General features: G+C 67.1%; 38 protein-coding genes. 22 read left to right on the plus strand and 16 right to left on the minus strand.

The window, feature by feature from the left end; genetic code table 11:
- Positions 1 to 2195: glycosyltransferase (locus TSO5_RS03035; protein ID WP_146203665.1), on the plus strand; the 2195-nt coding region annotated here is incomplete at its 5' end.
- Between the two features lie 25 nt (positions 2196 to 2220).
- On the opposite strand, the gene TSO5_RS03040 is transcribed toward TSO5_RS03035, so the two are convergent.
- The 7 genes from TSO5_RS03040 to TSO5_RS32540 form a co-directional block, all read right to left on the minus strand.
- A complete protein-coding gene (locus tag TSO5_RS03040; RefSeq protein ID WP_109150181.1) occupies positions 2221 to 3297 on the minus strand; it encodes a tail fiber domain-containing protein in 1077 nt (358 codons plus the stop codon).
- 138 nt (positions 3298 to 3435) lie between these two features.
- On the minus strand, positions 3436 to 3774 hold the full coding sequence (locus TSO5_RS03045) for a hypothetical protein (RefSeq protein WP_109150182.1): 339 nt from the start codon (positions 3772 to 3774) through the stop codon (positions 3436 to 3438).
- A gap of 277 nt (positions 3775 to 4051) precedes the next feature.
- Positions 4052 to 5860, minus strand: coding sequence for a thiamine pyrophosphate-binding protein (locus TSO5_RS03050; protein ID WP_109150183.1), 1809 nt, complete (start codon positions 5858 to 5860; stop codon positions 4052 to 4054).
- The gene (locus tag TSO5_RS03055) at positions 5857 to 6969 is read right to left on the minus strand and encodes a 3-dehydroquinate synthase family protein (protein WP_109150184.1); all 1113 of its coding nucleotides are present in this window, start codon (positions 6967 to 6969) and stop codon (positions 5857 to 5859) included. The genes TSO5_RS03050 and TSO5_RS03055 overlap by 4 nt, the downstream gene beginning before the upstream one ends.
- A complete protein-coding gene (locus TSO5_RS03060; RefSeq protein ID WP_109150185.1) occupies positions 6953 to 7711 on the minus strand; it encodes an SDR family oxidoreductase in 759 nt (252 codons plus the stop codon). The genes TSO5_RS03055 and TSO5_RS03060 overlap by 17 nt, the downstream gene beginning before the upstream one ends.
- A 39-nt stretch (positions 7712 to 7750) precedes the next feature.
- Positions 7751 to 8557 carry an aldolase/citrate lyase family protein gene (locus TSO5_RS03065; protein ID WP_247870564.1) on the minus strand — a complete coding sequence of 269 codons (807 nt, stop codon included), beginning with the start codon at positions 8555 to 8557 and terminating at the stop codon, positions 7751 to 7753.
- A gap of 273 nt (positions 8558 to 8830) precedes the next feature.
- Entirely contained in the window at positions 8831 to 9007 is a 177-nt protein-coding gene (locus TSO5_RS32540; protein WP_158282333.1) for a hypothetical protein, read from the minus strand.
- Between the two features lie 395 nt (positions 9008 to 9402).
- Between TSO5_RS32540 and rfbH the strand changes: the two genes are divergently transcribed.
- The 14 genes from rfbH (at position 9403) to TSO5_RS03135 (ending at position 30556) form a co-directional block, all read left to right on the plus strand.
- The gene (gene rfbH, locus TSO5_RS03070) at positions 9403 to 10734 is read left to right on the plus strand and encodes a lipopolysaccharide biosynthesis protein RfbH (RefSeq protein ID WP_109150187.1); all 1332 of its coding nucleotides are present in this window, start codon (positions 9403 to 9405) and stop codon (positions 10732 to 10734) included.
- A 16-nt stretch (positions 10735 to 10750) separates the two neighbouring features.
- Positions 10751 to 13342, plus strand: coding sequence for a glycosyltransferase (locus TSO5_RS03075; protein WP_109150188.1), 2592 nt, complete (start codon positions 10751 to 10753; stop codon positions 13340 to 13342).
- Positions 13339 to 14340 carry an NAD(P)-dependent oxidoreductase gene (locus TSO5_RS03080; RefSeq protein WP_109150189.1) on the plus strand — a complete coding sequence of 334 codons (1002 nt, stop codon included), beginning with the start codon at positions 13339 to 13341 and terminating at the stop codon, positions 14338 to 14340. The genes TSO5_RS03075 and TSO5_RS03080 overlap by 4 nt, the downstream gene beginning before the upstream one ends.
- The gene (locus TSO5_RS03085; RefSeq protein ID WP_109150190.1) at positions 14337 to 14885 is read left to right on the plus strand and encodes an NUDIX hydrolase; all 549 of its coding nucleotides are present in this window, start codon (positions 14337 to 14339) and stop codon (positions 14883 to 14885) included. Before TSO5_RS03080 ends, TSO5_RS03085 begins: the two co-directional genes overlap by 4 nt.
- Positions 14886 to 14904: 19 nt before the next feature.
- Positions 14905 to 17199: a glycosyltransferase family 2 protein gene (locus tag TSO5_RS03090; RefSeq protein WP_158282334.1), complete on the plus strand. Its 2295-nt coding sequence runs from the start codon at positions 14905 to 14907 to the stop codon at positions 17197 to 17199.
- Between the two features lie 50 nt (positions 17200 to 17249).
- Positions 17250 to 18449, plus strand: coding sequence for a hypothetical protein (locus TSO5_RS03095; RefSeq protein ID WP_146203666.1), 1200 nt, complete (start codon positions 17250 to 17252; stop codon positions 18447 to 18449).
- 149 nt (positions 18450 to 18598) lie between these two features.
- Positions 18599 to 19372, plus strand: coding sequence for a glucose-1-phosphate cytidylyltransferase (gene rfbF / locus TSO5_RS03100; protein ID WP_109150193.1), 774 nt, complete (start codon positions 18599 to 18601; stop codon positions 19370 to 19372).
- Complete coding sequence (rfbG, locus tag TSO5_RS03105) at positions 19372 to 20466, plus strand: CDP-glucose 4,6-dehydratase (RefSeq protein ID WP_247870565.1); 1095 nt, start codon at positions 19372 to 19374, stop codon at positions 20464 to 20466. Before rfbF ends, rfbG begins: the two co-directional genes overlap by 1 nt.
- 367 nt (positions 20467 to 20833) lie before the next feature.
- Positions 20834 to 22324, plus strand: a complete 1491-nt coding sequence (locus TSO5_RS03110; RefSeq protein ID WP_109150194.1) for a glycosyltransferase family 61 protein — start codon at positions 20834 to 20836, stop codon at positions 22322 to 22324.
- A gap of 14 nt (positions 22325 to 22338) precedes the next feature.
- Positions 22339 to 23313 carry an NAD(P)-dependent oxidoreductase gene (locus tag TSO5_RS03115; protein ID WP_109150195.1) on the plus strand — a complete coding sequence of 325 codons (975 nt, stop codon included), beginning with the start codon at positions 22339 to 22341 and terminating at the stop codon, positions 23311 to 23313.
- Positions 23314 to 23466: 153 nt separating this feature from the next.
- A complete protein-coding gene (locus tag TSO5_RS03120; RefSeq protein ID WP_247870566.1) occupies positions 23467 to 24327 on the plus strand; it encodes a class I SAM-dependent methyltransferase in 861 nt (286 codons plus the stop codon).
- A 119-nt stretch (positions 24328 to 24446) separates the two neighbouring features.
- Complete coding sequence (locus tag TSO5_RS03125) at positions 24447 to 25958, plus strand: tetratricopeptide repeat protein (protein ID WP_158282335.1); 1512 nt, start codon at positions 24447 to 24449, stop codon at positions 25956 to 25958.
- Positions 25955 to 27940 (plus strand): tetratricopeptide repeat protein, encoded by a 1986-nt coding sequence (locus TSO5_RS03130; protein WP_109150197.1) that lies wholly within the window; start codon positions 25955 to 25957, stop codon positions 27938 to 27940. The genes TSO5_RS03125 and TSO5_RS03130 overlap by 4 nt, the downstream gene beginning before the upstream one ends.
- Positions 27941 to 28261: 321 nt before the next feature.
- Positions 28262 to 30556: a glycosyltransferase family 4 protein gene (locus tag TSO5_RS03135; RefSeq protein ID WP_109150198.1), complete on the plus strand. Its 2295-nt coding sequence runs from the start codon at positions 28262 to 28264 to the stop codon at positions 30554 to 30556.
- A gap of 38 nt (positions 30557 to 30594) precedes the next feature.
- Here TSO5_RS03135 and TSO5_RS03140 read toward each other — a convergent pair whose 3' ends face one another.
- The 4 genes from TSO5_RS03140 to TSO5_RS03155 all read right to left on the minus strand — a co-directional run bounded on the left by TSO5_RS03140 (position 30595) and on the right by TSO5_RS03155 (position 38494).
- Positions 30595 to 33228, minus strand: coding sequence for a glycosyltransferase (locus TSO5_RS03140; RefSeq protein WP_158282336.1), 2634 nt, complete (start codon positions 33226 to 33228; stop codon positions 30595 to 30597).
- A gap of 326 nt (positions 33229 to 33554) precedes the next feature.
- Positions 33555 to 34904 (minus strand): tetratricopeptide repeat protein, encoded by a 1350-nt coding sequence (locus TSO5_RS03145; protein WP_247870567.1) that lies wholly within the window; start codon positions 34902 to 34904, stop codon positions 33555 to 33557.
- A gap of 2 nt (positions 34905 to 34906) precedes the next feature.
- On the minus strand, positions 34907 to 36325 hold the full coding sequence (locus TSO5_RS03150) for an HlyD family type I secretion periplasmic adaptor subunit (RefSeq protein WP_109150200.1): 1419 nt from the start codon (positions 36323 to 36325) through the stop codon (positions 34907 to 34909).
- 12 nt (positions 36326 to 36337) lie between these two features.
- On the minus strand, positions 36338 to 38494 hold the full coding sequence (locus tag TSO5_RS03155; protein ID WP_109150201.1) for a peptidase domain-containing ABC transporter: 2157 nt from the start codon (positions 38492 to 38494) through the stop codon (positions 36338 to 36340).
- Positions 38495 to 38949: 455 nt separating this feature from the next.
- Between TSO5_RS03155 and TSO5_RS03160 the strand changes: the two genes are divergently transcribed.
- Positions 38950 to 40833: a tetratricopeptide repeat protein gene (locus TSO5_RS03160; protein WP_247870568.1), complete on the plus strand. Its 1884-nt coding sequence runs from the start codon at positions 38950 to 38952 to the stop codon at positions 40831 to 40833.
- Positions 40834 to 40857: 24 nt separating this feature from the next.
- On the opposite strand, the gene TSO5_RS03165 is transcribed toward TSO5_RS03160, so the two are convergent.
- The gene (locus tag TSO5_RS03165; protein WP_109150203.1) at positions 40858 to 41826 is read right to left on the minus strand and encodes a GDP-L-fucose synthase; all 969 of its coding nucleotides are present in this window, start codon (positions 41824 to 41826) and stop codon (positions 40858 to 40860) included.
- Between the two features lie 159 nt (positions 41827 to 41985).
- Between TSO5_RS03165 and TSO5_RS03170 the strand changes: the two genes are divergently transcribed.
- Complete coding sequence (locus TSO5_RS03170; protein WP_109150204.1) at positions 41986 to 43167, plus strand: glycosyltransferase family 4 protein; 1182 nt, start codon at positions 41986 to 41988, stop codon at positions 43165 to 43167.
- 21 nt (positions 43168 to 43188) lie between these two features.
- Positions 43189 to 43860, plus strand: coding sequence for a formyltransferase family protein (locus TSO5_RS03175; RefSeq protein WP_109150205.1), 672 nt, complete (start codon positions 43189 to 43191; stop codon positions 43858 to 43860).
- Here the strand turns inward: TSO5_RS03175 and TSO5_RS03180 are convergent.
- Positions 43857 to 45668 (minus strand): tetratricopeptide repeat protein, encoded by a 1812-nt coding sequence (locus TSO5_RS03180; protein ID WP_247870569.1) that lies wholly within the window; start codon positions 45666 to 45668, stop codon positions 43857 to 43859. The two genes, TSO5_RS03175 and TSO5_RS03180, sit on opposite strands and share 4 nt — an antisense overlap.
- A gap of 207 nt (positions 45669 to 45875) precedes the next feature.
- Between TSO5_RS03180 and TSO5_RS03185 the strand changes: the two genes are divergently transcribed.
- Positions 45876 to 47495 carry a hypothetical protein gene (locus tag TSO5_RS03185; protein WP_109150207.1) on the plus strand — a complete coding sequence of 540 codons (1620 nt, stop codon included), beginning with the start codon at positions 45876 to 45878 and terminating at the stop codon, positions 47493 to 47495.
- A gap of 27 nt (positions 47496 to 47522) precedes the next feature.
- Here TSO5_RS03185 and TSO5_RS03190 read toward each other — a convergent pair whose 3' ends face one another.
- From TSO5_RS03190 to TSO5_RS03200, 3 genes are read right to left on the minus strand one after another with little or no spacing between them, the layout of a single operon-like run.
- Complete coding sequence (locus tag TSO5_RS03190; RefSeq protein WP_109150208.1) at positions 47523 to 48458, minus strand: class I SAM-dependent methyltransferase; 936 nt, start codon at positions 48456 to 48458, stop codon at positions 47523 to 47525.
- A complete protein-coding gene (locus tag TSO5_RS03195) occupies positions 48451 to 49209 on the minus strand; it encodes a class I SAM-dependent methyltransferase (protein ID WP_109150209.1) in 759 nt (252 codons plus the stop codon). The genes TSO5_RS03190 and TSO5_RS03195 overlap by 8 nt, the downstream gene beginning before the upstream one ends.
- Before the next feature lie 54 nt (positions 49210 to 49263).
- Positions 49264 to 51228 (minus strand): tetratricopeptide repeat protein, encoded by a 1965-nt coding sequence (locus tag TSO5_RS03200; RefSeq protein WP_109150210.1) that lies wholly within the window; start codon positions 51226 to 51228, stop codon positions 49264 to 49266.
- A gap of 222 nt (positions 51229 to 51450) precedes the next feature.
- Here TSO5_RS03200 and gmd point away from each other — a divergent pair, with 222 nt between their 5' ends.
- From gmd to TSO5_RS03215, 3 genes are read left to right on the plus strand one after another with little or no spacing between them, the layout of a single operon-like run.
- Positions 51451 to 52506 (plus strand): GDP-mannose 4,6-dehydratase, encoded by a 1056-nt coding sequence (gmd, locus tag TSO5_RS03205; RefSeq protein ID WP_247870570.1) that lies wholly within the window; start codon positions 51451 to 51453, stop codon positions 52504 to 52506.
- Positions 52507 to 52537: 31 nt separating this feature from the next.
- On the plus strand, positions 52538 to 53533 hold the full coding sequence (locus TSO5_RS03210) for a GDP-mannose 4,6-dehydratase (RefSeq protein ID WP_109150212.1): 996 nt from the start codon (positions 52538 to 52540) through the stop codon (positions 53531 to 53533).
- A gap of 40 nt (positions 53534 to 53573) precedes the next feature.
- Positions 53574 to 54002 (plus strand): hypothetical protein, encoded by a 429-nt coding sequence (locus TSO5_RS03215; RefSeq protein ID WP_109150213.1) that lies wholly within the window; start codon positions 53574 to 53576, stop codon positions 54000 to 54002.
- The last annotated feature ends 265 nt before the right edge of the window (positions 54003 to 54267 follow it).

Raw genomic sequence — 54267 nt, forward strand, 5'->3', positions numbered from 1 at the left:
CCGCCCCCGCCCCTCTCCCCTCCGTCCCCTCCCGCCGCAGCTGGGAGACCGGACTCTGGGAGACGCTGGCCCGCCGGCAGGCTCGAATTAAGGGCGGCGGGCAGGCCGGACAGCCCGTCGACATCGTCATTCCGGTGTATGGGCACCATGACGACACGCTCCTATGCCTGCACAGCGTCCTGACCTCCACGGTTCGGACACCCTACCGCCTCGTCGTCGTCGATGACGCCAGTCCGGAGCCGGACTTGGCGCGCACCCTGGACTTCATCGCCGGGCTGGGCCTGATCGAACTGGTCCGCAACGAGCGCAACCTCGGCTTCGTACAGTCGGTCAACCGGGGGATGGCCCTGCACCCCGAACGGGACGTCGTGCTGCTCAATTCCGACACCGAGGTGTTCGACGGCTGGCTGGACCGGCTGCACCGCGCCGCCCATCTCGCCCCGGACATCGCCACGGTGACGCCGCTCACCAACAACGGCGAGATTTGCAGCTATCCACGCTTCCGGGCCGACAACAGCGCCGCGCTGGAGATCGGCGACCGCGAACTGGCCCGCCTCGCCGCCGAGGTCAATGACGGCATGGTCGTTCCCCTGCCGACCGGCGTCGGGTTCTGCTTCTACATCAAGCGGGCCTGTCTGGACGACGTCGGGCTGTTCGACGCCGACCGTTTCGGGCGCGGCTATGGCGAGGAGAATGATTTCTGCCTGCGGGCTTCGCAACGCGGCTGGCGGCACCTGCTGGCGGGAGATGCCTGGGTGCGCCACAGCGGCGGTGTGTCGTTCGGAGCGGAGCGGGGCCGGCGGATCGCCGCCGCGCTGGAAACCATCCGGCAGCTTTACCCGCACTATCCGCAGCTGGTCCAGGACTTCGCCGATACCGATCCGCCGCGCCCGCTGCGGGAACGCATCGACGCCGCCCGCTTCCGCCGCCGCTGGCCGGATCGGGCGGTTCTGCTGATCACGCACACTCTGGGCGGCGGCACGGAACGCCACGTCGCCGAGCTGTCGGTGCTGCTGGACCGGCAGGGGATCGGCGTCCTGATCGGCCGTCCCGGCGGACGGGACGGCGAGCTGCTCACCCTGGAGGCCCCCTTCCTGGACTCCGCCCCGAACCTGCCGCGCTTCGACGTCCGCGGATCGTCGGGCGATCTGGCGGACTTCGCCGCCGGCCTCGGCATCCGCCACATCCATGTGCATCATCTCGCCGGCTTCGCCGACCCTTTGATGACGGCGATCCGCAAGGCGTCGCTCGACCACGGACTCGCCTATGATGTGACGGTCCACGACTACATGGCGATCTGCCCGCGCATCAATCTGGTCGATGCGTCCGGCGCCTATTGCGGCGAACCGGGGCCGGAGGTCTGCGCGCGGTGCCTGTCGCAGGGCCGACAGACGGAAAGCGGGAGCGCAAGCGCCGATCCCTCCGGGATTCCAACTTCCGATCCCTCCGGGATCCCGACTTCCGATCCCTCCGAGATCATGAGCTGGCGCAGCCGCCATGCCCGCTTCCTCGGCGGCGCCCGTCGTGTCTTTGCGCCGAGCCGTGACGCCGCCACCCGGATCGCCCGCCATATCCCCGGTCTGCATGTCGTAGTCGTTCCGCATCCCGAACATCTCCGGCTGCCGGCCAGGCCACGGCGGCCGCAGGACCGGGCGGAGTTCCGCCGACGGGTCGCGGTGATCGGCGCCGTCGGGCGCCACAAGGGGGCGGATGTCCTGCTGGCCTGCGCCAGGGACGCGGCCGACCGCGCCCTGCCGCTGGAGTTCGTCGTCTTCGGCCATACCGCCTGCGACGGCGCCCTGAACGCCTGCGGCAACACCCGGATCAACGGCACCTACCGGGAGGAGGAGATCGACGCCCTCCTCCAGGCCCATGATTGCGACGTGGCATGGTTCCCGGCGGTCTGGCCGGAGACCTACTCCTACACGCTGTCCATTGCGCTGAGGAACGGGCTGTTCCCCATCGCCTTCGACCTGGGTGCCGTCGCCGAACGGATCCGGGCGTCGGGATGGGGACGTCTGGTCGCGCTTGGCCGGCGGACGGACCCGGCCTTCCTGAACACCGTCCTGCTCAGCGAAGTCCCCTTGCCGGGCGAACGCGCCATGGCACCGGCGGAAGCGGACGCCATGGCACTGTATTACCGCGGCGTGCCCGCCCTGGAAGAGAAGGCGGACGGGCACGCCGGCATGCGGTGATCGGCAGAATCCCCGGCGTAGCCTCTCAAGCCGCTTCCAGCGCCCGCACCCGCCCGGCCAGCTCCTGCACGGCACGGATCAGCGGAGCCAGCAGTTCGTCATGGCGCAGGCCGAGGCGGCCGGTCTCGGTGTCCTCGATGAACAGCCCCAAATCCACCCCGGCCGCGTCGAGGGCGGCCTTCACGTCCTGGGCGAGCAGACCGGCATGCAGGCGCCTGTGCACCCGCTCGACGGCGGGGGTCAGGACGATGGTTTCCTCCGCCTCGTCGAACAGCGGAACCTCTGCGGTGAGGGGCCGCCCCGCCGTATCGAGAAGCGGCCGTCCTTCGGCGTCGTGCAGGACGGCGGTTTCCGTTTCCGGCCGGTCCTCCTCGACCGTCTCGCGGACGACACGCCAAAGCCCGTCGATGTTGGCCACCGTCTCCCGTTCGACCGTCACCCGCACCGTCCGCGGCCGCTTCACCGGCCGGGTTTCCGTCACGGCCGGACGCCGTTCGTCGAGAAAGCGGAAAACGACCGGCTTCAGCGCTTCGATGAAGCCCAGCCCCAAGGCTTCGGGCAACATGTCCACGTCCCGCTTGTCCCGGGCATCGGAGGTCTGGATGGTCCCGTTCGCCGCCCATACGTCTCCCCATCGGCGGGATGCGGTGCCGAGACCGCCGGCACCGTCGGCGGCCGGCTGGATGCCCGTCGCCGACAGGCTGAGGCCATTGACCATCAGACGGCCGGGTCCGATGACCTCGAGGTTGGTGTTGGCGGACGACGTCGTCCCGCTTTGGATCGCGGCATCGTGGCGCAGATAGATCGCCCAGGACTCCGCCCCCGTGGCGGCGGAGCTGTCGCCGCCCAGCAGGAAGGCGACCTGTTTGGCGGACGAGGCGTTCGACAGCGCCCGCTTCAGGACGATGGGGGCGAAGTTCCAGTTGTAGGTCACGCTCCACTGCGCCATGGCCGTGAAGCTGTTGGTGGTGTCCAGGCATGCCAGCCCGGCCCGCAGGCCATCCACGGTCGTCCGCCGCGTCTGGCCGGACTGCACGATAGGAACGATATCCGCGCCATTGACCGTTGGGGCGGCGGGCAGTTGGGAAATCGGCACCGTCATGGTTCTTACTCCGCTTGCAAGGCCCAACCGTCCTCGCTCATCAGAACGCTACGGTCTTCGGTGGACAGGTAGGCAGGAATGCCGACCGCACGCAGGGCGCCGACCCTGAGGGCGAGCCGCCGGAAGAGGGACATGCGCCTACTCCCGCTCGGACAGATGGAGGGTGCAGTTCTCGACCGCACGAACCGCCGCCAGATGGGTGCGGAGTTCCCGCTTGCCGCCACCCAGGCTCAAATCGAGGTAGAGGCCCGCCGGCAGATAGTGATCGGCGGTGGTCGCCGTCACATCGGGACCCCCGACGGCGAAATGGAGCGGACCATCGGAGACCAGGCTGACGATGCAGGTTCCAGAGGAAAAGGGACCGATCCGCGTGGAGGTGGCGGTGACCGGCAGGTGAAAGGCACCACCCGGCCGGAAACCGAGCACGGGGACCGGAGCGCCATCGTCGTCACGGGGCATCTGGGTGGAGAGCGGCATGATGCACCTCGGAAAGGAAAGGATTGAAGGATTGCACCCAAATCAAGAAGGACCAAAAGCTCACAAATGGGTTTATATTCCGAAGGCGAGGCATGGTCAAGCTTCCGCTTCCCATAACGAACGGGGCGGTGGCGGGATGCGGAAAGAGGACACGACGATGCACGCTCCAGGGGGCATCCCCGGAACGTGCATCGTCACCGATCTATCCGGATGGCCTGCGGTCCCAACCTGTCGGGACCGGAAAGTCCGGCGGCGTCGACCGCCGTTTCAGCCGCCTTCAGCTCACCGTTTCGGCCGTCGGCATGTGGCGCAGCACACGGGCGGCGACATCCTCGGGCAGGTCGGGCGACATCAGGTGCAGCGGGTTCGATTCCATCAGACCGCTGGCGGTCACCCGGCTGGTGATCTTCGGGAAATAGGTCTGCTCCAGATCGACCGGAACGACGAAGACCGCAGGACCGGCGGATTCGAACAGCTCGGTGAAGGCCGCTTCCTTCCCGGTGAAGCCGGCAGGCAGTTCCAGGCACGGAATGCCATAGGCCTGGCTCAGCACGGACCAGTTCGGCAGGCCGAGTCCGGTCTTGCTGTCGCAGCCCACATAACGCCCGCCGAAATAGTTGCGCTGGGTCATGCGGATCGAGGCGTAGCCCTCGTTGGCGAAGATGAAGACCTTCAGGTTCAGCGCATTGACCGCGACCGTCCCCAGCTCCTGCAGGTTCTGGGCGAAGCCGCCGTCACCTTCGATCAAAACGACCCGCCGGTCCGGGTGGGCCAGGGCGGTGCCGATGGCGCCGCTCAGCCCGTAGCCCATCGACGCGAGGCCCTTGTTGGTGATGATGATCTGGCCCTTCTTCTGCGCGAAGGTCTGCATCATGACGGTGAAGGCGCCGCCGCTGCTGCAGGGAATGACCACGTCGGTGCCATGGCACAGATCCGACAGGCTTTCGCAGAAATCATAGGGTGACAGGAAGCCGGGCGCCGTGATGTTGCAGGCCTCGTTCAGCGGCAGGATCTCCGTCACCTCGCGGCAGAACTCCTGCCATGGGCCATAGGACGGCAGCCCGTCCAGAGCCGACAGGCCATCCAGGACGGCATCGGCATCCCCGGCGACCGGCAGGTCGACACGCGGATGACCCTTGGCCAGTTCGGCCGGATCGATGTCCACCTGGACCACGCGGGCGAGCGGCGCGAAGGACTGCCAATTGAAGCCGGTCTGCTGCATGCCCAGCCGCGTCCCCAGCGCGATCACCAGGTCGGACTGCTGCTGCAGGATGTTGGCCGGGCGCTGTCCCCAGGTGTTGGGACGGCCGAAATAGAGCGGGTGGTCGGCCGGGACGCGATCCATCCCGTTCCAGGTGGTCAGCAGCGGCACGCCCAGCCGGCCGAGCGCCGTCAGGCAGCGGTCCATCGCCGTACGCGACACGCCGCCGCCGATCAGCAGGACCGGCCGTTCGGCTTGCCGCAGCAGCGCCGCGATTTCGGCGATGGCGGGGGCGAGATCGGCCGCCGGTACCGTCTGCGGCTCGCCGGCGGGGGTGCTGCGCGACAGCGCCTCGGCCTCGGCCTCGGTCAGGGAGCGGCCCTGGACGTCCAAACAGAATTCCAGGAAGACCGGACCCTTGCGGCCGTTCGCGCCCGTGCCGATGGCGGCTTCGAAGCGCGCACGGTCCCAAATATCCTCGACCCGTTCCGAAAGCACCGACACCGGCTTGGCGAGCGCCACGCCGTCGATCTCCTGAATGCCCCGCTGGCGCAGGCCGCCGGTGGCGAGGTCGGTGGTCTTCACCTGACCGCCCAGCACCAGCAGTTCGCGGCTTTCCAGATAGGCGCCGCCGAAGGCCGTCAGGATGTTGGTCAGGCCGGGGCCGGCCGTCACCAGGGCAAGGGCCTTCTCCCCCGTCCCCGTCCGGCTTTCATTGAAATACTCGGCGGCGACGCCGGCAGCCACCTCGTGCACGGTGGCGACGCACCGCATTCGGCGGCTCAGGCTCTCCACCAGATGCATGATGTTGCCACCGGCAACGAAGAAGCAGTGCGTATAGCCGAGATCGACCAGCCAGTCGGCAATCAGGTCGCTGTACTTCAACGGAAAATCTCCCGGATGACGCTGTCGTTAGCGGCGATGATCGCGGCGTCGATAGCCGCATTTCGCGGAAACTGAGGCCGGCTCAGGCGCCCCTCGGCGTCGGGCAGGACCATGACGTAGGCGTCGCGCAGATGCTTCTTGTCCGAGGCGAAGGCCGCCAGGAAGCGTTCGGCCGAAGCGTCGCGCAGCGTCTCCTCCAGACCGTCGACGGTCAGGAGCAGGCCGGTCGTATAGTCACGCAGACGGGCGATCCGGGTTTCGCCCGCCGGACCGATCAGCCCCTTCGACCGGGCGAAGGCGAAGGCCGCCATCATGCCGACACCGACGGCAACCCCGTGATTGATCCGGAAATCGACAGCCGATTCCAGCGCATGACCGAAGGTGTGGCCGAAATTCAGGAGCAGCCGTTCGTTCCGGTCGAACTCGTCCACCTCGATGAACCATTTCTTCGACAGAAGGCTGGTGCGGATCGCCGCGGTCAGGGCGGCGGGGTCCGTCCCGGCCCGGGCGGCGGCGTCGAGGAAGGCGTCGAGCGCTTCGTCACCGCGGGCGAAGCAGATCTTGGCCGCTTCCAGCAGACCACCGGCGCGCTGATCGGGCGCCAGCGAGGCGACGAAGGTCGGGTCGATGTGAATGCGCTTGGGCGGATGGAAGTTGCCGGCGAGGTTCTTGTACCCGGCCACATTGATGGCCGATTTGCCACCGATGCAGGAATCCACCATGCCCAGCAGGGTCGTGGGGAAATAGACCCAGTCGATCCCCCGCATGTAGACCGACGTGGTGAAGGTCGTCAGATCCTGCACGATGCCGCCGCCGACGGCGGTCGCCACGTCCTTGCGGCTGACACCCATGCGGCGCAGTTCCGCGATCAGCCCGGCGCAGGTTTCGATGGTCTTGTTGTGCTCCGTCGCCTCGACCGGCAGCAGGCGGTCGCCGGCCAGCGGGGCGAAACGTTCGGCGAAGCGCGCGTCGCAGATCAGCGGGGCGCCGCCCTCCGCCCCGCCTCTGTCGGCCATGTGCCGGTCGAAGCTTCCCGCTTCGATCACCACCTCGTAGTCGCCACGGGACGAGGTGATCGTGAAGCGATCGGACTCAGAGGATACGGCCATGGCGGAACCCAAGATCGACGGCAACCGACTGGCCGGTCACCCCGTGATTGTCGGACGAGCAGAGCCAGTGGATGGTGCTGCACACATCCTCCAGCCCGACCAGGCGGTTGAACAGGGTGGCTGACGACACCGCATCGATCTGTTCGGGCGACAGGTTGGCACGGGTCATCGGCGTGTCCACCACGCCCGGCAGCACCGCATTGACCAGATGGCCGTCCTGTCCCAGATCGACCGACGCGGCGTGGACGATGCCCTGCACGGCGGCCTTGGAGACGGTGTAGCTGTACTTGTTCTGGCGCGCGATGGACTGCCAGATGGAACTGACCACGCAGAAGCGCGCGCCGCGTTCGACCACCATCTTGCGGGTCAGCAGCGCATTCATGGTCTTGGTGATGAACACGCAGTTGGCCATCAGCAGCTCGATATGGCGGTCGATGTCGAGCGTGTAGAGGCTGTCGTTGACGTTGGCGCCCTGCGCCCACACCACGGCGTCGTAGGGTCCGCCGGCCGCCAGGGAGGCATAGTCCGGATCGGGCGCGAACGGGTCGAAGACCGTGATCGGCACGGCGTCGGCCGACACGGCGCTCGGCCCCACCGGCCCACTGGATCCGGAAGCGGGGGATGGTGGCATTGCCCGGCGTCCCGTTGCCGTCACTGCCCAACCGCGCCGATGGAAATAGGACGCGGCGGCGGCGCCGATGACGCCGCTGCCGCCGAACACCAGAACGGAAGAACCGCTCATCGCCACAGGCCTCCCGCTCTCCGGGAGGCCGGGTTTCGTTCACTCCCCACTCAGCACCTTCCAGCGGCTTTCCAGCATGTTGATGCGGCGGGCGTCCTCTTCATAGATGGAGCCGTAATATTCGCGCTTGTTGAGCAGCCACAGCAGTTCGAACTTCACCGCCTGCAGCAGGCCGTCCTTGACGCCGCGCTCGTTGACGGCGTCGCCGCGGAAGATGACCTTGCGGGTTTCAAAGCGGGTCAGGTGCTCGCCCTGGATCCGGTTCAGGATGTCCAGGCTGTCCATCGACACGCCGCCGCCCACCACGATGTCGAGGTCGGCGCCCTTGCAAGCCCGGCTGGTTTCCAGCGCGTACCGGGTGACCTGGTCGCTGTTGATGGCGTCGCGGCTCAGCCCCATGGACTGCGCGAAATCGACGCGGCCGAAGACGAGTCCATCGATGCCGCCGGGGCCCTTGGCCACCTCGATCATGCGGGGCAGAACTTCGAAGGCGTTGATCGTCTCGATGTTGATGAGAAAATCGGTGTCTTCCTGCTCATCGCTGCGGAAGACAAGGTTCTTCGCATCGATGAACTTGCTCAAGGCGTAGGCGGACTCCACCATCGGCGCAATGATGTACTCGACGCCGAACTGACGGGCTTCGAGGAGATCGCGGATTGCTTCGCAACCTCCGATTTTCAGGGCGAGTTTCAACCCAGCCTTGCGGGTGATTTCCACAAGGCGAAGCAGTTCATCCGTGCGTGTGCCTTCCGCCTCGAACTCAGCCTTGACGCCGCAATACCCGAAATCGTCACGGCCACGCTTGAGGATGTCAAGCATCTCACGTTCACGCTTATTCATCGCCATCTCCAGAAGATAACGCCAACCAGTAAACAAATCCGGACACCTATATGCATAAACGCAAATAAATATCCGTTCTCTTTTTCGCAAACTTCATCAAAGGCACGTCGATCTATTTATCACCAACTATGGCGACTATAAACCTTTATGCGTGACCTGACGCGCGCCTTTCCGCAGAGTGGAATACCGCGAACGCTTATCGCCGGAGGTTAGAGACCACCTTTTCCTCAGTCAAGCGATAATAAAATTTAAAATTTGTAACGCAACTCCTTATCATCTTTAAACTGTTTGAATCATAAGCTTTGGTGTATTCGATAAAAAATCTTCCCGTGCGACAAAATAACCAAGTGCATCCACATGATTTCTTTGGCTACTTACCACAACCACAACCGCAAGATGGCCAGTCGGGCCGAGCGTTTGTTGAAAATTATAATTTGCGAATTTCTTCAGAGCCATACAGCGCTCCGCGCTGCTTTCCCCCCGTAATCACTCTGCATAGATTGCAGTAAATTTTGTTACTTTCTATAACTTTGGCAATATTTTTCGTGCTCGCAACCTAGAATTATGCACTAGACTGTTTGGTCAGGTACATGCTAGCAAGCGGCCCCATATAGCGTACAGATGGACGCATGGTGAGCGAGTCGATCAAGCAATCCCCGGCTTCCTTGATGTTTTCCATGCATTTTCCATCACAGGGGGTTTCAGGGCCGAATGCCAAGGGCATCACGCCTGTACGCTCTTAGTATATTTCTCTCTGCCTGGAATAGTATTTTGCGGTTATTTATTGCTTTTCTCCGCCTTGCTTCCTTATTACACGGTAAGTCCTGAAGAGCTGGAAGAGGATGCCAGAAATGGGTGCCGCTGATCTTGAGCGTTCCGAAGCGGAAGCGCTGCGCCAACAGATCCTCGATCTGGTCGCGCGGTATGCGGAGCTTGCGCATGCCCCGAAGAGTTTCGTGCCGGGCAGCTCGCCGGTGCCTGTGTCCGGCAAGGTCTATGGCGCACACGAGATGCAGCTTCTCGTCGACAGTTCGCTGGATTTCTGGCTGACCACCGGCCGCTTCAACGACCAGTTCGAGGAGCGGCTGTCCCGCTTCCTCGGCGTCCGCCATACCCTGACCTGCAATTCCGGTTCGTCGGCCAACCTGCTGGCGGTCACGGCCCTGACCTCGCCGCTGCTGCGCGACCGTGCGCTGAAGCCGGGGGATGAGGTCATCACCTGCGCCACCGGTTTCCCCACCACCGTCAACCCGCTGATCCAGAACGGGCTGGTGCCGGTGTTCCTGGACGTCGACATCCCGACCTACAACATCCGCGCAGACCAGATCGAGGCGGCGCTGAGCGAGCGCACCCGCGCCATCGTCGTCGCCCATACGCTGGGCAACCCGTTCGATCTCGGCACCATCATGGACGTCGCCCGCCGCCACAACCTGCTGGTGGTCGAGGATTGCTGCGACGCGCTGGGTGCCCGCTACGACGGCAAGCTGGTCGGCACCTTCGGCGACGTCGGCACCCTCAGCTTCTATCCGGCCCACCATATCACCATGGGCGAGGGCGGCGCCGTCTTCACCCAGGGCAGCTCCATCAAGCGCGCGCTGGAATCCTTCCGCGACTGGGGCCGTGACTGCTGGTGCCCGCCCGGCAAGGACAACACCTGCGGCAAGCGGTTCGACCGTCAGCTGGGGACGCTGCCCTGCGGCTACGACCACAAGTACACGTACAGCCATCTCGGCTACAATCTGAAGATCACGGACATGCAGGCCGCCGTCGGGCTGGCCCAGATGGACCGGCTGGAAGACTTCATCGCCGCCCGCAAGCGCAACTTCGCGCTTCTGAAGGAAGGGCTGGCCCCCCTGGCCGACCGCCTGATCCTGCCGGAGGCGACGCCCAACTCCGATCCGTCCTGGTTCGGCTTCCCCATCACGGTGGCCGAGGGCGCCCCCTTCACCCGTGACGAGCTGGTCCGTCATCTGGAGAGCAACCGCATCGCCACCCGCCTGCTGTTCGGCGGCAACCTGCTGTGCCAGCCCTACATGAAGGGCCGCAACTATCGGGTCTTCGGATCCACCGAGAACAGCGACCGGGTGATGAACGGAACCTTCTGGATCGGTCTGTTCCCGGGCCTGGGCGAAGCGCACATCGCCTACATGCTGGACGTCATCACCGCCTTCGCCAGCCGCTGAGGCGCCGACTGCCATCATGCCGCCCCGCCTGACCATCCTCGTTCCGACCTATGGGCGCGCGGAGTTCCTGCGCGGTCTGCTGGCCCGGTTGGGAACGCAGATCGCCCGGCTTCCCGCCGGGACGGTCGAACTGCTGGTCAGCGACAACCACTCCGCCGACCACACGCCGATGGTTCTGGCGGCGGCGGGGCGGTCCTTCCCGTTCCTGCGCGTCGTGTCCCCTCCCCGCCACGTCCCGTCGGCGGAGGAGAACCTCGCCTTCGCTCTGCCCTACTGCCGGGGGGAGCATGTCTGGCCGTTCGGCGACGACGACGAGCCGGAGGACGGGGCCGTCGCGCGCGTCCTCGATCTTCTCGCCGCATACCGGCCGGATGTTCTCGTCCTCAATCCACGCCTGATCGCGGCGGACGGCGCGCCGATCCGCGACCGTGCGGTGAAGATGCGCCAGCCGGTCCTGGACTGGTCCTTCGACAGGCTGGTCGCCGCCATCGGCTTCAAGGGGCTCGCCGCCTGCTTCACCGCCATGGTTATGGCGCGTGCGCCGCTGGACGCCGCCGATTGGACCGGGCACCTGAAACGTTCGCCGATCTACGCCCATGTCGCGCTGTTCCTGGACGCCTTCCATGGCCGGCGATGCGTGATGGTGGACGAACCGCTGGTGTCGGCGCGCCAGGGCGGCACCGGGATGGAGGAATTCCGGCGCTTCGCCGCGGCGGCCGAGGTGCCGCTGCTGCACCCGTGGGTCGGCGGCCTGCTGCGCCATCTTCACGCGCTGACCGTACGGGGCGTCGTGCCGCCCGACTTCCCCGGCCGGGTGGTGGAGCCGGAAGCCGACAGGCGCGTGCGCCTGCTGCCCTACATCCTGATCAAGGCATGCGAACAGCTGTGCCTGTGGCTGGACGGCCGGCAGCCCTCCCAGTCCTTGAGCGCGGAGGACGTCGACCTGCTCGGCACCGTGTTGGCCTCGGGAACCTGGGTGGAGCGGGAAACCGGGCGGCGGCTGCGCGAAACCGCCACGGTCGTCGCGTCGCTTCTGCCGTCGCCGGCCCATCCCGGCCTTTCGGCCGCCCATGCGCTGGAGTTGCTGACGGCGGACGAACGGGCGGCGTTCGAAGCGCCGCTGGCCGGCTGGGCACGGGACCGCATCGCCGCGGCGGTGGCCACGCAGGACCCGCGGTGGCTGACCCGGACTGCAGACTACCGGACGGCGACCGGTCTCCTCGACATCCTGGGCGGCAGCGGGCGGAACGCCGCGCCGGCCAAGGCCGAAGCGGCCCCGACCCTCGCCGGGCTTCTGGCGACGGTGCCGCCGCCGGTGGCCGCGGCAGCCGCCGATGCTCTGGCGGCGGCGCTGCGCCATCGCACCGAAGGGTTGGCGGCGGGCATCGAGGCCCGCATCGACCCGGCATCGCAGGCCGGCTGCTGGTCGACACGCGACGGCTACGAGATCCTGCCGCTGGGCGGCGTGATGGTGGGGGTTCGGGGCGACCATGCCCTGACGGCGTCCGACATCGACAACCTGGATTGCATCGATCCGGCCGGCCGCGGTTCCGCCATCCTGGTGGCCGACGGCGAGGCCGCCCTGTACCGGCTGATCGCGGAACAGCCCGCGCCGGGCGATGCGCCGGACGCGGAACTCTTCCTCGGCTACCGGCTGTCGCTGTGGCGCGGCCGGCATGTGGCCGTTCCGGTGGAGGGCGGCGCGGCCGGCGACGGAGACGACGGCTCGCTGAGCGGTTCGCTGAGCATCATCGGCGACCGCACGCGGCTGCGCGCCGCCGTCCTGGCGGCGCGGCGGGCCGCCGATCCCGCCTCCACCAGCCTGGAGGACGCGCGCGCGCGCATCGCCGCCGCCTACCGGCCGGAAGAACTGCTGAACGTCTTCGACGCCGACTGGTATCGCACCGCCAACCCCGGCGTCGATCTGCGGATGCGGCAGTTGGGATGCGATGCCCTGACCCATTTCTGCGTCGAGGGCAGCGCCGCCGGCCTCAGCCCCGGCATCTGGTTCGATGAAGGCTGGTACCGCATCACGCATCCGTTGGTGGCGCGCGGCATCGCCGAAGGAGCCTGGGACAGCGGCCTGCACCACTGGCTTGGGCTGGGACGTGCATTGGGACTGAGCCCGATCCTGTGGTTCGACGCCGATGGCTATTGCGCCGCCCATCCGGAGGTGATGGCCGCCATATCATCGGGACAGTTCGCCTCCCCCCTCGACCATTACCGGATGATCGGGGCGGCGCAGGGCTGGCGGCCGTTCGACCTGTTCGACCCGGCTTGGTATGTCGAGACCTATGCGGATGCGGCGGAGGCGGTCGCGCGCGGACAAAGTCCGCTGGAGCATTTCCTGCGCCATGGCCGGGCCGCCGGCCATGGCGTCGGCCCCGACTTCGACGATCATTTCTATCTCGCGACGAACCCGGACGTGGCCGAGGCCATCGCCCGGGGCGGCGTCACCGGCGCCCTTCAGCACTGGCTGCAGTTCGGCCGGCAGGAAGGCCGCCGCGGCGGTCGGGTGCCGCGTCTGGCCCGGCTTCGCGGGCGTGCCGCGACGAACCCCTCGGGCGACCACCCCGGCGCCGGCAGGGCAGGAGCAGGCACGCCATGAGCATCACCACCTCCCCTTTTCCGATCCCCGCCCTGCACCCGTCGATCGCCGCCGCGCTCGCCGCGCAGGAGCGGCCGGTCGTCGTCATCGGCGGCGGCGGATGGATGGGGCAGGCCATCCTGCACATGATCGGCTGCAGCGCAGAGACCAGCGACCTGCCGTCACGGCTGCATGTGTTCGGGTCGGCGGCGCGAACGATGCCGCTGCCGGGCGGGCGGTCTGTCGAGGTGCGCCCGCTGTCCGAACTCGGCGATTTGCGGGTGGAGGCGCCGCTGGTGCTCCACCTCGCCTTCCTGACCAAGGACAAGGTCGACGGCCTGTCGCCGGACGCCTATGAGCGCGGCAACGCCGCCATCGCCGACACCGTCGCAGGCTGGCTGGAGACGGTACGGCCAGCCGGCCTGGTCCTGCCCTCCTCCGGCGCCGTGTACGGAGCCATGGGAAATGCGGCCCTCTCCAATCCCTACGGCGCGCTGAAGCTGAAGGACGAGGATCGCTTCACCGCCCTGGCGGAGCGCCGGGGATTCCGGGTGGCGATCGGTCGGGTGTTCAACCTGTCCGGCCCCTTCATGAACAAGCTGCCCCTTTATGCGCTGGGGTCGATCCTGGCCGCGCTGATCGACGGCCGGCCGGTGGTCCTGCGGGCCCCGCACAACGTCGTCCGCGCCTATACCCATGTCGGCGACGCCCTGAATCTGATGATCGCCGAGGCCCTGGCACCGGGCGACGGGGCCAGCCTGTTCGACGTGGCCGGGCTGGAACCGGTCGAGGTCGGGGAGTTGGCCCGGCGTTGTGCCGCCCTGCTTGGCCGGATCGGCATCCCGATCGAACGGCCGCCCCATGACCCGGGGCGGGAAGACCGCTATCTGGGCGATCCGGCCCCCTGGCGGCGGCTGGCCGGCCGGCATGGGATCACGCTCAGCCCGCTGGATGCGCAGATCCTCGACACCGCCGCCTATGTCGCGGCGCTGCCCCCGGATGAAAGGCGCGCGGCATGACCGACGATCACGTCGCCGGCCGCCTGACCGGCCAGTTGAACGAGGTGCTGAAGGCCGTTCCCGATCCGCAGCGGGGATTGCCGGAGCCGGTGTTCGACTTCGCCCTGAAGATCACGCCGATGGTCAACGTCGATCTGCTCGTCCGCGACGGCGAAGGGCGCAGCCTGCTGGCGTGGCGCGAGGACGACTGGGGCCGGGGATGGCACATCCCCGGCAGCATCATCCGCGTCGACGAACCGGTGGCCCGGCGCATCGCCGCCTGTGCCGAGGCCGAATTGACCGCGACGGTGGAGGCCGACGGCGCCCCCCTGGCGATGACGGAATTCCGCACCGCCCGCGGCCATTTCTTTTCTCTTCTTTTCCTTTGCCGGCTGACCGGTCCGATCCGGAACACGGCTCTTCTGACTCAGTCTCCTCCCCGTCCCGGCGCCCTCGCCTGGCATCGGGGTGTGCCGGACCGGCTGTATCCGGCGCACACGGTCTATGAAGCCTGGTTGTCGGGGTCCGAGCTTCCGCCCGGACCGGTTTTCCGTTTCACCCTCTGAATTTCCGGAACACGCCATCATGGCTCCCCGTCTGACGATCCTGGTACCGACCTTCCAACGCGCATTTTTCGTAAATTTTGTTCTCCATCGATTGATCGAAAGCGTTGCCTACGCCCAGGCCGACGATGTCGAGATCCTGGTGTCGGACAACCGCTCCACCGACGGCACCCAGGAGGTCGTTGCCGGGTTCCTCGGCCAATACGACTTCATCCGCTACTATCGCCAACCCGAACATTACGCATCGGGTGAGGAGAACATCTTCACGGCGCTTCCGCAGTGCCGGGGCGAGTTCGTCTGGACCTTTTCCGACGACGACATCCCCGAAATCACCGCCGTCGCCGAGATCCTGAAGGTCTTGGACCGCAAGCGCCACGACTTCATCCTGATGAACCCGCGGCTGGTGTCCACCAGCGGCGAGACGCTGGCCGAATCCATCGTCCCGATGAGCCGGCCGGAACTGGAACTGTCGATCCGGGAGCTGATCTCGCAGTTGGGCATGATCAACCTGTCCTGCTGCTTTTCAGCGGTGGTGTTCCGGCGCTCCTGCCTGGAGGCGGTCGACTGGCGCGCCTACATGGAGCAGTCGCCGATCTACTCGCACGTCGTCATGTATTGCGAGGCCTTCAAGGACCGGTCCTGCCTGTTCCTGTCGAAGCCGCTGCTGCGCTACCGCATCGCCGGCACCGAGGAAGATGCGTGGAAGACCCGCTCGGCCCTGCTGAAGAAGCCGCTGCGCTTCCCCTGGTCGGTCGGCCTGGTCCGGCTGCTTCGCCATGCCCAGCAACGCGGGGCCCTGCCGCCCGATTTCCTGCACGGCGTGGTGGAACGCGACCTCGAAGGCTGCTTCCTGCTCGACGAATACGTGCTTTGGCAGCTGACCGACCAGATCCTGATCTGGGTCGAGAGCGGCCGGGAGTACGAGGCGGTGACGACCGACGATATCGCCGCCTACATGACCGTATACGGCGCCGGCGAGCAGCCGATGCTGGACTCGCTGTACAAGCTTCGCGCCGCGGTCCAGCTGTGGAGCGCCACCACGGCATCGACGGCCAGAGCGGGCCGGCCGACAACGGTCGGCGACGTTCTCGACGCACTGCCGCCCGAACTGTCCGCAAAGGCCAGAACCCAGATCCGGGCCGGGATCGAGCGGATCGTCTCCGAGGTCCGCCAGCGGCTGGATGCCCGCAAGGTGGTGCGGCGCCTGGGGACGCAGGACGACTACACGCTGTATCGGGTGGTCAACCGCCATGTCGCCGTCCACCGCATGCTCGACGGCATCAACCTGACTGCGGTCGACCTCAAGGAGGCGTCACCCTATCTGTTGATCGCCAACTCGCTGGTCGCCCTTCAGCAGCGTCTGCCGCAACAGGCCGGCGCCGGCAGTGGCGACGACGAGCATGAGGGATACCGGCTGGTAAAGCGGACGTCGGATTGGGTCGCCGTACAGGCGGGAATGGACGGGCTGGACGCCAAGACCCTGCCGGCGGCCGAATGCCCGCCGCTGTTCTACATCGCCGGCGACCGGGAATCCCTGCGCGCGCGGATCGGCAGCAGCACCGAACGGCGTCGGCTGGCCGCGATCGACGCGGAGACGCTGAGGCGGGAACGTGGCAAGCCGGTGGACGCCGCCGCCCTGACGGCCGAGGCTACCTCCTATTTCGATGAGGCCTGGTACCTGGAGCATTACCCGGACATCCGCGCCGGCATCGCTGCAAAGCGCTGGAAGGACGGACTGGCGCATTTCCTCCAGGAAGGGGTGGTGAAGGGCTACAACCCTTCGCCTTTCTTCGACGAAGCCTCGTACCGCCACCTGTACCCGGCGGTGTCCCAGTTCATCGCCGCCGGCGGCTGGGCGTCTTCCTTCGTCTTCTGGCTCCATGTCGGCCGGCGCAGCGGTTTCCCACCGTCCTGCTTCTTCGACGAGGCTTGGTACCGCGCCCGCCACCCGGACGTCGCCGCCCAGGTTGCCTCCGGCGAACTGCGCAGCGGATTCGATCATTACCTGCATTCCGGCTGGCGCGAAGGGCGCCAGCCAGCCGACTGCTTCGACCCAGCCTTCTACCTGAAGGCCGCCGAGCAGGCCGGTCTCCTGGCCGACGGCGCCGCTCCCGTCGACGCCTTCCGCCATTATCTGGCGGTGGGCCAGCAGCGCGGACTGTCGCCCGGCCCTCTGTTCGATGAGCAGGGTTATCTGGCGCGCAACAGGGACGTCGCCGACGCGGTTGCCGCCGGACACTATCGCAGCGGCTTCCATCACTGGCTGGCTTCCGGCCGGGCCGAGGGCAGGCCAGCGGCCGGGCAGGGCCGCTCATGAACGCGCAACGCCGAGATCCATCAAGTCGTACGAGCAGACAGGCCACAACGATGACGTCCCCTCTCCTGTCCATTCAAATCCCCGCGCTGGACGTTGGCTCAATAGTGCGCTGCCGCCTTCAGGAGATTCGGAAGACAGTCGAGCTGTATGGCGACGTCATCGAGCCGATCCTCATCGTCCCGGCCGAATCCGACAGTCCCGAAGCAACCATCGCGGCGTTCGCGGACACGCTGCCGCGCCTTCGGATCCACAAGCTCGACAGCCGGTATCTCACCCTGGACGAGATGCTGTTCGCCGCACTGCCGGCCTGCAGCGGCCTCTACACGATGGCGCTGCATCCGGTCGACATCATTGATCCGCTCGCCCTGGGGGCGCTGCTCCGCCATCTGCTTACCGATACGCACGACCTGATCGCCATCAACTGCCCCATTGTCACAGAAACGGGGCGGATGCTGGTGTCGCGCTTCGCCGGCGGCCTTCCCGAAAAGATGGAGACCAACGGTGCCGCACTGGTGCACCGCCTGGGCTTCACTGGCCTCGTGCATCAGATCAGCACGCTGATCTTCAAAACCGAGCCGGTGCGGAGCGTCGACTGGCAGAGCTATTACAGCCTGTCCGAGGTGTATTTCCGCGCTGCCGTCCTGGTCGAGGCACTGGGTTCGCGGCCGGCGATGCTGCGTGTCAGCAACGCCGTTTCGGTGAGCGACAACCCGCTGCGCCACAGCAGCGTGCTCAGCCCGCAGCAGATCGCCCAACGGCTGGACAAGCCCAAGCTGTTCTATTGGGCGGTCGGCATTCCGCTGCTGGTTGGCGCGCTGATCCGCCGCGGCGCTGTCCCGCAGGATTATCTGAACGGTCTGACCGAACAGTTCCCGGAGACCAGCTACAAGCAGACCGACCACATCCTGCACAAGCTCGCCGAGCAGATGCGGCACTGGATCGAAAGCCGCGACGCGACGCAGGCCGTGAACGCCGCGGCCCTGAAGTCCCTGGCCGACGTCTATGCCGCCCTGCCGCCGGTCTATCTCGGCCTGCTGACGAAGTTCGAGCGCCTGCTGCCGCTGATCGAGGATCATACCGACTATTTCTCGATGGCGTACCGGGCGCGCTCCAACATCGAGCGGCCGAACCCTCTGCTGCCCTTGGGCGCGCTGAAGGCGGAAGAGCGGGACGGTCTGGAAACGCTGATGAGGGGCTGGCTTCTCGACGAATGCGGCAATCTTCCCAGCACGCTGAGCGAGGCAGGCTGAAGCCTCGGCACTGAGAAGGATGCGGAAGGGGATACGGGGCGGATCACCGCCATCCGGTTTTCGAGGCGGCGGTTCCCGGTCGGGAGCGCCGATGGAGGCCGCGCCGGGCTGGTGGCAACGTTGCAGCATCGAATTGTGGTGAGGGGAACATGGTCAGGAAAGCAGTCATTCTCGCTGGTGGCATGGGCACCCGCCTTGCCGAAGAAACGGAATTTCGCCCGAAGCCGCTGGTTGAGATCGGCGGACGCCCGATCCTCTGGCATATCATGAAGATATACTCGAGCTTCGGCATCAACGATTTCATCATCTGCCTTGGGTATAAGGGGTATGCCATCAAGGAATATTTTGCAAATTACTATCTGCACATGGCAGATGTTACCTTCAACCTTTCAGACAACAGCATGGAAGTCCATCGCGGTCGCGCCGAGAGCTGGAAGGTCACGCTGGTCGACACCGGCCTGGAGACGATGACCGGCGGCCGGGTGCGCCGGGTTCGCGACTATATCGGCAACGAGCCGTTCTGCCTGACTTATGGGGACGGTGTCGCCGACGTCGACATCGGCCGCCTGATCGAGCACCACATCACCAACCGCCGGCTCGCCACCGTCACCGCGGTGCGTCCGCCCGGCCGCTTCGGTGCGCTGGAGATCGAGAACAGCCGGGTGTCCAGCTTCCGCGAGAAGCCGCTGGGCGATGGCGGCTGGATCAACGGCGGCTTCTTCGTGATGGAGCCGGGCGCAATCGACTATATCGAGGCCGACCACCTCCCGCTGGAGAACGAGCCGCTGACCAACCTGGCGGCCGACCAGCAGCTCACCGCCTTCCATCACGACGGCTTCTGGCACCCGATGGACACCATCCGCGACCGCACGCATCTGGAAAAGCTGTGGGCGACCGGCGACGCGCCGTGGAAGAGGTGGTGATGACCGGTACCGTCATGCCCAACGGCGGAATGCCCGACCCGGCCTTCTGGTCGGGAAAGCGCGTTCTCGTCACCGGCCACACCGGCTTCAAGGGCGCCTGGATGTCCTTGTGGCTGCTGCGGATGGGCGCCCGGGTGTCGGGCCTCGCGCTCGACCCGCCGACCGAGCCGAGCCTGTTCGCGCTTGCCGGTCTCGACCGGCGGATGGACTCGCGCATCGGCGACATCCGCGACCCCGAAGCCGTTTCGGCCGCCATGCGCGCGGCCGGTCCGGAGATCCTCATCCATATGGCGGCGCAGCCGCTGGTGCGCCTGTCCTACGACGAGCCGATGGAGACGTTCGCCACCAACGTCATGGGCACGATCCATGTGCTGGAGGCGGCGCGGCGCAGCGCCAACCTGCGCTCCATCGTCGTCGTGACCAGCGACAAGTGCTACGAGAACCGGGAATGGCCCTGGCCCTACCGCGAGACGGAGCCGATGGGCGGCCACGATCCGTACAGCGCCAGCAAGGGCTGCACCGAACTGGTGGCATCGGCGTGGCGCCGGTCCTATTTCAGCCGGCCGGGCACGGCTGCGCTCGCCTCGGTGCGCGCAGGCAACGTCATCGGCGGCGGCGACTGGGCCGGCGACCGGCTGATCCCCGACTGCGTGCGCGCACTGTCCGACGGTCGTCCGGTCGCCGTGCGCAACCCGCACGCCATCCGGCCATGGCAGCATGTGCTGGAACCGCTGAGCGGCTATCTGATGCTGGCGGAACGGCTGCACACCGATCCAGCGGCGCATGCGGAAGGGTGGAACTTCGGCCCGGCCGACGGTGACGCCCGCCCGGTATCCTGGGTGGTGTCGCGGGTGGTCGAACGCTGGGGAGACGGTGCATCCTGGGTGCTGGACGGCGGCGACCACCCGCATGAGGCCAGTTACCTGCGGGTGGATTCCTCCAAGTCGCGCATGCGCCTGGGGTGGGAGCCGCGCCTGGATCTGAGCGGTTGCCTGGACTGGACGGTCGAGTGGTTCCGCCGCCGGCAGGCCGGCGAGGATGCCGCCGAGATCACCCTCGACCAGATCGCCCGCTACGAGGCAGGCGACCGGTAGAGAGCGCATCGGTGCCTAACGGGGCGGCAAACGCCGCACAGCGACCTGGGCAAGGCACATGCAGAGAGGTGGTGCAGGGAGGTGGCGGGCGAAACCGGCGGAGACGGCGGCCCGATGCCTCTCTCCCTGTCCTTGCCAGTTCCCTGCCCAGATCCTGCCCATATCCTGCGATGCAAAGCTGTCCGAAAATCGACCGACACACCTCTTGGAGTAAAGAACCGCACCCCAAGAGGCGACGCGACGGGCACGCCGATCATTGCAGGTTTCTTTACGGATCGCCGGCCACAGGATTGTGCTCTTGCGATTGATTCGCTTATGAATTAGCACCACTCAAGGCGAGTGTTATCGGGATGCGAGGTGGTCTCTTATGGAAGCAAGCACTTTAGTCGGCGATTGGGCGGTTTGTGTCGGAAGCCTGCACACACCCGTTCGTAAAATCGGCCTGACGGACGTGTTCTCGGTGCGCAGCCTGCATGGCGCGGAAGCATCATGGAAGCTGCTTGGCTCCGATCTGCTTCTCATCGATAGAAACCAGACGATCCTGTCGATTTTCGACACGTCCACACTGGCCACCGGGGTACTCAGGGGCAGGATCAGCCAGCTTGGCTTCTGCGACAGCCCGATCTGGCTGGTGCGCGGAACGCAGGCCGGTGTCCGGATGCCGGATTCGCCGCTTCCCATCCACGCCGGCCCCCTGCCCGCCTCGGTCACGACACCCGAAGGGTTCCTGGACGCCTACCGGGGAACGCAGGATTTCTCGGTCGTTCTTCATGACGGCAATCTGGCCGTGGCGCGCCCGCCTCTTTCCGAAAGCCTCAATTTCGGCACCAGCCCCGACGCCGAGAAGTTCGAACTCTGCCTGAGCCGGGCTTCGTCGACCGGCTATCCGGCCACTCCGGCATTCTTCACCGTGCTCCACGACTGCTGGATCGTGGACGGCATGATCGCGGTGACGCGGGACGGCCATGTCCTGCACGAAACGACCCAGTTCCCGGGCCTGGAACCGCTGTGGGACACGGACTATCACCTGCTGGGCTCCAGGATCACGGCGCTTGAGCAGCTGGTGTCCGTGACCAGCCATCGTCCGACCACGACGATCGAGATGCCGGTCTTCCTGTTCAGCACCCTCAAGCTGGGCTACGGCCACTGGCTCGGCCAGTCGGTGACCAACTGGGTCTTCCTGGACTGGATCCGCGAGGCCGCACCCGACATCGCCAACCAGCTGGCTCTCGGCATCAACGGCGGCGTAACCAACGAGGATTTCCGGCTGATCTCGCTGCAGCTTCTGGGAGTCGACAACCCGGTTCTGCCGATCCCCAAGGGCATCGTCCACTGCAAGAAGCTGATCGTCCCCTCCTTCCACCGGTCCCACAGCCATCACTGGCCCGGCATGGGCAAGCCGTTCCGGGTCATGGGGGAAAACGCCCTGCGCATGCTCAAGGATCCGCCGAAGCCGGGACGCATCTACGCGTCGCGGCGCGGGCAGCTCCGCAGCTTCTCGGAGGATGCCAAGATCGAAGCGGTGCTGCAAAAGCACGGCTTCTCCTCCCTTATCGGTGGAACCATTCCCTTCGTGGAGCAAGTGGCCACCTATGCCATGGCGGAGGCCGTCTTCGGCATCTATGGCAGCAACATGTGCAACATTTCGTTCTGCCCGAAGGACAGCGTCACCATCGAAGTGTTCGATGAGATGCACCATGATCCGTTCTGGGAATATTATCTCGCGAACGCAAGCGACCTCAGATACTGCTACATCATCACGGCGGTATCTTCCGAACTGAAAGACCGGGGCTTTCAGGAACGGACCACGGATCTCCCCCCTGATATTCTCGACGAATTGCTCAGCAAGATTCTGTGACCTGGCAGGAGCGTATGGACCACACAAGCTCGACGGGCAACCAGCCGTTGCCGCAGAACGCAAGGCCGGTGGTGATCGCCGGAGCCAACGGCTTCGTCGGTTCCCATCTCGCCCGCGGCCTTGCCGCCATGGGGCATCGGGTGATCGCCCTCGTGCGTCCGAACGGCGCCCTGGAACGGCTGCTGACGCCGGCCATCGGGAACCCGTTCGAAGGGACCGTCATCCGCACCGATTACACCGCCGACCATCTCAAGGCGATTTTCTCCGAGATCAAGCCGCGGGTCATCATCAACTCCGTCGGCTATGGCCTGGATCCGACCCATCGCGACCTTGAACTCGGGTTCCAGACCAACATTCGGATCGCGCTCGACATCGTCGACTGCGCTTCCGCCGTGAATGCCGACGTGGTGCATATCGGAAGCGCCTACGAATACGCCGCCTCCAACGCGCCCATCGACGAATATCTGCCGATCAACCCGGAGTCCTTCTATGGGACGATGAAGGCGTCGGCGTCGCTTCTGCTGAGGGTCAAGGCGCGGGAACTCGGCCTGCGCCTGCTGATCGTGCGTCCCTTCGGGATTTACGGTCCGCTGGAGGCCGAGAACAAGTTCATCCCCGCGGTGATCCGCTCCTGCCTCAGCCGCAAGCCGATGAACTGCTCCAACGGCAGCAAGATCCGGGACTACACCTACATCGACGATGTCGTGGACGGTTTCGCACGGATCATCAATTCGAACACCGACTGGCCGGAGGTGGTCAATCTGGGGTCGGGCTATCCGATCCGCCTGCGCTACATCGTCGAGCGGATCTGCGCCGTCATGGACGTCCAGTCCGACCTGTTCATCTGGGGCGAGATGCCGGCACGGCTGGGCGATCCGCCCCGCATGGTCGCGGATATCCGGACCATGGAACGGCTGTTCGAATGGAGTCCGCGAACCAAGCTGGACGTCGGCCTCCAGAAGACCATCGACTCCATCCGGAACGCCTGAAGCCGACGGCACCGGTCCATGGCCGGTGCCGCCTGGAGGACGGCGGTTCCCACTCTTGCCACGCCTTGGGCGAGCGGCTTGCCTTGACAAGCCCACATCCCGCCCATACCAAGGCCGGCCAGTGCCCCGCCCATTTTCATCCGGACGTCTGCCATGAGCGTAACGCCGTCTCCCGACGCCCGCCCGCCCGCCATTCCGGCGTCCGGCCCTGCCGTTGCGGCATCCAAGGACGACGCCGTCCACACCGGGTCGGCCGACCGCTTCGGTTACGAATGGGGACGCTATGCCGAGCTGAAGGGCGTCTACGAGGAGCAGTTCCGCCGCTGGACCTCCTTCATGGCGCCGGAGGACTGGCGCGGCCTGACCTTCGTCGACGTCGGCTGCGGCATGGGACGCAACAGCCACTGGCCGATGAGCTACGGTGCGGCCGGCGGGCTGGCCATCGACATCGACGAGCGCAGCCTGGCGTCGGCCCGCGCGACGCTGGCACCGCATCCGGCGATGGAGGTGCGCCGTCAGAGCGCCTATGAGCTGAACGAGGTCGAACGCTTCGATCTCGCCTTCTCCATCGGCGTCATCCACCATCTGGCCCATCCGGAAACGGCGCTCGCCAACATGGTGCGTGCGGTGAAGCCCGGCGGCCGGGTGATGATCTGGGTCTATGGCCGCGAGAACAACGGCTGGATCGTCCGTTTCGCCGACCCGCTGCGCAAGGCGCTGTTCAGCCGCCTGCCGATCGGGCTGGTGCATGCGCTGTCCCTGCCGCCGACCGCGATCCTGTGGCTGGCCCTGCGGCTGGGGCTGGACCGTCTGGAATATTTCCGCCTGATCCGCCGCTTCGACTTCGCGCATCTGCGCTCCATCGTCTTCGACCAGATGCTGCCGAAGATCGCCAACTACTGGCGCCGCGACGAGGTGGAGGCGCTGATGAAGCAGGCCGGGCTGGAAGACGTGCGGCTTGCCTGGGTCAACGAGATCTCGTGGGCGGCGATCGGCCGCAAGCCGCAGAGGTAAAGCGCCGGAGACCGAAGAAGGCAGCCCTTTATTGCCGCCAACCGGCCTCTTGGGGTAAGAAGCCGCGGTTCCATGCGGCGGGTCCATCCGCATAGCAGGGCTTTGTGGGGGCCGAAGCGTTGGGGGTTGCCATTTCCGAGTTCTCGCCGGCCTTCATCCAGGCCTTCAACAGCGGCGCCGTCCTGTTCCAGACCGGCCGCTTCGACGAGGCGGCACAGATCTTCCGCCGGCTGGCCGATGAGCATCCCGACATCGCCGACCTGCACGGCAACCTCGGCCTGTCGCTGCGGGCCGCCGGCCGGCCGGCCGAAGCGATGGAACCGCTGCGCCAGGCGCTGCGCCTGCGCCCCGCCTATCCGGACGTGCTGAACGCGCTGGGCGGCATCCTGCTCGACCAGCGCAACCTCGACCATGCGCTGATCGCCTTCCGGGAACTGGCCCGCCTGAAGCCGGACTATCCGGGGGCGCTGCTGACGCTCGGCAACCTGTTCATGTTCACCGGCGACGGGGAAAAGGCGCGCGCCGTCTACCGGCTGGCGCTGAGCGTCGAGCCGGACGTGGCGGTCAACCACAACAACCTGGGTGCGGTCAGCCTCAGCCTCGGCCATCTGCATGATGCGGCGCTGAACTACCGCCGCGCGCTCGCCATCAATGTCGGCAAGCCGGAGTACCGCAAGAATCTCGGCACCTGCCTGCTGATGGCCGGCGACTATCCCAACGGCACCGTCGCCTACGAGGGCCGGCTGGAACAGCCGGTCTGGCGCAAGCGCAACATGCCGGGCGTGCTGTGGCAGGGCCAGCCGCTGGCCGGAAAGACGCTGCTGGTCCATTTCGAGCAGGGGCTGGGCGATTCCTTCCAGTACATCCGCTATGCCGGCGTGCTGAAGCGCATGGGCGCGCGGGTGCTCTACGAATGCCAGCCGGCGCTGAAGCGCGTGCTGTCGACCGCCCCCGACCTGGACGGGCTGTTCGCCTTCGGCGAGCCGCTGCCGGCCTACGATTACTACATCTCGCTGATGAGCCTGATGCACCGGCTGGGCACCACCCCGGACACCGCTCCCGGTGGCGTTCCCTATCTGCGTGCCGAACCGGAGCTGGCGGCGCGCTGGTCAGAGCGGCTGGACCGGCTGGAGGGCGGCGAACGTCCGGCCTTGCGCGTCGGCATCAACTGGCACGGCAACGAGACCGGCAAGTCGATCCCGCTGGAATGCTTCGAGGCGATGGGCCGTCTGCCCGGCGTCCGGCTCTACAGCCTGCAGAAGGTGTCGGGCCTGGACCATCTGGAGCGGCTGCGCGACCGGGTGGCGGTGACGGAGCTGGGGGCGGATTTCGACGCCGGGCCGGACGCCTTCCTCGACACCGCGGCGGTGATGGCCAACCTGGATCTGGTCATCACCTGCGACACTTCGGTCTGCCATCTCGCCGGCGCCATGGGGCGGCCGACCTGGGTGGTGCTGAAATGGTTCGCCGACTGGCGCTGGATGCGCGACCGGCTCGACAGCCCCTGGTATCCGACCATGCGCCTGTTCCGTCAGGCGAGGTCCAACGACTGGGCCGAGGTGATGGCCAGGGTGACGGCGGACGTGGCGGCGGAGGTCACCACACGGGTCACCGGAGGGACTGCACGATGACGCTGAACGAAGCGATGCGGCTGGCGCTGGAGCATTTCCGCGCCGCCCGGATGGCGGAGGCCGAGGCACTGTGCCGCGCCATCCTGCAGGCCGCTCCCGGAACGGGCGAGGTCGCCCAACTGTTGGGCGTGGCGGTGATGATGCAGAACCGTCCGCAGGAAGCGGAAACGATCCTGCGCCAGGCGATCGCCATGCGGCCGGATCTGGGCGACAGCCACGGCAATCTCGGCACCGTGCTGCAGTCGCTGGGCCGCATGGCCGAGGCGTTGGCGGCACACGACCGCTGCGTCCAGCTGTCGCCCGCCACGCCGGAGGCCTATGTCAACCGCGGTTCCGCCCGGCTGACGCTGGGCGACCGCAACGGAGCGGCGACCGACTTCGCCCGTGCGCTGCGGCTGCGCCCCATCGACGCGCTCGCCGCCGCCAATCTGGGCGTGGCCCTGCGCGAGAGTCATCGCGTGGCCGAGGCCGACCGCGCGCTGCGCCGGGCGCTGGTCGTCGATCCCGGCCATGCCGAGGCGATGCTGGGCCATGCCCACACCCTGCGCGAGCTGGGCCGGCTGACCGAAGCGAAGACCGCCTACACCCGCGCGGTGGCGCTGTCCCCGGCCAAGACCGAGGCGCTGTGCTACCACCTGTACCTGATGCAGACGCTGTGCGACTGGGACGATTACGACCGGCTCTGCGCGCGGGTGACGGAGATCATCGACCGGGACGGCGGCATCGTCATCCCGCTGGCCACCCTGTCGATTGACACCGGTCCGGCCCAGCAGGACCGCTCCGCCCGCCTGTTCTTCGACCGGGTGGTCAAGCGCGCCACAGCAGCGCCGCTGCAGGCGCGGGCTCCGTCGCCCGGCGGACGGCTGCGCATCGCCTATGTCTCCGCCGACTTCCACGAGCATGCCACCGCCTTCCTGGCGGCCGAGCTGTTCGAACTGCATGACCGCGAGCGGTTCGAGGTGCTGGCCTATTCCTACGGCCCCGACGACGGCAGCGCCATGCGCCAGCGGCTGGTGAAGGCCTTCGACCGCTTCCGCGACATCCGCAGCGTGCCGCTGGACGCCGTCGCCCGCTGCATGGCCGACGACGGGGTCGACATCATGGTCGACCTGAAGGGCTACACGAAGCAGACCCGGCTCGATCTGCTGTCACGCCGGCTGGCGCCGGTCGAGGTCAGTTATCTGGGCTATCCCGGCACCATCGGCTGCCCGCACATGGATTATGTGATCGGCGACCGCTTCGTCACCCCGCCGGAGCACCAGCCCTTCTATGCCGAGAGGCTTGTGCTGCTGCCGGACGCCTACCAGATCAACGACCGCCGCCGCCCGTTGCCCGACAATAGTCCGTCGCGGGCCGAGTGCGGCCTGCCGGAGAACGGCGTCGTCTTCGCCGCCTTCAACACCGCCTACAAGATCAGCCCGGCCATGTTCGCCCTGTGGATGCGCATCCTGAAGCGGGTGCCGGGATCGGTGCTGTGGCTGTTCGAGGCCAACCCGCTGGCCGCCGGCAACCTGAAGGCCCAAGCGCAGGCCCAGGGGGTCGATGCCGCCCGGCTGATCTTCGCCCCGCCCCGTCCGCTGGCCGACCACATCGCCCGCTACCGCGTCGCCGACCTGGCGCTCGACACCCTGCCCTACACCGGCCACACCACCACCAGCGACGCGCTGTGGGCCGGCTGCCCGGTGGTGACCTGCCTGGGCGGGACCTTCGCCTCGCGGGTGGCGGCCAGCCTGCTGAGTGCGGCGGGGCTGCCCGACACCATCACCCGCTCGCTGGCGGAGTACGAGGATCTGGCGGTGGCGCTCGCCGGCGATCCCGCCCGCCGGGCCGACTTCCGCAAGCGGCTGGAGGACGGGCGGATGACGGCGCCGCTGTTCGACAGCCGCCGCTTCACCCGCAACCTGGAGCGCGCCTATCAGGTCATGTGGTCGCTGCACAAGGCCGGCAAGCCGCCGCAGGGCTTCATGCTGCCGGCCGGCTGACAGGGCGCTGGGAAGAGAGGCTGCCCGCCTGCGCCTTTGCACACGGCAGCACATACCCAAGTATGCGATTCCATCCCCACATATTTCACGGTCGTAACACAGGACAAAAGCACTAACTAAATTGCTTATGGCTTTGCTACCATACCTCGCAAGAATATTCCTTTGTTGGTATGACTGATCGATGTCCGGTAATACTTCGATATCTAATCTTTCTTCTGGCCTCCCCCTGATCTTAGCCCTTTATCCGGCAAGCCTTTCTTTGCCTGACCCAGTCCTGCGCCGTCCCTGCTGCGGCATGGTCATCGTGCCGGAAGAAACGCGATGAATACGATCAGCCCGATCAAGGCCGAAGCCGCCAAGTCCGCCACCTACCAGGGGCGGCTGGAATTCGTGACCACCGGCAAGATCTACGGCTGGCTGCACAACCAGAGCAACCCGGCGGAGGAATGCCTCGTCGACCTCTATGTCGATGGACGCTTCCTCGGCACCCATGCCTGCAACGAGCATCACAGGGCGCTGACCGGGCTGCCAGGCCGCAACGGCTTCCTCGCCTTCAACATCCCCCTGCCCGCCGGATTTCTCTCGATCGATGGCTGCTGCGTTGACGTCAAGGTCCATGGGACCAGGATGTCCATCCCAGGGGCGCCTGTCGTCACCGGCCTTCACCGGGCGGTGATCGATACGGCCCTGTCGGGAATGACGCCGGAGCGCCAGGCTTTGTGCGTGAGCGCGCTTTCGGAGACGGCCAACCAGACCAGGCGCGGACGCGACCGGATCGAGGACGCACGGCTGATCCGGCCGGCCGAGGGATTCGAAGGGAGCGAACTGACGGTCAGCGCCTTCCTGGCGCACCAGCTTTACCGGCTGGAGGCGCAGCATGACTTCCACCTGCATAGCGCTGCCGACCTGACCCGCTTCCTGGTGCAGCACGCCGAAGCCTTCAATCTTGCCGACCATGCCTGGTGCCCGTTGCCGGCCGATGTGAAGGCTTATCTGGTTTCGGGCGAGGAGGAGGACGCCGGTCTCTTCCGCTCGCGCCTGCTGTCGGCCTATCAGGCACAGACAGGCGAGGTGGCCAACAGCGGAGTGGGTGCGCTGTACCACCTGACCCACTGGATGTTCGGCAAGGCCCGCCTGCCCAAGGAAGCATTGGCAGCCCGGCATGTGGAGGCGTTGAACGCCTCGGCTGGGATCGACCCTCATGGCCTGATCTCGCATTTCTATGCCGGGGTGCACGCCCGCGATCCCGAACTGGCCGCGGCGTTCGATCTGCGCGACGAGCGGGCGCTATTCCCCCTGCTGCTGGCGATCTCGCTGTGGCTGGTGCGCTGGAACCTGGATGATCTGTTCCTGCCCCCTGAGGTGAGCGCGCTCCTGGACGCACCGATCCATCATGACGCTCAGGTCATGACCGGACTTGGCTATTTCTACAGCCGCCTGGGCGTGCCGGGGGGGCAGGCCTTGAGCCTGTCGTCGCTGCGCCAGCGGCAATGCGCACCGGTGGCACGTCGCTTGGCCCGCACGCCACAGGCCAAGGGCGTCAATCTGTTCGGCTATTTCGACGGCGGCACCGGCATCAGCCGCAACGCCCTGTTCTCCCGCGACATCCTGCAGGATGCCGGCTTCGGCGTCACGATGCCGATGATGGCGGTGCCCAGCCGCCATGCCGGCGAAGAGCTTTACCCGGTCAACCTGATCCATTTCGGGCTGCTGGGCGCGCCGGGCGACATGATCAACCATGGGCTGGCGCGCTTCGCCGGTGCGTACAACATCGGCTTTTTCCTGTGGGAGACCAATGCGCTGCCCCGCTCGGCCCATCTCACGCTGGAGATGATGGACGAGCTGTGGACCATGTCGGCCTTCTGCGCCGACACCCTGGCCCAGCATTTTACCGGCCCCATCCACATCGTCCCCAACTGCGTCGACGAGCGCGTGTTGAAGGTGACTGCGGAAAAGCGGCCGGAGGAGCAGCCTTTCACCTTCTATTTCTGTTTCGACGCCCGCAGCTGGTACACGCGCAAGAATCCGCTGGCGGTGGCCCGCGCCTTCCGGAAAGCCTTCCCCACCGAACAGGGGGTGCAGCTCGTCCTGCGCATCCGTTACCGCCAGACCAGCCGGAGCGTCGCCGACCTCGCCCACAAGCTGGATCTCGACCGTTTGGTCGCGGGTGATCCCCGCATCATCGTGCGCGACCAAGAGCTGTCATACGCCCACTCCCTGGCCGAGATGCGTTCTTGCGACGCCTATGTCTCGTTGCACCGGGCCGAAGGCTTCGGCTACACCATGGTGGAGGCGATGATGATGGGCAAGCCGGTGATCGCGTCGCGCTATTCGGCCAACCTCGACTATATGAGCGACGAGACCGCCTTTCTGGTCGGCGGCCAGGAGCGTTACCTGGACGGCGACGAGTATCTCGGCGTCACCCCCGGCGCCCGCTGGTTCGAGCCTGACATCGATGCCGCGGCCGAGGCGATGCGGCGGGTGTGGAGTGACCGGGACGAGGCCGGGTGCCGGGCGAATGCCGGAGCGGCCTTCGTCCGCCGCGCGTTCTCGCGGCCGACGCTTCAGACGCTCTACGCCAAGCGGCTGGAAGCCATCCACCGCGAGCGGTCGTAGCGCATGATGCGGCGGGCTGCCGGAGAGACGGCCCGCCGTCAGTAGGCGAGGCGCGAGAAGGGCGCCGCCATGCGGGCGAAGTTCCGGTTGTGGTAGGGATCGTCCAGCATGTCCCCCCATTCCTCCCGCATCCGCCGCAGATCGTTCTGATGGACGTCGCGTGACGACTGTCCATAGAGGTAGCCGCGGGTCTTGGACTCGTAATGGTACAGGCACACCTCGGGATCGTACACGACCCGCAGGCCTGTCTTCCGAACGGCCAGGCAATAAACGATGTCGTTCCAGTTGACCGGGCGGGACGGGTCGAAGCCCTGGACCGCCTCGAAGGTCGAGCGCCGTGTGACGAGGCAGGCCCCGGTCACCGCCGCGGCGGAGCGCATGATCAGGTTGCGGCCGAGATAGCCGCCGTCGTCACTGCGCGCGCCCAGGGCCTCATGGACAGCCCCCTGCTCCCGGCTGGTGACGACACCGCCGTGCTGGATGCTGCCGTCGCGGTACAGCAGGCGCGCACCGACCACGCCGACCTCCGGCAGCCCCAGCGTCGCCACCGCCCGGCCCAGCCAGTCGTTGCTGGCGGCGACGGTATCGTCGTTGAGGAAGGCCAGGACCTCGCCCTGCGCCATCGATGCGGCTAGGTTGTTCATCACCGCCCAGTTGAAGGCGCCTTGATAGGGCATCACCTCGACGCCGCGCTGGGTCCGCATCGCCTCCAGCAGGCCGACGCTGTCGGGATCCTCGTTCTGATGGTCGATGACGATGATCTGCATCGGCGCCCGATAGTCCTGCCGGACACGCAGCAGAGAGTCGAGGCAGTTCCGCAACAGGACCGGCGAGTTGCGCGTGGGTACGATCACGCTGACCGACGGCAGGGCGGGCGCCCGCACGTCGACGGCGCAGGGTTCCACCAGGGTGCGGGACTCCGGATCGGTCGTGCCGCTGAGGATCTGAAGGGGGCGCACCACCGCTTCCAGGCTGCGGCGCTGGGCCCACCGCCGCACCGCCCCGGCATTGCCGGACAGCAGCCGTGGCACGGCGAAGCCGGCATGGAAACCCAGCGTCTTGCGAACCGTATAGAGGATCGAGGAGATGTGGCGGATGTCCGCCTGGGCGATGCAGTCGGCAAGACGCAGGGCCAGATCGTGCAGGTCGCCGGGGGGCGTGCCGCTTTCGAGGGCGAAGACCTTCAGCAGGGCCTCCGACGACAAGGCCACCATGGGACCAAGACAATCGTAGGCCAGCAGCATGATGGGGTCGAAGTCCGGTTTGAAGACCGGAATGACCTCGCCGCCCCGCCCGTTCTGGCGATCGATCTCCACATCATGGTCGCTGTATGCCACATGGGCCGACGACAGGGCGGCCAGGAAGACCGCCAGGGCATCTTCCCGCAATACGCCTCCGCCTTCGACGACCAGATGACCGCCGGCGTCCCGCAGGCGCGGATGGGTGGTGATCAGACGCGGCAGCTCCGGGGCCAAGGCCCGGACCGCCTGCCCGCCGGCAAGAAGCGGGGCGAGCAGCGCGGCCAGTTCGCTGTTGGGGGGCGGCTCGTCGGGGGTCAGGACGGTGAGCATCCAGGCCGGATGGGACTGGCGACCCAAGGAGGCAATCAGTTGCCGCAACGGTGCGCAATCGTCGTCCGGCGCGATGACGACGACGTTCACGACGCTGGCGGTGGCGCCCGTCTGCAGCCGCTCCGCACCGATGTCGGGGCCGCGCCTGTTGCTTTCCAGCAGCCCCTCCGCCCGCAAGGCGGCATAGGCGTCGAGCGTGGGGGCGATGCGGCTGACCGCATGGGGCAGATGCTGCTCGATGTTGCCGATGGCCTGCTTGATCCCCTTCAGCATGGCCAGGATCTGGCCGATGTCGCCGATGCTCTCCTGCAGATTGGTCTTGATGTAGATTTCCGAGCCGAAGGGCTTCTTCGAATGGGCGTCGCGGACGCTCAGGAACGTGCCCCGCGACGTCAGATCGTCGTGAAGAGCCGGAATCCGGAAGCTGAACCCATGCTCGCCCCGGCCGCCGATGCGTTCGGCAAGGCCGGGTACGAAATGCATGCAGTGGGCCACGCCGATGAAGCGGCTGCCCAGGAACAGTTCCAGCACGATCCGTTCGTTGAAGTCCTGCGGGTTGGCGCACCAGCCGGAGATCTGTCCGCTGCCGCCATCGGCGATCTCACCGATCAGCTGCCGGGTGGCGGCCAGTTCGACCGCGGCAATCCTCTCGGCGATCCGGGCGTTCCGCCACCAGTCCAGGACCTGCGGCGGCAGGAACCCCGTGAAATCGGGATCGCGCAGCATGGCGAGAATCCAGAAGCGCCATGACCGGCTGGCGGACAGGGCGTTCAGGGAGGCGTCGGTCAGCGGGACGATGCCCAACGCCCATCGGGCCAGCCCCTCGTCCATCTGGGGGGCAAGCTCCACATGCGGCAGGCTGGTCCCTTCGGCCAACCGGTTGACGACGTTCGAAATGAATTCACCGCGCAGAAGGAAATAGCTGATGAACTCGCTCAGACGGCAGTCGGCGGCGGCAAGCAGTTCCTGGCTGTTGGCCGGATAACGCCCGAGGAACAGGCGGTATCCGTTGATGGCGTCGTCCAGCGTCGTGCGGCGGCTCGTGTCTTGCGCATGGCTTTTGTCCAGCGTGTCGACCAGGCTTTCCGACCTGCCATCCATGCCCACACCCCTTCTATGACGCGAACATGCCGCAAACGGCATCGCATTCGACGGCTTCCGGAAAGCAGTCAGAGGAAGCAGACAAAAATCCGGGAAACCTTCCGCCTGCCGAATGAAAGGAACGGCGATTGGCTACGCGTTCTTTACATGCAGGCTTTCGGGGTGTTTTTACCGGCTGCCACCACTTTCGGGCAACCGATTTCGTGGCGGAGGCTTGAGACAAGTCGCATCAGACAAGTCATGCCCGGCGGCGGGCGAAAACCGATGCCGCCGGGAAATCGCAGGAGTGGTGTTCAGGCGCCTGCCGCAAACGGCCGACGCCCCCCTCAGCCCATCGCCACCAGCTTCGGATTCTTCTTCCACTCTTCCATGATGACCTGGGCCCTGTGCCTGTCTTCGCTGCCGAGGCCGGCGCCGAGTTCATGGGCCTTGGCCTCCAGCCCGTCACGGTCGGGACCGGGCTGGGTGGCCGCGGCGGCCATGATGTACCAGACATAGGCCTGGATCGGGTTGTAGGCCTTGCTGTCGCGGTTGGCGTAGAGAGCGCCCAGGTTGGTCATGGCGCCGGCATGGCCCTGTGCCGCGGCCTTGCGCAGCCAGTCCACGCCCTCGACCAGATCGGGCCGGCCAGCCCAGCCATGGGCCAGCATCAGGCCCAGATTGACCTGGGCGCCGACATTCCCCTGTGCGGCGGCCTTGCGGTACCACAGCGCAGCCTCGGCATAGTCGGGGGTGCCGGCCAGACCGTTGGAATGGATCAGGCCGAGGTTGAACTGGGCGTTGACGTTGCCCTGCTCGGCCGACCGGCGGCACCATTTGAGGGTCTCGGCATAATCCTTGGGCACGCCGTGGCCGCGGGCATAGAGCAGGCCGAGATTGACCTGGGCCACCGGATGGCCCTGCTCCGCCGCCTGCCGGTACAGGTCCGCCGCCTTGGCCGGGTCGGCCTCCACCCCGCTGCCGTGCTCGTAGATGATGGCGAGCGCCAACTGGGAATTGACGAAGCCCTGCCCGGCGGCCTGCCCATACCAGGCGATCGCCTGGCCCATGTCGCGCTCTACCCCCTGGCCATTCGCGTACAGCGAGGCGAGCGCATGCTGGGCGACGGCAAAACCCTGCTCGGCCGACTTGCGGTACCAGTCGGCGGCGGCGGCGTAATCCTGGCCGACACCTTGGCCGAAGGCGTGCAGCAGCCCCAGGTGGTGCTGCGCCTCGGCATGGCCGGCCTCCGCCGCCAGCCGATACCAGTGCAGGGCCTGTGCGATGTCCGGCGCCACCCCAAGCCCGTTGGGAAAGAGCAGCGCCAGATTGGCGTCCGCCGCCGCCGAATTGGCTTTGGACACGGTCTTGTACCAACGCACCGGCAGGGCATTGTCCTGAGCCGCCCCCTCGCCATTGGCATAGCACAGGGCCAGCGAGAACTGCGCTTCCCGATGCCCCTGCTCGGCCGCCTTGCGAAACCAATGAGCGGCATCGCCGAAATCACGCACCACGCCCTGGCCGCGGGCATAGAGCTGGCCCATGCGGTATTGCGCCTCGGCATCGCCGCGCTCGGCCAGCGGCAGCCAGTCGGCCACCGCCCCGGCATGGTCTCCCGCCTCGAAGGCGACGAGACCGCGCTGGAAGTCCGGCTTTTTGAACGGGACGGATGATGTACCCTTGCGCTTACCAAACACGATCAAGGCTCCCGCAGGCTTTCGTCGACCCCACGCAGGATGGGGCGCAGGAAATAGGTGATGATCCGGCGCTCGCCGACCTTGATGTCGGCCGTCAGCGGCATGCCAGGGATCAGGCGGAAGTTGGAGGGCACATTGTCCAGCGTGGTCGTCAGCAACTTGATCCGCGCCCGATAGAAGAGGCTTCCGCTCGCATTGTCCTTGTTGGAGAAGGAGTCCTCGCTGATCGTCTCCACCTCGCCATCAAGCGAGCCGTGCTGCATATAGGGATAGGCGTCGAGCTTCACGCGCACCTTGTCGCCGACCTGGACGAAGGCGAGGTCGCGGGCGTCGATGTTCGCCTCGACCTCCAGGGGTGCGCCGACCGGCACCAAGGTGAAGAGCGGTTCAGCCTCCTTGGCGATCGAGCCGGGGGCGGCCTTGGACGAGACCTCCAGCACGATGGCGTCGACGGGGGAGTCGAGCTGGACCAGCGCCTGACGCTTGCGCGCCTTGATCAGCTGTTCGCGCAGCGCCTCGCGCTCGTTGCGCTGGGAGGTCAGCTCCTCGATGATCTTGCCGTTCCACTGCTGGATGAAGACGTCGCGCTCGGCCAGCAGGGCCTGCAGGTCATGGCGGTTGCCCTGCAGCTCGTTCTGGTTCAGCACCAGATTGCGCTCGATGTCGATGCGGTCGCTGGTCGCCTGCAAGAGGTTCAGCTTGCTGCCGACCTGGGTGGCCAGCAGGGAGGAGCGCATGTTCTCGATCTCGCGCACCACCTTCAGCCGCTCGTTCAGATGGACGCGGTCCATCTCGTACTTGGTGACGTTGGACTGCAGGCGGGCGAGCTTCTCCTCGTAATTCATCATCTGGGACTGGTATTGCGCCTGCCGCTCACGCCACAGCGACTGCTGCAGCGTGCCGTAGCCGTACCGGTCGCTGTCGCCCACGAAGGGTTTGCCGTCATGCTCGGCCTGCAGCCGGGAGATCATGGCGTCGGCGTTGGCGAGACGGGATTCCAGCTGCAGGACGTCGGCCTGGGTGAAGGTCGGGTCCAGCGTCGCCAGCACCTGCCCCTTGTGCACGACATCGCCGGGGCGGACCAGAACCTGCTTGATCGCCGCCATCTCCAGCGGCTGGACCATCACGTTGGGCTCGGTCGAGATGATCTTGCCCTGCGAGGCGACGATCTTGTCCAGGTAGGACAGCGAGGCCCAGGTGATCAGACCGATGACGAACAGCGCCAGCAGATGCAGGGTGATGCGCGCCAGGAACGGATCGGGAGCGTTCTGGATCGCCTCCGTGTCCTTCTGGAAGGCACCGATCGCCTGCTTTCCACGCGCCTTGGCGCGCTTGTCGAGCGAAGGGTCCGGCGTGCGCGGTGCGGCGTCGTTGGCAGGGACGCGCGTCGTCTGGATGGTCGCAAGCTTCTGTGCGGTCAAGGGGACGCGCTCCTAGATGTGCCGGTTCTGCTGGTGCCAGAGATGCTGGTAGATGTCGCAGCGCTCCAGCAGTTCGTCATGGCGGCCGCTGTCCACCACCTTGCCGCGGTCCATCACCAGGATGGTGTCCGACGGCACCAGCGACGACAGGCGGTGCGAAATGATGATCACGGTACGGCCGCGGGCGATGTTCATCAGGTTGGCCTGGACGATCGCCTCGCTCTCGGCGTCGAGCGCGCTGGTCGCCTCGTCCATGATCAGGATCTTCGGGTTGGTCAGGAGCGCCCGGGCGATCGCCAGACGCTGGCGCTGACCGCCGGACAGGTTGGACGAGCCTTCCTCCAGCATCGTGTCCAGGCCCTTGGGCAGCCGTTCCACGAACTCGTCGGCGCCGGCAAGATGAATGACCCTCAGGATTTCCTCGGTCGTCGCCCCCGGCTTGGCGGCGGAGACGTTCTCGCGGATGGTGCCGGTGAACAGGAAATTGTCCTGCAGCACGACGCCGATCGAGGCGCGCAGATGGTCGAGGTCGTATTCGCGCAAGTCCCGGCCGTCGATGCGGATCAGCCCTTCCTGCGCCCGGTGCAGCCCCTGGAGAAGGCGGGTCAGCGTGGTCTTGCCCGAGCCGGAGCGGCCCATGACGCCGAGGATGGTGCCCTCGGCCGCGGTGAAGTTCACGCCGTCGAGCGCCGGCGGCGCCGTGGGGGCGTAGCGGAAGCGCACTTCTTGGAATTCCACCGTGCCGCGCAGGGGCGTGCGCAGGCCACGGCCGGTGCGGCCTTCTTCGGGGGCATGGTTCATGATCGTGCCCAGCATCTGGACCGAGATCGACACCTCCTGGAACTGCTGCACCAGCTGGGCCATCTGCAGCAGCGGCTGGGTGACGCGGCCGGCCAGGATGTAGAAGGCGATGAGCGCGCCCATCATCAGGTCGCCGCTCAGCGCCAGATAGGTGCCGAGGCCGAGCAGGCAGGCCATCATCAGCTGGTTCAGCGGCATGGCCACCGTCTGGCCGATGATCATGATGCGGCCGACGTCGAAACGCTGTTCGGCGGCGCGGGCGACGCGGTGGTCCCACTCCTGCTTCTGGCGCGCATCGAGCGCCAGCGACTTCACCGTGCGCATCCCGTGAATGTTCTCGATCAGGAAGGACTGCTGGCGGATTTCCGCCTGGTACAACTCCCTCAGCCGGCCTTTGATCAGCGGGATCATGATGCCGATGTTGATGGCCATCAGCACGGAGAAGGCCAGCACCAGGAAGGTCAGCGGCACGCTGTACATGAACATGATCGGCAGGAAGATCACCAGCGAGACCGTGTCCAGCAGCGTCATGAAGAGCTGGCCGGTGAGAAAGTTGCGAATGCGCTCCGCCTGCTGGACGTTCTTGACGATCTCGCCCGACGACACCCGCTCGAAATAATGCATCGGCAGGCCGACGAGCTTGTTGAAGACCTGGACGTTCATCTTCGCGTCAATTTTCTTCGTCGCGTAGAGCATCAGGTACTGGCGCAGATAGGAGAAGGCCGTCTCGAACAGGATGACGCCGATCATGCCGATCATCAGGACGCTGAGCGTGCCCAGGCTGCGGTGGACCAGCACACGGTCGACCACCAGCTGGAAGAAGATCGGCACGGCGAGCGCGAACAGGCTCATCAGGATCGCGGCGATGCCGATATCGCGGAAGATGCGCTTGTGGCGCAGGATCTCCACCAGGAACCACTTCAGGCCGAAGGGCTGCTCGGTATCGGTCAGGCCGTAGTCCCGCTTCAGCAGCACCACTTCGCCGGCCCAGGCCTGGCTCAGGCGGATGCGGTCGACCGGCAGGATCACCTCCTGGCCGGCAAGCGGGTCCTGGAGGATGGCAACGTCGGTGTCGCCCTGCTTGCCGAAGCCGAGCACCACCATAGAGTTGCCGTTGCGCAGGCGCAGGATGGCGGGAAAGGCGTCGTGGAGCTTGCCCAGATCCTCCCAGTCCAGCGTCGTCGCCTCGGCCTTCAGGCCGATCGACTTGGCGACGCGCAGGAGGCGAGCGGTGTCCAACTCCTCGTTCCCGATGACGTTGCTGTGCTGAAGCCGCTCGGCCGAAACATCGAGGCCACGCTGGCGCGCGACGGCAGCCAGGGAATGCAACCCGGTGTGGGCGCAGGGGACTTCCGCAGCAAGGGTCATGGGAACCGCCGTAAAGAATTGGGAGTGCGTCGCGACTGCAAGGTCTTCATACCGTTCGGTCACCCGGTCTCGATCGACCATGCGCTCCTTGGGTTGGGAGGCGCGACGAAGCGCGTAGAGTCCGCCACTTGCGGACGATGCATGCCCACGCGATTCCGTTGAGATAGCAGAAGAGGCACAACAGCGGCAAGCCATCTGTCCCAGGGGGCATCCGCCATCCATCATATGTCTCCGCCCGATGTGTCCATTGCGGCACATCCGTGCAGAGACGAGATGCCGCTTGCGGACAGCGCATGGTCATTGCTATCGACCGACGGGATGGTTCTTTGCCGACAGAGATCTAACGCCAGGCGGTCAGACGGATGAAAAAGCCTTCACGAAAGCAGGCCAAGGCCAAACGCCCGACCATCCCGGCCCCCTCCCCGCGAAGCGCGGCCCAGGCCCAGGCCCCGGCCGTGGCTGCCGCTGCGGACGCCGGCTTCGCCCGCGCGCTGACCCTGCACAGGGAAGGGCGGACGGCCGAGGCGGAAGCCGGCTACCGCGCCGTGCTCGCCACCGATCCGGGCCATCCCAACGCCAACAACAATCTGGCCATCATCCTGCGCGCCCGCGGCGACTGGGAGGAGGCGCTGGGCTGCTACCGCCGGGCGCTTGCCCGCAACGCCGCCGACCCCTTCGTCCACAGCAATCACGGCTGCCTGCTGCTCGACATGGGCCGAAGCGTGGAGGCGGAAGAGGCGCTGCGCACCGCCATCCGGCTGAAGCCCGACTATGCCGAGGCGCATTTCAACCTCGCCAACATCCTGCGCAACCGCGGCGACCGCGAGGCGGCCAAGGCCGCCTACGGCGAAGCGCTGCGCCTGAAGCCCGATATGGCGGAGGCTCTGTGCAATCTGGGCGACCTGCACAAGGGGGCGGTTGAACTGGCCCGCGCCGTGGAGTGCTTCGTCGCCGCGCTGAAGGCCAACCCGAAGTCGGCGGAAGCCTGGAACAATCTGGGCGAGACGCTGAAGGAGATGGGCCGCATCGAGGAGGCGATCGGCGTCTTCCAGAAGGGCCTGGAGGCGCACCCCAACCACGCCCTGATGCATTCCAACCTGCTGCTGGCCCTGCACTACACCCCGGCCGTCCCGCCCGAGACCATCTTCAAGGCCCATGCGGTGTGGGCGCAGCGCCATGCCGATCCGCTGCTGCCCGCCGGCAAGCGCCATCCCAACCCGCGCGATCCCGCACGCCGCCTGCGCGTCGGCTATGTCTCGCCCGATTTCTGCGCCCATTCGGTCGCCTTCTTCGCCGAACCGCTGATCCGCGAGCATGATCGCAAGCGGTTCGAGGTATTCTGCTACCACGCCGCCGCACGCTCGGACGTGGTCACCGAACGGCTGAAGAGGATGGCCGACGGCTGGCGGTCGCTGGTCGGGGTGGACGACGCCCGCGCCGCGGCGCTGATCGAGCAGGACGGCATCGACATCCTGGTCGATCTGACCGGCCACACCGCCAACAACCGGCTGACCCTGTTCGCCCGCAAGCCGGCGCCGGTGCAGGCGACGTGGCTGGGCTATCCCGACACCACCGGCATGCGCGCCATCGACTGGCGCTTCAGCGACGCCGTCGCCGAACCGCCGGGCGAGGCCGACCGGCTGAGCGCCGAGCGCATCGTCCGGCTGCCGCACGGCTTCCACAGCTACCGCCCGCCGGTGGACGTCGCCCCGCCGGCCGAACCGCCGCTGCTGGCCAAAGGCCATGTCACCTTCGGGTCCTTCAACAACACCTCCAAGGTGACGGGGGAGGTGGTGCGCGTCTGGTCGGAGATCCTGAAGCGGGTGCCGAACTCCCGCCTGATCGTCAAGAGCGCCCAGATGGGCGACGAGGAGACGCGCCGGCGCTATCTGAACACCTTCGTCCAGTTGGGGATCGATGCCGGCCGCATCGAGCTGCTGGCCCGCATCGACGCCGCCGACAGTCATCTGCGTGCCTACGACCGCATCGACATCGGGCTCGACCCCTTCCCCTACAACGGCACCACCACCACCTGCGAGGCCTTGTGGATGGGCGTGCCGGTGGTGACGGTGGCCGGCGCCAGCCATGTCGCCCGCGTCGGCGCCAGTCTGCTGACCCATTGCGGGTTGAGCGAGCTGGTGGCCTCCGACGAGGCGGGCTACATCGCCACCGCGGTCGCGCTCGCCGGGGACCCGGAGCGCTTGACCGGGCTGCGCCGGACCATGCGCGACCGGCTGAACGCCGCGCCGCTGACCGACTACAAGGGCTTCGCCCGCGGGGTCGAGGCGGCCTATCGCGCCATGTGGCAGGACTGGGTGGCCCGCAGCGCGCGGGACTGACGGGACCGTTGCGGGGGAACGGGTTCAGAGCCCCCGCAGGGCACCTCGGTCGACGTTTTCCAGGAACCAGCGGTAGGTGGTGGCGAAGCCGTCGCGCAGGGTCGTGGGGGCGGTCCAGCCCATCTCCGTCATCCGGCTGACGTCCATCAGCTTGCGCGGGCTGCCGTCCGGCTTTGAGGTGTCGTAGCGGAACTCGCCCTCATAGCCGACCACGTCGCGGATCAGCTCGGCCAGTTCGCGGATCGACACCTCGCTGCCGGTGCCGACATTGACGTGCGGCTCGTCCGAATACTGCCGGGCCAGGAAGACCAGACCGTCGGCCAGATCGTCGGCGAACAGGAACTCACGCTTGGGCGACCCGGTGCCCCACAGCTCGACGAAGGGCTGGCCGTCGACCTTGGCGCGGTGGATCTTGGCCAGCAATGCTGCGGCGACATGGCCCCCCTGCAGGTCGAAATTGTCGTTCAGGCCGTAGAGGTTGGTCGGCATCGCCGAGATGAAGTCGCAGCCATACTGGCGCCGGTAGGCCTGGCACATCTTGATGCCGGCGATCTTGGCGATGGCGTACCACTCGTTGGTCGGCTCCAGCGGGCCGGTCAGCAGGGCGTCCTCGCGCATCGGCTGCTCGGCCAGCCGGGGATAGATGCAGGAGGATCCCAGGAAGACCAGCTTCTTCACCCCCGTCCGGTAGGCGCCGTGGATGATGTTGGTCTCGATCGCCAGATTGTCGTAGAGGAATTCGGCCGGCCGGGTGGAGTTGGCGAGGATGCCGCCGACGGTGGCGGCGGCGACGAAGACCAGCTCCGGCTTCGTCTCGGCCATCCAGTCCTCGACCTCCGCCTGACGGCGCAAATCGACGCGGTCGCGGCCGACGGTGATCAGCTCGCACGGCTCGCGGTCCAGGCGGCGGACGATGGCCGCCCCCGCCATGCCGCGATGCCCGGCCACCCAGACCCGTTTGCCCTCCAGGGAGAAAAGCGATTCCGTCCGCACCCTTGCGCCCCATGCCGCTATGAAAAGCCGTGTGGTGTCGTAGCATCCGGACTGCGGTGAATCCAGTCCGCTCCGCTCGGCTTGACAAGCGCCGCCCCGGCGCGGGATCTTCCGGCCCCTTGGGCTGCCGGATTTGCACCCAGAATTGGGGTTTCCATCATGATTTCGAATTTGGCTTTCACCTGGCAGCTCACGGAGGTCCACGGCTGGGGGCTGGTGGGTGTCCACACCGCCCTCTATCTCGCCGACCAGGGCCGGCCGCCGCTGCTGCTCGAAAAGCCGCTGATGGGCACCCTGCGCCCGGAGAACCGGGCGAAGCTGCAGCCGCTGGAAGGCCCCTACCAGCAGATCGCCGCCATGGCCGACAACGCCAAGGGCCACATGCTGCTGCTGAAGGAGTTCGACGTCCTGCACGCGCTGGGCAACGGCTTCACCGCCGGCGGACCCTCGGGCCGCTTCCGCGGCCGGCGCAACATCGGCGTCATCGCCTATGAGGAAACCCGCTTCACGCCCGAGGTGATGGCGCGCGCCCGCCAGTACGACCGCATCGTCGTGCATTCCACCTACAACAAACAGCTTCTGGAGATCTGGGGCTTCGACAATGTCGGCCTCGCCTTCCAGGGCATCGACCCGACCGAGATGGTGGAGGCGGACCCGAGCGGCCAATTCGGCGACCGCTTCGTCATCTTCTCCGGCGGCAAGCTGGAGTTCCGCAAGGGCCAGGACATTGTGCTGGCCGCCTTCCTGCGTTTCCGTCAGCGCCACCCGGACGCCCTGCTGGTCACCGCCTGGCAGAACGCCTGGCCGGAGGTCGGCATGACCATGGCGGAATCGCCGCTGGCGCCGAAGCCGCCGCGGGTCCTGCCCAACAACATGATCGACGTGAAGACCTGGGCGATGGAGAACGGCGCCGACGAGGAGGGCTTCGTCGATCTGGGCTTCCTCGGCCGCCACCAGATCGCCGGCGTGCTGGCCGACTGCCATGCCGCCGTCTTCCCCAACCGTTGCGAGGGAGCGACCAACCTCGTCGCCATGGAGGCGATGGCCTGCGGCGTCCCGGTGGTGCTGTCCAACAACACCGGCCACCGCGACCTGCTGAAGAGCCCGACCCAGGGCGACGATCTGTGCCTGACGCTGGACCGGCAGGTTCCGGTCGCCGACCGCGACGGCAGCCGCTTCGGCTGGGGCGAATCCTCGGTCGACGAGCTGGTGGAGGCGCTGGAGCGGCTCTATGCCGACCGCACCGCCGCCAAGGCCCGCGCCGCCCGCGCCAAGGCCTTCATCCGCACCGAGCGCAGCTGGCGCGCCTTCGCCGAGGCGTTCGTCGGCGCCACGCAATAAGACCCGAAGGGCTTCCACCGCATGCCCGCCAAGCTGGCCCTGCTCTGCCCGCGGGAGGATGCCCGCCATCTCGGCGCGGTGCTCGCCACCGCCAATCGGGAACTGGTGGTGGTCACCGCGACCGACGCGGCAGGGCTGGAGCGGACGGTGGCGGAAGCCGGAGGAGTCGACCGCATCGTCGCCTTCCGGACCAACAGCATCGTGCCGGCGGCTCTGCTGCGGCGGGTCTCGGGTCCCTCCTACAACTTCCACCCCGGCCCGCCCGGCTATCCCGGCCGGCATCCCTTCGCCTTCGCGCTGTATGACGGGGCGGCGCAGTATGGCGTCACCGCGCACGAGATGACGCAACGGGTGGACGCCGGCCCCATCGTCGGCGCTTTGTCCTTCCCGCTGCCGGAACTGCCGGAGGCGGACTGGCTGATCGACCGGACCTATACGGCACTGATCCAGCTGTTCGTGATGCTGGCCCCGCAGCTGGCGCTGACCGACAAGCCGCTGCCCCATACAGCTCTGGCCTGGGACCAGAGCCGGCGCTGCACGCGCAAGGCGCTGGATGCGCTGCGCGCCCTGCCGCCGGACATCGGGAGCGAGGAGATGGAGCGCCGCATCCGGGCGCTGCGCAGCGTCAGGTACGAAGGCATCCGCCCCTGCCTGACCCTGCACGGCCGCCGTTTCGTGCTGGAGGAGGATTAGCGCCCCACCCCATCCAAAGCGTCCAGCAGCCGGGACGCGGCGGCGTCCCAGGTGAAGCTGTCCATCAGGTGGCGGGCAGCGTCGCGGCGCTCGCCTTCGGGATCGCGGACGACGCGGGACAGGATGTCGGCCGCGGCGTCCTCGTCCGGGTGCCACCAGTCCAGCCCGTGGAAGGCGGGATAGTAGGCGCTGCTGTAGGGCATCAGCGCCGGGCCGGTGGTGCAGGGGATCAGATGGGCGACGCGGTCATCCAGATAGGCCGTGTAGGCGCTGTGCCGGGGAGCGATCAGGCCGGCGCCCAGACAGCCGGCACGGGTGATCGGCAGGTCCCAGCCCTCGCCATGGGACAGGCTGAAATAATGGGTCGCCATGGCATAGAGGCCGGCGATGCCCTGCTCGTCGTAGCGGTCGGTCAGCAGGGCGATGGGAGCGGCTTCCTCCAGCCGGCGGCCGGTCGCCTGCATGCCCTGCTCGAGCAGCCGGCGGACCTCGCCGACCAGGGTAGAGCCGCCCTTGCCCACTTTCAGGATCAGGATCGCGTCGTCGCCGGCGCGGGTGGCGCGCAGCCAGACCCGCAGCAGCCCATCCAGGTTCTTGCGCGCGACGAAGTCGGAGATGTTGAGCACCCGCACCCGATAGTCCATCACCGCCCGGCCGCGCGGTCCCATGATGGGCAGCGGCCGGGCTCCGGCGTCCGCCGGGTTGGGGGCGATGCCGGGCGGGCAGACGCGGATGCGGTCCTCCGGATGGCCGGCGGCGATCCAGGCCAGCCGGGAGGATTCGGTCGGTACGATCACCAGATCGTGCGCCCGGTTGCAGGCGGCGAAGACGGCCGGGATCCGCGGCCCTTCGAACATGGTGTAATTGATGGTCGGCACGCCGGGGATCGGCTCGACCAGAGGCGGGGTCAGCACGCTGAGCGCCAGACGGGGCCGCAGCGGTTCGCCCAACCGCCGCGCCGCCGCCTGCAGGATCGGGTCGGCGAAGGATGGGCGCCAGCTCTCCTCGCCGGCCAGTCCGGCCAGCCGCAGCGTCTGTCCGCGTTCCATCAGGCTGCGCACGAAATGCTGGGCGAAGTCGCCGTAGCCCGACAGGACCGAGAAGGGGGCCCGCACCAGAAGTCCATCCGGAAGCTGCGGCCGGCCGGCCTCTTCGGCGATCCGGCGATAGAGCCGGGCACGGGCCAGGATGTTCGCCGTCTCGCCGGTCACGGCACCGCCTTCAGCCAGCACCTCCTCCGCCAGATCGGGGCGGCCGGCCGACAGCCAGACCGCGGCCAGATGGCCACGGGCGTCGTCATGGCCGGGCTGCTGCGCCAGCACGTCGGACAGGACCGCGGCGGCTTCGGCATGGTCGCCGTTCGACATCAGCGACACCGCCAGCAACACCCGGCGGTCGGGGTCGCCGGGTGCAAGACGGACGGCGCGGCGCAGGTGACGCAACGCACCGGCTTGATCGCCCAGCCCATGCAGCAGGCTGCCCAGCCGGTCCTGAACCTCCAGGTGGTCGGGCACCAGCGCCGCAACCATGCGGAGCTGGGCGACGGCGTCCATCCGGGCGCCCTTCGCCTGCTGCACCACCGCCAGATTGATGCGCGCCTGGAAGAAGGAGGGATCGAGCACCACCAGATGCGACAGCCGCTCCGCCGCCTCGTCCAGGCGGCCCAGATCGTACAGGATGACGCCGGCGAGGTTGAGCGCCCCGCGATCGCCGGGAACCTCGCGCAGCACCTGTTCGGCCAGAGCCAGGGCATCGTCCCGGCGACCGGCCCGGTAATGCTCTATGGCGCGCGCGGTGTCTTGTCCCATGAAGCGGCTATCCATTGACCTTGCAGGAAGGGGGCGGCGGAAGACGGACGAACGGCGCGGTCTGCCGGCTTTCCGGCCATAGCACGGCATGTTTTTTCGGGTCAACCGGCAGCGGCAAACCGGCGGCGGCGTTCAGGACGGCTTCCGGAATTGCAATCGGCACCGCCCACCGGCCATAAAGGCGCCCTGCCCTTCGCGAGCCAGCCCATGATCCAGCCGCAGACCTTTCTCATCCCCGCTATCCAGGCCCACCAGACCGATCGGCTGGACGAGGCCCGGCAGCTCTACCGCAAGGCGCTCGCGATCGATCCCGCCCAGTGTGACGGGCTGCAACTGCTGGGGCTGGTGGAGAAGCGGTTCGATCGGACCGGCGACGCGGTGGCGCTGATGCGCCGATCGCTGCGGCTGGCTCCCGATTTCACCACCGTGCGGCAGAACCTGTGCCGTACGCTGCAGGGGATCGGCGACCATGCCGGCGCCCTGGTCCTGCTTCGGCAACTGGCGGCCGAACTTCCCGGCGACGCCGAGACCCTGTACCAGCTGGGCGGCACACTGCTGCGGCAGGAGCGGCGGCAGGAGGCCGCCGGCCCGTTGCGCCGGGCCGCCATGCTGCGCCCTGACCATCTGGAAACCCGCATCGGCCTCAGCGAGGCGCTGCTGCTCGATCCCGCCTCGCAGGGGGCGGAGTTCGAGGAGTCGCTGCGCAACGCCCGCGCCTCGGTCATGCTGGGTCCGGACAATGCGGTGGCCCATCTGCAGATCGCCCTGGTGCTGGAGGAGATGGCCCGCGCGACGGAATCGCTGACGGCCTGCCGCCGGACCCTGCGCCTGCAGCCGGCCATGACCGACGCCCGCCACATCGCCGGGATCAACCGGCTGCGGCTTGGCGACTTCGTCGGCGGCATGGCCGATTTCGAGTTCCGCAAGAACAATTCCTGGTTCAAAGCCGACGGAATTCCAATCCCGATCTGGGACGGCCGGCCGCTGCCCGACGATGCGGTGGCCCTGGCCGCCGAGGGCGGCTGGGGCGACATGATCCATTTCGTCCGCTATGTGACGCAGGTCGCCCGCCTCTGCGGCGAGGTGGTGGTGGTCTGTCCGCCGCGGCTGCAGCGCCTGCTGTCGACCGTGCCCAATCCCGGCAACATCCGCTTCAACCCGGAGCGCATGCCCACCATCCGGGCGCGGTCGATGTTCCTCAGCCTGCCCCATCTGCTGGGCTCGACGGCCGACAGCGTACCGAACCTCCCCTATCTGTCGGCCGATCCCGAGCGGGTGCGGCTGTGGACGGAACGGCTGGCCGGACTGGGCGGTCTGCGCGTCGGGCTGTGCTGGAGCAACGGCGACGCCACCCGCGACGCCGACCCCAAGCGCTCCGTCCCCTTCGAGTTCATCCGCCCGCTGGCCGCCATCCCCGGCGTCAGCCTGGTGGACCTGCACAAGCAGGACAACGCCGCCAAGCGCCTGGCGGATGCCGACGAGGCGCTGCTCCACCGCCTGGGTCCGGATTTCGACAGCGGGCCGGACGCCTTCCTCGACACCGCGGCGGTGATGAAGACGCTGGATCTGGTCATCGCCATCGACAGTTCCGTCCTGCATGTCGCCGGCGCGCTGGGCGTCCCGAGCTGGCTGCCGGCGCCCTACCGGATGGACTGGCGCTGGATGAACGATGCGGAGAAGAGCATCTGGTACCCGTCCTTGCGGATCTACCGCCAGGACCGCCAATGGGACTGGTCCGGTCCGATGGCCCGCATCGCCCGCGACCTCGCCCGCGCCGCCGAGGCGAAAGCCGCCGGGCAGCCCGTGGATCTGCTGCCGGCGGGATGAGGGGAGCAGCCGGAGGGATGCCCCCGCTCACCCGCCCCTATCTGTCCCCTTGCGCGCCACGAAGATGATCGGGGTTTCCCAGTGCAGGCGCCGCGCCAGCCAGATCGCAGGTTCCAGCAGGCCGGAGCGGTGGACGAAGGTGACGATGCGCTTGGCGACCGACAGCGCCGCCCAATCGCCGAAGCCCAGCGTGCGCAGGCGCTGTTCGAACACGCCCCAGCCCCAGTCCAGCACCTCCAGCCCGCCGGGATGGCGGCGGAGCCAGCGGTCGAACCAGGGGCGGTCGATCAGGTTGAGGGTGTCGACATAGGAGGGGTCGCGGCCGAACAGCCGAACATAGAGCTTGGCCAGCCCGGCCGGCATCCGCGGCAGCCACAGGATGCCGTAATGCCCCTCCCACCAGGAGCCGTAGTTGGGCACGACGATCAGCAGCAGCCCGCCCGGCTTCAGCACGCGCAGCGCCTCGTTCAACACCGCCGCCGGGTCGCCGACATGCTCCAGCACGTTGGATGAATAGACGATGTCGAAGCTGGCGTCGGGGAAGGGGATCGCCTCGCCGGTGGCGTCGCGCACCGCGTCGGCCGGCAGGCCGTAATGGTCGATCAGCCGGCGGCAGACGTCGAGCGTGGAGCTGTATTCGCCCATGCTCGGCTCGATGCCGTGGATGTCCAGCCCATGGGCGGTGCGCCCGCGCACCACGGTCATGCCGCAGCCGGACCCGACCTCCAGGATGCGGGCCTTGTCGGCGTCGACGCCGGCGGCCGCGGCGGTGCGCCGCAGTTCCGCCACCTGCTCGTCGGCGCGCGCCTCCGACAGCATGTCGCGCACGACGTCGGCAACCGGCACGCGGGTGACGCCGCCGATGAAGCCGCTGTCGATGTAGCCGCGGGACAGCAGCCGGCCCAATTCCTCCCAGTCGGGAGGAAGCGTCCGATCCTCCTGCCCCGCCGCCGCCTCAGGCATTCTTCGTCGCCCGGATCACGAAGATCGTGGCGCTCTTCATCCGGCCCAGCCGGTCCTGGATGCACTCGGCCTTGAAACCGTTGCGCTCGAACAGCGCAATGATCTCCTCGATCGAATAGAAGGTCTTGTAGGGCGGATAGTACCAGTCCTCGACCTGGGCCTGGATCGACACGTTGTCGGCGCGGCGGTTGATCTCCTGCCCCTTCAGCGCGCAGGCGACCTTGGTCAGCCCGGTGAAGAAGCCGCCCACCAGCTTGCGCCGGGCCGGCGTGTCCATGTAGGCGCGGCAGAAATGGCGCACGCCCTCATGCACCGGTGACAGCCAGGTCTTCAGGTACAGGCCGAGATAGACGGTGCCGCCCGGCTTGGTGACGGCCATCAGGTTGCGCATCACCTTCATCGGATCGGGCGCCATCATCGCCACGCCCCAGCACCAGACCAGATCGAACGGACCGAGGTTCGTGTCCAGTTCCTGGAGATCCTGGTGGTGGAACTCGATGTTGTCGCGGCCGAAGCGCTGGGCCTGCTGGCGCGCGGTGGCGAGGCTGTCCGACGACACGTCGACCGACACCACCTGCTCCGCCATTTCCGACAGGATGACCGAGCAGATGCCGTGGCCGCAGCCGGCATCCAGCGCCCGGCCGATCTGCCGCTCGGTCAGAGTCTCCAGCATGTACTTCTTGGTCTCGTCGTAGATCGGCACGAAACGGGGCCAGAAGTCGTCGTAGAATTCCTTGGTCGCGAGATCCATGGGGCTGCCCTCCCGCCCGTTGAGGGCGTCCTTCGGTCGTGATGGTGGTGGTCTTTAAGGGGTGCCGGACGAACTCGTCCAGGGAGAATAGGCCTTGATCCGCCGCGCCGCCGCGTCCGGTTCGACGAACAGGCGGGCGTTGCGGTTCAGCAGGGCCGCCAGCTGGCTGTAGCCGCTCTGCGCGCTGACGCCCAGCACGTCGGCGTTCATCAGCACGTGGAAGTCCTGCAGGAACTCCAGCCCTGTCCACGGCTGTACCGCCCCGTCCTTGGCCAGCCCGTCCTTCACCAAATGGTCCAGCGAGACCGGCGCGAATTCCGCGAAGTCGGCGATGGTCGCCGGATCGTCGGTGGCGATGTAGAGCACCGGCCGGTCCAGCGTCGGCCACAACGCCTTCAGCCAGTCGACGTACCAGGAGGTCTCGGTGATGGTGTAGCGGAACCAGACGAAATCGCCGCGGCGGATGTGCAGGGCCACCACCGTGTTGCCGCGGTCTTTCAGCGCCTGCATCACCGGATCGACATGGGGCAGCCATTCCGGCCGCGGCCGCAGCCAGGACTGCACCCGCTCGCGCCATTCCTCGCGATGCTCGAACAGGAACAGCGGCGAGAGGATGTCGACGTTCGGACGCGGATCGTCGCGCCGCCCGGTCACCAGATCGTTCAGGATGCGCCGGGCGAAATGCATGGGCTTCAGCCCGCCCGAGGGCCGGGGATCGTCGAGGTCGAAGTAATGGCCGCCGACCCAGTCCGGCGTCTCCAGCCGGTAGCCGAATTTTTCGGCGTAGAGCCGCAGCAGCACATATTCCAGCACATTGTGGGCGAAGCGCCCATGGGTGGCGAGCGTGGAGGAGCAGATGCGCGGTTGCGACGGGTCGGGGTTGGCCGGCCGTTCCAGCCGCTTTCCCTGCCGGGCCAGGACCTGTTGCAGTCCCGCGATCGACTTCACGGTGAAGAAGCGGCTGCCATGGCCGTGCACCCCGGCCAGAACCTCAACCGCCCGGTCGACCTCGCCGGCCGCCAGCCAGCTTTCGGCGATGGCGGTCAGGCATTCGATGCGGAAGGCGTTGGGATCGGCGAGGTGGGGATAGCGGTAGTCGGCGAAGAAGCGCCGCGTTTCCTCGTAACGCCCCTGGCGCGCCAGCAGGGCCGACAGCATGTCGATGGCGCCAGCGACATCGCTGCCCGGTCTGGTCAGCGCCAGACGCAGCACCTGCTCCGCCTCTCCTTCGCGGCCAAGGCCGGTCAGCACGTCGGCCAGCCGGGTCAGCGACAGATTGACGCCGGCACGGGCCGCGCGGACATAGCTGTCGACCGCCGCATCGGCCAGCCCGGCGGCATGCTGGGCGTTGCCCTGGTTGTAGAGGGTATCGCCCTGCTCCGGTTCTATGACGAGCGAGCGGCGGAAACAGACCAGCGCTTCGTCCAGCCGGCCGAGTTCGATCAGCAGATTGCCCAGCTTCGCGTGGGGAGCGGCGAAGTCCGGCCGCAGGGCGAGCGCGTTCCGCTGGCTGCCCTGCGCCAGGGCCAAGGCGCCGGCATCGACCGCTCCGCCCTGGCGCAGGGCGATGCCCAGATCGTGATAGACCTCGGCACGCTGGGGATTGAGGCGCAGCACGCGGCGGAAGGACGCGGCCGATGCCGACCAGTCGCGCGGGCCGCCGCGGCTGCACAACAGGCTGGCGAGGCCGTGATGCGCCGCCTCCAGCGCCGGGTCGATCGCCAGGGCGCGGCGCTGTGCCGCCGCCGCCTCGTCGACCCGGCCGAGTTCGGACAGGATTCCGGCCAGGTTGCAGCAGGCGTCGGCCATGTCGGGGGCGATGTCGAGCGCCGCGCGGATCAACTCCAGCGCCTTGTCCCGCCGTCCCTGCCGGCGTTCGGCCAACCCCAGCAGATGCAGAGCGACGGCGTTGCGCGGATCGACCTCCAGGATGCGCAGATAAAGCGCGCACGCCTCGTCCAGGCGGTCGGCGCGGTAAAGTCCGACGGCGATCTGCAGTGCTTCGGCGACGGTGGTCATAACGATCCGTGCTGTGCGGCTTCGGCGCAAGAGAGCGGCAGGCCAGTTCGGCGCGCACCCTATCGTCACCGCATAGGCACATCAACCGAGTTGATGACAGTACCGGAGCATATCCCGCCACCCGCGCCCTTGGCGGGACGCGATCTCAAGAACCTTGCCTTGCCCGGACCCATTGAGGATAGTGCCCGATCATCAACGCCGTACAGATCAAGGGTCGGTCCTTTGCGCAAAGTTGCCCTCATCACCGGCGCCACCGGCCAGGATGGCGCGTATCTTGCCGAGCTTCTGCTGGGCAAGGGCTACATCGTCCATGGCGTCAAGCGCCGGTCCTCCTCCTTCAACACGGGCCGGGTGGAGCATCTCTACCGCGACCCGCATGAGGAGGACGTGCGCTTCTTCATGCATTACGGCGACCTGACCGACAGCACCAACCTGATCCGCCTGGTCCAGCAGATCCAGCCGACCGAGATCTACAATCTGGCGGCCCAGAGCCACGTCCATGTGAGCTTCGAGACGCCGGAATACACCGCCAACGCCGACGGCATCGGCACGCTGCGCCTGCTGGAGGCGATCCGCATCCTGGGCCTGGAAAAGACCGCCCGCTTCTACCAGGCCTCCACCTCGGAGCTGTACGGCAAGGTGCAGGAGACGCCGCAGCGCGAGACCACGCCCTTCTACCCGCGCAGCCCCTATGCCGCCGCCAAGCTGTACGCCTACTGGATCACGGTGAACTACCGCGAGGCCTACGGCATGCACGCCAGCAACGGCATCCTGTTCAACCATGAGGGGCCGACCCGCGGCGAGACCTTCGTCACCCGCAAGATCACCCGCGCGGTGGCGGCGATCGAGCATGGCCGGCAGGACTGCCTGTATCTCGGCAACCTGGACGCCAAGCGCGACTGGGGCCATGCGCGCGACTATGTCGAAGGCATGTGGCGCATCCTGCAGCAGGACGAGGCCGACGATTACGTGCTGGCCACCGGCGAGACCCACAGCGTGCGCGAGTTCGTCGAGTTGGCCTTCGGCCACATCGGCCGCGGCATCGAGTGGCGCGGCGAGGGCGTCGACGAGGAAGGAGTCTGCCAGAAGACCGGCAAGGTGGTGGTCCGCATCGATCCTCGCTATTTCCGCCCGACCGAAGTCGACCTGCTGCTGGGCGATCCCAGCAAGGCGCGCCAGAAGCTGGGCTGGACCCACACCACCGCCTTCCGCGATCTGGTGCGGGACATGGTCGAGTCGGACATGCGGCTGGCGGCTGACGGCGACGATCACCGCTGACCCCGCTTCCGCGACCGATAGGGCGCTGTTCATGACCATCGGAACGACGACCCGAAGCGAACCGAAGACCGCACTGATCTTCGGCGTTTCGGGCCAGGACGGCGCCTATCTTGCCCAGCTTCTGCTGGGCAAGGGCTATACGGTTCACGGCACCTCGCGCGACCGGGAGATGTCGAGCTTCGCCAACCTGCGGCGGCTCGGCATCTTCGGCCGGGTCGCGCTGCATTCGGCCGTGCTGACCGACTTCCGCAGCGTGGTCGAGGTGATCGCCCGGGTCCGTCCGGCCGAGATCTACAATCTCGCCAGCCAGGCCTCGGTCGGTCTGTCCTTCGAGCAACCGGTCGAGACGCTGAACAGCACCATCAACAGCACCATCAACATCCTGGAAGCGATCCGCTTCCTGAAGCTCGACGCACGGTTCTACAATGCGTCGTCCAGCGAATGCTTCGGCAACACCAGCGACCCGGCCGACGAATCGACCCCCTTCCATCCCCGCAGCCCCTATGGCGTGGGCAAGGCGGCGGCCTATTGGGCGGTCGCCAATTATCGCGAGGCCTATGGACTGTTCGCCTGCTCCGGCATCCTGTTCAACCATGAATCGCCGCTGCGCCCGGTCCGCTACGTCACCCAGAAGATCGTCCGCGGCGCCGCCGATATCGCCGAGGGCAAGACCGACAGCCTGGAGTTGGGGACGCTGTCGATCGCCCGTGACTGGGGGTGGGCGCCGGAATATGTCGACGCCATGGCCCGCATGCTGGCCCATGACCAGCCCGAGGATTTCGTGATCGCCACCGGCGAGGCGCACCGGCTGGAGGATTTCGTCGAGCAGGCCTTCTCCTATTTCGGACTGGACTGGCGCCGGCATGTCCATGGCAACGCCGCCCTGCTGCGCCCGTCCGACATCGCCTTCAGCGTCGGCAACCCCGCCAAGGCGGAGCGGCTGCTGGGCTGGCGCGCCGAACGCCGGATGGCCGAGGTGGTCATGGGGCTGGCCGACGCCGAGATGGCGCGCCGCGCCGCCGACTGATCCCGATTTTCGACCCCCTTTCTTCCGGAGAACACACCTCATGTCGGCCAAAAGCAGGCTGGTCATCAATGTCGAGGTCGACGACCGCACCGTCCTGTTTCCCGACGGCAAGTTCCTCTCCCATATCGCCTTGAGCGAAGAAGGGTCGGCACAGGACGGCGCAGTCCGGATGGAGGGCATCTTCCTGTTCAACGAAAGCAGGCTGGGACCGGAGATCGCGACCCTGCCGGAAGACGATGCGCGCGAACTGGCACGGTCGATCCTGGACGCGGTGTTCCAGGGACGGACCCAGCATGTCCTGTCGGAGACCGCGAAGGTCGCCGTGGTCTTCAACCCGAACGGTTTCGTCCTGCGCTTCGGCGAGGGGGACGCCCTGCGCGAACTGTTCATCGGCTCGCCCGCCATCATCCGTCTGGCCCAAGGCATCCTGCGCATGGTGGATCGCCTGTCGGCCCTGCCCGCCCACTGATCCCGAGCCCCATCCTCCCCTTGCGGCGGCGGGAGGACCCGTAAAACAAAAAGGCGGCAACCGGTCCTCCCGGTCGCCGCCTTTTCTTTTGCCCGTTCCGAAGCTGCCGGATGGCGGGCTGCGGTTCAAAGCAGCCGAACGTCAAAAGAAAAGGGCGCCCTTGCGGGCGCCCTTCCCTTTTACCGCGATGCTTCGTCGCCGGATCAACCGAGGTTGATGTCGGAGAGCGAGAGCACCGTGCTGTTGTACACGCCGAGCAGACGAA

The sequence above is a fragment of the Azospirillum sp. TSO5 genome (genome assembly GCF_003116065.1).
Classification (GTDB): Bacteria; Pseudomonadota; Alphaproteobacteria; order Azospirillales; family Azospirillaceae; genus Azospirillum.

Bases quoted from the DNA above. Each gene is read 5' to 3' on its own strand.
- TSO5_RS03215 (WP_109150213.1), top strand. From the start codon at position 53,574: ATGTCGGCCAAAAGCAGGCTGGTCATCAATGTCGAGGTCGACGACCGC.
- rfbF (WP_109150193.1), top strand. From the start codon at position 18,599: ATGGTCAGGAAAGCAGTCATTCTCGCTGGTGGCATGGGCACCCGCCTT.
- TSO5_RS03140 (WP_158282336.1), bottom strand. From the start codon at position 33,228: ATGGATGGCAGGTCGGAAAGCCTGGTCGACACGCTGGACAAAAGCCAT.
- TSO5_RS32540 (WP_158282333.1), bottom strand. From the start codon at position 9,007: ATGGCTCTGAAGAAATTCGCAAATTATAATTTTCAACAAACGCTCGGC.
- TSO5_RS03175 (WP_109150205.1), top strand. From the start codon at position 43,189: ATGCCCGCCAAGCTGGCCCTGCTCTGCCCGCGGGAGGATGCCCGCCAT.
- TSO5_RS03130 (WP_109150197.1), top strand. From the start codon at position 25,955: ATGACGCTGAACGAAGCGATGCGGCTGGCGCTGGAGCATTTCCGCGCC.
- TSO5_RS03190 (WP_109150208.1), bottom strand. From the start codon at position 48,458: ATGCCTGAGGCGGCGGCGGGGCAGGAGGATCGGACGCTTCCTCCCGAC.
- rfbG (WP_247870565.1), top strand. From the start codon at position 19,372: ATGACCGGTACCGTCATGCCCAACGGCGGAATGCCCGACCCGGCCTTC.
- TSO5_RS03045 (WP_109150182.1), bottom strand. From the start codon at position 3,774: ATGCCGCTCTCCACCCAGATGCCCCGTGACGACGATGGCGCTCCGGTC.
- TSO5_RS03135 (WP_109150198.1), top strand. From the start codon at position 28,262: ATGAATACGATCAGCCCGATCAAGGCCGAAGCCGCCAAGTCCGCCACC.
- rfbH (WP_109150187.1), top strand. From the start codon at position 9,403: ATGGGTGCCGCTGATCTTGAGCGTTCCGAAGCGGAAGCGCTGCGCCAA.
- TSO5_RS03210 (WP_109150212.1), top strand. From the start codon at position 52,538: ATGACCATCGGAACGACGACCCGAAGCGAACCGAAGACCGCACTGATC.
- TSO5_RS03180 (WP_247870569.1), bottom strand. From the start codon at position 45,668: ATGGGACAAGACACCGCGCGCGCCATAGAGCATTACCGGGCCGGTCGC.
- TSO5_RS03120 (WP_247870566.1), top strand. From the start codon at position 23,467: ATGAGCGTAACGCCGTCTCCCGACGCCCGCCCGCCCGCCATTCCGGCG.
- TSO5_RS03095 (WP_146203666.1), top strand. From the start codon at position 17,250: ATGACGTCCCCTCTCCTGTCCATTCAAATCCCCGCGCTGGACGTTGGC.
- TSO5_RS03170 (WP_109150204.1), top strand. From the start codon at position 41,986: ATGATTTCGAATTTGGCTTTCACCTGGCAGCTCACGGAGGTCCACGGC.
- TSO5_RS03200 (WP_109150210.1), bottom strand. From the start codon at position 51,228: ATGACCACCGTCGCCGAAGCACTGCAGATCGCCGTCGGACTTTACCGC.
- TSO5_RS03110 (WP_109150194.1), top strand. From the start codon at position 20,834: ATGGAAGCAAGCACTTTAGTCGGCGATTGGGCGGTTTGTGTCGGAAGC.
- TSO5_RS03080 (WP_109150189.1), top strand. From the start codon at position 13,339: ATGAGCATCACCACCTCCCCTTTTCCGATCCCCGCCCTGCACCCGTCG.
- TSO5_RS03090 (WP_158282334.1), top strand. From the start codon at position 14,905: ATGGCTCCCCGTCTGACGATCCTGGTACCGACCTTCCAACGCGCATTT.
- TSO5_RS03060 (WP_109150185.1), bottom strand. From the start codon at position 7,711: ATGAGCGGTTCTTCCGTTCTGGTGTTCGGCGGCAGCGGCGTCATCGGC.
- TSO5_RS03040 (WP_109150181.1), bottom strand. From the start codon at position 3,297: ATGACGGTGCCGATTTCCCAACTGCCCGCCGCCCCAACGGTCAATGGC.
- TSO5_RS03115 (WP_109150195.1), top strand. From the start codon at position 22,339: ATGGACCACACAAGCTCGACGGGCAACCAGCCGTTGCCGCAGAACGCA.
- TSO5_RS03185 (WP_109150207.1), top strand. From the start codon at position 45,876: ATGATCCAGCCGCAGACCTTTCTCATCCCCGCTATCCAGGCCCACCAG.
- TSO5_RS03075 (WP_109150188.1), top strand. From the start codon at position 10,751: ATGCCGCCCCGCCTGACCATCCTCGTTCCGACCTATGGGCGCGCGGAG.
- TSO5_RS03065 (WP_247870564.1), bottom strand. From the start codon at position 8,557: ATGGCGATGAATAAGCGTGAACGTGAGATGCTTGACATCCTCAAGCGT.
- TSO5_RS03195 (WP_109150209.1), bottom strand. From the start codon at position 49,209: ATGGATCTCGCGACCAAGGAATTCTACGACGACTTCTGGCCCCGTTTC.
- TSO5_RS03155 (WP_109150201.1), bottom strand. From the start codon at position 38,494: ATGACCCTTGCTGCGGAAGTCCCCTGCGCCCACACCGGGTTGCATTCC.
- TSO5_RS03085 (WP_109150190.1), top strand. From the start codon at position 14,337: ATGACCGACGATCACGTCGCCGGCCGCCTGACCGGCCAGTTGAACGAG.
- TSO5_RS03055 (WP_109150184.1), bottom strand. From the start codon at position 6,969: ATGGCCGTATCCTCTGAGTCCGATCGCTTCACGATCACCTCGTCCCGT.